Raw genomic sequence first — 55502 nt, 5'->3', positions numbered from 1 at the left:
CGCCTGGCTCCTCCGAGGCCTGAAGGCCTGCCCCGTGCCGGCCAGGCCCAACGGCAAGAAGCGCCCCTTCGTCGACGTGTGGTGATCTGGGGAAGCGCCGCGCGCGGTTAAGAGCCCCCTGCGGGATCAGCCGCGCCCGCCTAACACAGGTCGCCGCCGCCATCTGCGGCAAGCGCGCCGCCAAAAACTGATCGCAGATTTTTTGGCGAACCGTCCCCTGCCCTATACAATGAGAGAGGATCTTCCTCATTGTCAGTCAGCCACTTAGCGCTCCTCGAGAGTTGTGGCGCTGGGTCGTGCAAATAGGCCTGCCGCGGCGTGTAACATTAGTGCGGGATGTAGGTCCGCAGCACGTCCTCGATGATCCGCTCGAGTTGGCCCAGCGAGTTGCACTGCTTGGCCACGTGGCAGTAGCGGGCGTAGCGGTACATGACGCTGTCGCCCTGGCCCCAGTAGCTCTCCGGCTCCGGGTTGAGCCAGATGACCGCCCGGCTGCGCTGGTGGATCAGGTCCATCAGGTCGACCCGCGGATCGGCGAAGTTGGAGCGGCCGTCGCCCAGGAAGATCACCGTGGTGTGGCGGTCCAGCCGGTCCAGGTGCTGGTCGCAGAAGTCCTCCAGCGACTTGCCGTAGTCGGTCTGCTGGAAGCCGATGGTCTGCAGCACCTTCAGGATCGCCTGCTCGACCTGGTTCTCGTCGAGGATGTCGCCCACCGGGATCAGCCGGCCGGAGAACGCGAAGGCGTCCAGCCGGTCGACCACCTCGTTCAGGCTGTAGAGGAAGGTCAGCAGGAACTGGGCGGCGGCGGCAACCGACTTCGACACGTCGCAGATCGCCACGATTGACGGCTTGTCGACCTTGTGGGTCTTCCAGACGATGTCGAACGGCACCCCGCCGTAGCCCATCGACTTCCGCAGCGTCCGGCGCACGTCGAGGTGCCCCCGCCGCGCCTTGTGCCGCCGCCGCGAGTAGCGGTCGGCCAGCCGCTTGGCCATCCGCCGCACCAGCTGCTGCATGATGGCGAGGTCCACGGGGTCGATGCCGCCCTCGGCGTTGAGCGCCTTCTTGGCCAGCATCTCCTCGCGCAGCGCCCGGCCGGAGCCCGAGGCATAGAGCTCGTGCTGGCGCTCCACGTAGCGCTGCGCCTCGGCCATCAGCGCCTGGCGGGCGGCCGCCAGCCGGTCGGCGAGGCCCTGGCCCTCCGGCAGCTTGCGGGCGCCCGCGATGATCTTCTCGATCTCGGCCAAGCCCATCTCGTCCAGCAGCCGGCGGGTCAGGCGGCTGCGCTGGGTGGAGAGGCGGATCTCCGAGACGCCCGCGCGGCGCGCGGCCTCCTCCATCTGCTGGGCCACCTCGGCGGCGTCGCCGCGCAGCAGCGCCTGAGCGAGCGGGGAGTCCGAGGCCTCCGCCTCGCCCTGCTGTTCCTGCGGCGGCGGGGGCAGGGTGAAGCTGTTGCGGGTGAAGAAGGTCTCGAAGGTGCGGTCGAAGCGGTCGACCTCCTCGCGGGTCTTCGCCAGGCTGGCGCACAGCGCGTCCTTGAACAGCTGGCGGTCGGCATACCCGACGACGGCCACGGTGCGGGCCGCATCGATCGCCTCGGCCGGGGAGACCCGCACGTCGGCGGCCCTCAGCGCGCGCAGGAAATCCTCCAGCGTGTGCTGCACGGCCCCTACCGCTTGGCCAGCAGCTCGAGGATCTGCGGCTCGACCTGGTCGATGTCCTGCTCGAACTTGAGGATGACGTTGAGGGTGTCGCGCACGATCGCCGGATCGAGGCTGTCGGCGTGCAGCAGGATCAGCGCGCGGGCCCAGTCCACCGTCTCCGAGATCGACGGCGGCTTGCGCAGTTCCAGCGTCCGCAGCGTCTGGACGAAGGCCACCAGGTGGCGGGTCAGGTCGGCCTCGATACCGGGCACGCGGGTGAGCACGATCCGCTCCTCCAGCGCCGGCTCCGGCAGCGGGATGTGCAGGTGCAGGCAGCGGCGCTTCAGGGCGTCGCCCAGGTCGCGGACGTTGTTGGAGGTCAGGAACACCAGCGGCGGAGTCTTCGCCTTGATCACCCCGATCTCCGGGATCGAGACCTGGTAGGCGGAAAGCACTTCCAGCAGGAAGGCCTCGAAGGCCTCGTCCGACTTGTCGACCTCGTCGATCAGCAGGACGCAGCCGTCGTCCTGCTTCAGCGCCTTCATAAGCGGGCGCGGCTCGAGGAACGGCTCGGAGAAGAACAGGTCGCCCATGCCGTGCAGGCGGCCCATGGCGGCATCCATGCTCGGCGCGTCCGACAGCGCCTCGCCCATGCGGTCCTTCAGGAGCTGGGTGTAGAGCAACTGCTTGCCGTACTTCCACTCGTAGAGCGCCTTGGACTCGTCGAGGCCCTCGTAGCACTGCATGCGGATCAGCGGGTGCTTGAGCAGGGCGGCGGTGGACAGCGCCAGCTCGGTCTTGCCGACCCCGGCCGAGCCCTCCACCAGGATCGGCTTCTGCAGGTTGGCGGCCATGTAGAGCGCGGTCGCGATGCGCCGCGAGGCGATGTAGCCGACCGAGGCCAGGCCCTCGACCAGGGCGTCGACGGAGGCCAGCGGATCGGCCGCGGCGGCCGGCCGGACGGTGGAAATCGTCAAAGTCTCGAGCTTTCGAAATATCGGGATTTGAAAGGCCCGATTGTGCCAAGCGGGCGGCCCCGCGGCAAACCCGAACGGCAGCTCCAGGATTCCTGAGAGTTTACGGGGGCTTCACACCCCACGGTTTAGCTTGCGCCACCATGCGAACCACAGCGCTCCTCCTGGCGGTGCTTTGCTTCGCCGCGCCGGCGCGCGCGGGCGACCTTGCCGTGTCTTTCGCCACCCCGCGCGGCCAGCCGATCACCGATGCGGTGGTGATGGTGCGGCCGGCCTCCGGCGCCGCCCGGGCGCGGGTCGCCGGCCCCTACCGGATGGCGCAGAAGGACATGGCGTTCGAGCCCTACGTGCTGATCGTGCCCGTCGGGGCCGAGGTGGCCTTCCCAAACCTGGATACGGTGCGCCACCACGTCTATTCGTTCTCGCCGGCCAAGCGCTTCGAGCTGAAGCTGTACGGCCGCGACCAGACCCGCTTCGTGCGGTTCGACAAGGCCGGCGTGGTCGGCATCGGCTGCAACATCCACGACAACATGAGCGCCTTCGTGCGCGTGGTGGACACGCCGTTCGCGGTGAAGACCACGGCCGACGGGGCGCTGCTGCGCGACCTGCCGCCCGGCCCGGCGCGCGTGGTGGTCTGGCATCCGCTCCTGAAAACCGCGGGCGGCGAGATCGCCCGCGACGTGACGATCCCCGCCTCCGGAGCGGTCCGCATCGCCTTCGCCGGCGAGCTGCGCAGCCCGCGGCTGCGCCACGGCGGCTACTAGCCATGCTGTTCCAGCGGCTCAGCACCAAGCTGACGGTGCTCTACGGCGCGCTCTTCGGGGCGGTGCTGCTGCTGGTCTCGGTGGCGGTGTTCACGGCCGTCGGCCAGGCGGCCCAGAAACAGGTCCACAATGAGCTCGCCGCCACGGGCGCGGTGTTCGACCAGGTCTGGCGGCTGCGCACGGAGCGCCTGCTCGAAGGCGCCGTCCTGCTGTCGCGCGACTTCGGGTTCCGCGAGGCGGTGGCCACCCATGACGAGGCGACCATCGTCTCGGCCATGCAGAACCTGTCGCGCCGGCTGGAGATCGACCGCGCCTTCATCGTCGGCGCCGACGGCAAGGTGATCGGCGCCAAGCTCTCCGCGGAGGAGGCCGGCGAGCTGCAGACAGCCTTCGCCAGCGGCGAGGACCCGGCGGGCGTCCTGATGCTGGACGACCGGCCCTACCAGGTGGTCAGCGCCCCGGTGCTGTCACCCGACCTGATCGGCTGGGTGGTGTTCGCCACCGAGCTGGACAGTTCGGAGATGGCGGCGCTGGAGCGGCTGGCGGCGATCCCGCTGCAGGCGGTGGTGCTGCACCGCGAAGCCCGCCACGGCTGGGAGGCCGACGGCCTGAAGAGCGCCAGCGACCAGGCCGTGGTGCGCCGGTTCATCGAGCGCATCCTGGCGGAGGGGCGCTCCACCCCGCAGGCGCTCGACCTGCGCGAGGGCCGCTCGCTCGCCCTGGTGAAGCGGCTGCCGACGCTGGACGCGGACGGCGGCGCGGTGCTGGTGCTGCGCTATCCGATGGGCCGCGCCATGGCGCCCTTCCGGCCGCTGCTGCTGATCGTGGCCGGCGCCGGGCTGCTGAGCCTGCTGGTGGTGGGGTGGGGCAGCTGGGCGCTCGCCCGCGGCGTCACCCGCCCGATCTCCGACCTCGGCCAGGCCGCCTACCGTCTGCAGCGGGGCGAGGACGCCCAGGTGGCGATCACCACCCACGACGAGCTCGGCCACCTGGCGCAGAGCTTCAACACCATGGCCACCGCGATCCGCGACCGCGAGCGGCGCATCACCCATCTGGCGCTGCACGACGAGGAGACCGGCCTGCCTAACCGGCTGACGCTGGAGCGGGTGGTCTCGAGCCTCTCCGACCGGCCGCAGGGCCAGGTCTATGTGGCCGCGCTCGGCATCCAGAGGTTCGAGCAGGTGCGCGGCGCCATCGGCTATGCGCTGGCCGCCCAGGCCGTGCGGATGATCGGCAACCGCCTGGCCGGCCTGGCACCGTCGTCCGGGGTGGCGCGCATCGCCACGGACGTGCTCGGCTTCACCATCATCGCCCAGGGGCCGGAGGCGGCCGAGGACGACGCGCTGCGGCTGATGGCGGAGCTGGAGCACCCGCTGAACGTCGGCCGCGGCGACGCCATCGACGTCTCGTTGAACCTCGGCCTTGCCCCGCTGGACCGCGCCGTCGGCACGGCCGGGGCCATCGAGTTCGCCAACATCGCCCTGGACCAGGCCCGCGCTTCACGGCGCAAGGTGTCGTTCTTCGATGCCGAGGCCTACGGCGACCCGGCCGCCAACCTCTCCCTGATGTCGAGCATGCTGGGCGCGCTGGCCGGCGGCCAGATGCACCTGCACTACCAGCCCAAGTTCGACCTGCGCCGCCGGGAGGTCACCGGCCTCGAGGCGCTGGCCCGCTGGCGTCACCCTGTGCGCGGCATGCTGGGCCCCGACCTCTTCGTCCCGATGGCGGAGGAGACCGGGCACGTGCGCGAGCTCACCGAATGGGTGCTGCGCCGGGCCATCGCCGACCAGAAGGCGCTGGCCGCCGCCGGCCACGAGCTGGAGGTGGCCGTCAACATCTCGGGCCGCACCCTGGGCGAGCCGGACTTCGCCGACGTCGCCCTGAAGCTCGCCCGCACCGCCAACGGCCGGCTGTGCTTCGAGATCACCGAGACGGCCGTCATCGAGAACCCGGACGTGGCGCTCGCCGCGCTCGACCGCTTCGCGGCCGCCGGCATCGCCGTCTCCATCGACGACTTCGGCACCGGCCTGTCGTCGCTGGCCTACCTGAAGCGGATCCGCGGCCATGAGCTGAAGATCGACAAGTCGATCGTCCACGGCGTCACCGAGAGCCAGCGCGACGCCCTGATCGTCCGCTCCACGGTGGACCTGGCCCACAGCCTGGGCCTGAAGGTCACCGCCGAAGGGGTGGAGACGGAGGCCTGCTTCGCCCTCCTGTCGGCCATGGGCTGCGACCGGGCGCAGGGCTACCTGATCGCCAAGCCCCTGCCGCTCAAGGAACTCTTGACCTTTCTCTCCCACGATCGCGGCCACCTGAAGAGCTACGGCTGACACAAGGAGAGGTCGTGGTGCGCAAGCGGCTCGCGGGCCTCGTGATCGCGGGCGGCCTCGCGGCCGCCGCGTCCGCGCGCGCCCAGGACGGGCCGTTCTCCGCCGACAGCTTCCAGGGGCTGGCGGACATCCGGCTGACGGCGGCCAGCGGCGAGCGGAGCTGGCTGGACCGCGGGTTCGGCAAAACCTCCGCCTCCGGCGACGAATTCGAGGCGAAGCTCTCCGAGGTGGCCGTCGAATGGAAGCCGCGCTTCAACTTCGCGCTCAGCGGCGTGGTCACCGCGCACCTGCAGCCGGACGTCGACCCGGCCCTCGACCTCTCCGAGGCCTATCTGAAGCTGCAGCTCCCGACCGCCGCCGGCCGGGTCTCGGCCCGCGCCGGGGTGTTCTGGCCGCCGATCTCCCTGGAGCACGACGGCGTCGCCTGGACCACGCCGCACACGCTCACCGCCTCGGCCATCAACAGCTGGGTCGGGGAGGAGGTGAAGGTCGCGGGCCTCGAGGCCACCTTCCGGCGCGAGTTCGCCGGCCACGAGCTGTCCGCCACCGCGGCGGTGTTCGGCTGGAACGACACCTCGGGGACCCTGCTCAGCTTCCGCGGCTGGGCGCTGCACGGCGTGAAGGCGGGCCCCAACACGGCGTTCCCGCTGCCGCCGCTGTCGGCCTTCATGCGGACCAAGCAGGCGCCGGTCACCGACCCCTTCTACGAGCTCGACTTGAAGGCCGGATATTACGGCCGACTGGAGTGGCGCCCGCCCGCCCCGGTGGTGATCGACGCGCTCTACTACGACAACGTCGGCGATCGCGTGGCCGTAGAGGCCAAGCAGTGGGCCTGGGAGACGCGGTTCCTGAACGTCGGCGCCCGCTGGGAGCCGGTGGAGGGCACGCGTATCCTCGCCCAGGCGCTGAACGGCGAGACCCTGATGGGCTTCCGCATGCCCGGTGGCATCTGGGTCGATATGGGGTTCGCTTCGGCCTACCTGATGGCGCAGCGGGACGTGGGCGAGCACACGCTGTCCGCGCGCATCGACTGGTTCGACACCCGGGACCGCACCTTCAGCGTCGCCGACAACAACGACGAGGAAGGCTGGGCCCTGACCGGCGCCTGGCGCCACCACCTGTCCGATCGCGCCAACCTGATCGTCGAGGCCCTGCACATCACGAGCAAGCGCCCCTCGCGCGTCCTGGCCGGCGAGGCGCCGAAGCAGGACCAGACGGTGCTGCAGACGGCGCTGCGCCTCAGCTTCTAGACGTCGAACTCCACGCCTTGCGCCAGCGGCAGGGTGCGGCCGTAGTTCACGGTGTTGGTGGCCCGGCGCATGTAAGCCTTCCAGCTGTCGGAGCCGGCCTCGCGGCCGCCGCCGGTCTCCTTCTCGCCGCCAAACGCGCCGCCGATCTCGGCGCCCGACGGGCCGATGTTGACGTTGGCGATGCCGCAGTCGGAGCCGGCCGCCGAGATGAACAGTTCGGTCTCGCGCACGTCATTGGAGAAGATCGACGACGACAGGCCCTGCGGCACGTCGTTCTGCCGTTCGATGGCCTCGCAGAGATCGGCGTAGCGCATGACGTAGAGGATGGGCGCGAACGTCTCGCGCTTCACGACATCGGCCTGGCCGTCCATCTCGACGAGCGCCGGGCGGACGTAGAAGGCGTCGGGCTGGCCCGGCACATGTATGCGCTCGCCGCCCGTCACGTGGCCTCCGGCGGCTCGCGCGTCGGCGAGGGCGCGCTGCATGGCCTCGAAGCTGGCCTCGTCGATGAGCGGCCCGATCAGCGTGCCGGCCTGGCGGGGATCTCCAACCGGCACCGAGCCGTAGGCGGCGCGCAGGCGGGGCAGGAAGCCATCGTAGAGGCTCTCGTGCAGGAACAGACGGCGCAGCGTCGTGCAGCGCTGGCCCGCCGTGCCCATGGCGGCGAAGGCGATGCCGCGCAACGCGAGGTCGAGGTCGGCGGTGGGGGCCACGATGGCGGCGTTGTTGCCGCCGAGCTCCAGCAGGGCGCGGGCGAAGCGCGCCGCCAGTCGGGGGGCCACCGCCCGGCCCATGGCGGTCGATCCGGTGGCGGAGACCAGCGGGACCTTCGGATGGTCCACGAGCCGCTCGCCGACCTCGCGTCCGCCGATGATCACGGCCGACAGGTTGTGGGGCGCGTCGCCGAACTTCGCGACCGCCCGCCCGAACAGCGCCTGGACGGCCAGCGCGGTGAGCGGCGTCTTCTCCGACGGCTTCCAGACCACCGGATCGCCGCAGACCAGGGCCAGGCAGGCGTTCCAGGACCAGACCGCCACGGGGAAGTTGAAGGCGCTGATCACGCCCACAACGCCCAGCGGGTGCCAGGTCTCCATCATCCGGTGCTCGGGCCGCTCGGTGGCCAGCGTCAGGCCGAACAGCTGGCGCGACAGGCCGACGGCGTAGTCGCAGATGTCTATCATCTCCTGCACTTCGCCGGCCGCCTCGGAGACGATCTTGCCGGCTTCCAGCGTGACGAGGCCCGCGAGGTCGGCCTTGGCCGCCCGCAGCTCCTCGCCGAACAGGCGCACCAGCTCGCCACGGCGGGGGGCGGGCACGCTGCGCCACGCTTTGTAGGCCTGGTGCGCGGCCTCGATGGCGGCGTCGACGGCCGCAGGCGCGGTGTCATGCACCTGCCCGATCGCCTCGCCGGTCACGGGCGAGCGCACTGTCCGCTCGCCGCCGGTGTAGAGGGCTGGGTCGACGCCCACGGCTTGCAGGAGCTGGGCGGCTTCGGCGGCGGCAGAGCCGACCTTCGTCTGAACGGTCATGGGGTTACTCGGCGGCGGCGCGGAGGGTGGCGTCTTCGGGGGCATAGAACCGGCCAAAGCGATTGGCGAGGAAGACGTCGAGCTCGATGTCCTCCTGTCGGATGAAGCCCTTCGACGGCAGCTTGCCATCGGCCAGCAGGTCGAGGACCGCGCAGATGGCGCCGGCGGTGGTGACCTGGATGGCGCTCTTCATCTGGCCGCCGACGCTCTGAGCGAAGACCTTGTTGACGTAGGTCTCCTGCATCAGCCGCCCGTCCTTCATGCCCGAGACGGTGACGAACACGATGACCACGTCCTGCAGGGTGGCCGGGACCGCGTTCTCCAGAATGTCCTTCAGGATATGCCGGCGGTTCCGGAGGTTCAGGTCGTTGAGCAGCGCCTTCATGATCGCCGCGTGGCCCGGATACCGGATGGTCCGGTAGTTGAGGTTGCGGACCTTCCCTTCCAGCGTCTGGCACAGCGTGCCCAGGCCGCCAGAGGTGTTGAAGGCCTCGTAGGTCACCCCGTCGAGGGAGAACTCCTGGCATTCCTCCAATGCCGGGACCTCGCGCAGCCGGCCGTTCACGATCGCCTCGCAGGGCTCGCAGTACTCGTTGATCACCCCGTCGGTCGACCAGGTGAGGTTGTAGTTCAGAGCATTCGACGGATAGCGCGGCAGGGCCCCGACCCGCAGGCAAACGTCGTGCAACTCGTCGAAGTGCTTGGCCAGCGCCCAGGCGGCGATGGTGATGAAGCCCGGCGCGAGGCCGCACTGCGGGATGAACGCGGTCGTCGCATCCTTGGCGAGCTCGCGCACCACTCGGCTGGAGGCGACGTCCTCGGTGAGGTCGAGGTAGTGGGCGCCGGCGCCCTTGGCGGCTTCGGCGACGGTGGTCGTGAGGTGGTAGGGCGCGCAGTTCACGACGGCGAAGCAACCTTGCAGCGTGTCCGCGAGCGCTCCGGGCGTCTCGATGGCGAGCGCCACGCGATCGGCCTTGGCGTGGGAGTTGAGGCCAGCCAGCGCCTCGCGCGAGCCGTCGATGACCACGACCTCGTAGTCGCCGGACCCCTCCAGCAGGTCCACGACGGTGGAGCCGATCTTGCCTGCGCCGACGACCGCGACCTTCTGCATCCGGACCTCCATCAATTGAGAAACAGACTCGGCCGTGGCCTTGCGCGTTTCAAGTGGCGCTTCGGCGATGTGTGCAGGTATCTTGGGCGCTCCGACGTAGAGAGTAAGCAGATGGACGATCTCGACCAGCATCTCCTAGGGAAGCTCCGGGAGAACGCCCGCGCCCCGGTGGCCGAGCTTGCCCGGGCGCTCGGGCTGTCGCGCACCACGGTGCAGAGCCGGCTGGCCAGGCTGGAGCGGTCGGGGATTATCGCCGGCTACGCCGTCAAGCTCTCGGAGAAGCACGAGGCGGCGCTGGTGCACGCCTACGTCATGCTCACCGTGGAGCCGAAGCAGGCGGCGGCGGTGACCGCAGCCCTGAAGCGGATGGCCGGCGTGCGCTGCCTGCAGTCCGTCAGCGGCCCGTTCGACATGATCGCCAATGTCGAGGCGCCCAGCGTCTCCGACATGGACGCGCTGATCGACGACATCGGAGCGGTGAAGGGCGTGGAGCGCACCAACTCCTCGATCGTGCTGTCGACCAAGTTCGACCGCTAGAGCCGGCCCTCCCGCAGGCCGTTGTGCACGTCGGTGGCGGCGATGGCCCCCTCGCCCTGGGCCACCGAGATCTGGTTGAGGCCGCGGACCACGTCACCGGCGGCGTAGAGGCCGGGCACCGAGGTCTCCTGGTGGTCGCCCACCACCAGCCGGCCGGTGGCGTCGTCCCGCTTCGCGCCGGCCTTGATGGCGAGCTGCACGCGCGGGCTGACGCCCAGGGCCGAGTAGATCACGTCGAACTGGCGGACCTGGTCGCCGAAGCACAGCGCGGTGATGCGGCGCTTCTCGACGGTGACGCTGTCGATCGGCGCCTCCACGACCTTGATCCCGGCCTTCTTCAGCTTTGCGCGCTCTTCGCCCGGGAGGGCGTCCGGCTGGCCGACGTGCACCAGGGTCACCTCTTTCGACCAGGTGGTGAGGAACCGCGCCTCCGCCGCGCCGTGGGCGTCGTGGCTGATCACCCCCACCCGCTGGCCGCTCACCTCGTAGCCGTCGCAGATCGGGCAGATGCGGATGAGGCCCTTGGCGACGCCCTCTTCCAGCCCCGATATGGGGAGCTCGTTGTCGAGCACGCCGGTGGCCAGGATCACCGCGCGGGCGTTCAGGGCGCCGACGGTGGTCCCCAGGGTGAAGCCGCAGTCGGTGCGCGCCACGTCCTCGACCCGCCCGCGCTCGATCGTGGCCCCGTAGCGCTGGGCCTGGCGGCGCATGCGCGAGAGCAGGGTCTTGCCGCGGATGCCGGCCGGGAAGCCGGGGTGGTTGTGGCTGGTGGGGATCCACTCGGCGCGGCTGGCGCCGGATTCCACCACGATGAAGTCGCGGCGGTAGCGCGCGAGGTAGATGGCGGCGGTCAGGCCCGCCGGACCTGCGCCGACGACGACGCAATCGTAAGTCTTCACACCCATGGCGGGCCGTGAACGCGCAAGGGCCGCCGGTGCTCCCTCATGTGAGGGTGTAGAGATAGGCGGCCATGTCACGCGCCTCCTTCTCGCCGATGCCCATGCGCGGCATGGCGCTCTGCGGGTCGACCTGGTGCGGGTCCTTCAGCCAGCGGACCAGGTTGTCCGGTGTGTTCTCCAGCCGGCCTGCGATGTAGCCGCGCCCGCCGAACTGGGTGAGCGGCGGGCCGACGGAGGCCTTGGCGCCGGAGATGCCCGGGATGGTGTGGCAGCTGCCGCACGGGCGCTTCTGGATCGCCGCGCGGCCGGCCTGCGGATCGCCGCCCGTCATGGCGACGACGCGGTCTTCCAGGCGCGAGCGGCGCTCGTGCTGCTCACCAAGCAACAGGCCGACGCCGACCGCGATCAGCGCCATGGCGACCAGCACGGGAAGGAAGCGCCTAGCCATGCCGCGCCTCCGAGCTCTCGCGCAGGTGTGGGGCGAGGATGGCGATGGCCACGACGGCGTGGAGCAGACCGCCCGGCACCCACATCAGGAGGCCGGCCAGCTGCTGGTCCTCGGCCGGCGAAAGGCCGAAGGCCGCAAGGCCAAGCGCGGCGTAGGGTCCGTACCAGGGGCTCTCCGACAGAGCCATGAAGGCGCCGAGCGCGCCGGTCACCATGGAGGTGAAGAACAGGCAGAAGGCCGACACCCACGGGCTGCGCCGCGGCCCCAGCATGGCCGACCAGAAGAAGAGGGCGGTGACGAAGAACGAGATGTGCTGGGCGGCGTGCCAGCCCTCGTGCTTCAGCGCCCGGTCGAACAGCGAGGGCAGGTGCCAGATCCAGATGGCGGCGGCCTGCAGCACGGTGGCGAGCAGCGGGTCGGTGAACAGCTTCCAGAGGCCGGCGCCGGCGCGGCTGCGGGGGATGGCGGCCAGGCCATGGCGGGCCGCGGGTGCGAAGGCCCAGAGCATCACGCCGAGCGGGCGGGACCACACGAACAGCGGGGCGGCGGCCAGCATCAGCAGCTCGTGCTCGATCATGTGGGCTGTGAAGGACCGCCCGCTGGCCGCGTGCAGCGGCGAGAGCGAGGCCACGGCGAGGCTGGCGAGCCCAAGGGCGAAGATCCGGCCCCGGCGATCGAGCTCGGCGCGGCCGTGGTCGGTGCGCCGGCGCAGGCGGATGAAGCCGGCGGCGTAGATCAGGGCGCCGAGCCCGAACGGGATGGCGATCCAGGGCTCGGGTCCCGCCCAGCCGGCGGCGCCGGTGGTGTGGGCGAAGGCGGCGCCGGGGAGGAGCGCCAGCACGAGCGCGAGCCGGATCACGGCGAGCACCCCGGCACGATGAAGCCGCTCAGGCCCTGCAGCAGGATGGCGAAGATGAAGAGGGCCGCCGCGCCGGTGCTGACCAAGCCCGAGAAGGTGTGGCCCTCGCGGCGGTCCGTGCTCTCCGGCGGCGCAGGCGCGGGCCGGGCGTTCCAGGAGATCCAGCCGCCAAGCGCCGCCACGGCGATGGCGAGCAGGGCCGTGCCGGCGGTGAGCAGCGGCCCGGCCGCGTCGCAGTTCCAGTAGACCGCGTGGGACACCTGGTTGTGGCCGAACCAGGCGACGGCGCCCAAGAAGGTCCCGGCCCACGCGGCATAGCCCGAACGGAGGTCGCGGCGCTTCATGGCGCCCACCTCGGCCCCCAGTAGACGAAGGCGTAGCAGACCACCCACCAGGCGACGATGAACAGCCAGTAGCCGGCGTTGTCGTCGGTGTCGCCGAACCGCTCGTTATCCACCTCGTGGGTGTGCAGGAACACGGCCAGGAAGAAGGTGTCGATGAAGTCGGTGATCAGGTGGACTGTGTGCATCAGCATCACAGCCCAGACGACGGAGCCGTAGGCGTCCTGGTCCCAGCGGGTGTTGAGGGAGGTGAACTCCACGCCGCGGAGCACGAGCAGGAGGGCGCCGAGCACGGTCATCACGATGACCCAGCGGCGCGTGGCGGAGAGGTCGCGCATGCGGGCGGCACGGGAGACGAAGGCGTTGGGGATCAGGCTGGCGAGCATCAGGACAAGGCTCGCCGTGCCCCAGACCAGGTTCGGCGCGGAGTCGGTCAGCGGCCACTGATCCACACCGTTCATCAGGTAGATGTAGGTGGCGATCATGAGGGCGAAGCCCGTGCCCTCGATCAGCATGAACCCGAGGCCCGCCCAGCCCCACAGGCCGTAGAGGCGGAAGGCGCCGGTCGGCAGGTCGGAGAGGTCGCCGACGATGGTGTAGGGAGTGCGCGGCGCGCGCGGCTTGGCGGCTGCGGTCTTGCGTGGGGCGGTCGCCGCCTTGGTCCTGGCCGGCGACTTGCGAGAGGCCGGCGTCTTGCTGGGCGTCTTCATGCCAGCGCCCCAGGCGGGGCCTGCTCGCGCTTCGCGCCGGTCTTCCGCGCATGCGACGGCCTTGGCCAGAACCAGCCGAGGATCGCCAGGACGAGCGGCGGGATCCCCCAGACCAGGAACCACTCGTTGAAGATCGACCCCAGGAAGACGAAGGTGAGCGCCACCGCGGTGACGAGCGGCCAGATGCTGGGCTCGGGCGACCCCTCCCGCGCCTCCGGCGTCGCGTCGACCACGCTGGTCAGCAGCACCTCGCGATGGTCAGCGGAGAGCCCGGTCATCACGGGCAGCTTGTCCTTCACCTTCCAGAGCGGCTCGCGGCCTTCCACCACCGGGGTGAAGCCGAAGTTGTAGCTCGGCGGCGGCGAGGTGGTGGCCCACTCCAGGCCGCCGCCGCCCCAGGGGTTTGCGCCCGCCGGCTGTCCGCGGCGGGCGGAGACGATCAGGTTCAGGAAGTAGACCGCGAAACCGGCGGCGAGCACGTAGGCGCCGAGGCTGGAGACCAGGTTCAGCCCGTCCCAGCCCATGCCCTCCGGATAGGTGTAGATCCGCCGAGGCATGCCCCACAGCCCCATGATGTGCATGGGAAAGAAGGCCACGTGGAAGCCCGCGAAGATCAGCCAGAAGCTGACCTTGCCCGCGGTCTCGTTGAGCATCCGTCCGACCGCCTTGGGGTACCAGTAGTGGATGGCCCCCAGCAGCGGGAACACCGCCCCGCCGATCAGCACGTAGTGGAAGTGGGCGACGACGAAGTAGGTGTCGTGCACCTGGGTGTCGAGCGGCACCGAGGCCAGCATCACCCCCGTCAGGCCGCCGAGCACGAAGGTGACGATGAAGCCGACGACGAACAGCATCGGCGTCGGGAAGCGCGGCTTGCCGTCCCACATCGTGGCGATCCAGCAGAAGATCTGCACGCCCGACGGGATGGCGATGGTCATGCTGGCGGCGGTGTAGAAGCTGTTGCCCAGGTGCGGCAGGCCCGTGGCGAACATGTGGTGCACCCACAGGCCGAACGCCAGGAAGCCGGTGGCGACCAGGGCCAGCACCATGACCGGGTAGCCGAACACCGGCCGCCGGCAGAAGGTCGAGGTGATCTCCGAGACGAAGCCGAGGGCCGGCAGGAAGATGATGTAGACCTCCGGGTGGCCAAAGAACCAGAACAGGTGCTGCCACAGCAGGGTCTGGCCGCCCTCGGCGTAGTTGTAGAAGTGGGTGCCGATCAGCCGGTCCGAAATCAGGAAGGTCGTCGACAGCATCACCGCCGGCATGGCGAAGATGACCATGAAGGCGGTCACCAGCGTGGACCAGCTGAACAGCGGCATGCGCCCGAGCGTCATGCCGGGCGCGCGCATCTTCAGGATGGTGGTCGCGGTCGAGACCGCCGCCGCAAGAGCGGCGACCTCGGTGAAGGTCACCATCTGCGCCCAGATGTCGGTGCGCTTGCCGGGCGAGAACTGCGGGCCCGACAGCGGCACGTAGGAGAACCAGCCAGTCTCCGGCCCCACGTCCATGGCGAAGGCCACCCAGATCAGGATGCCGCCGGCCAGGTAGACCCAGTAGGACAGCGCGTTCAGGCGCGGGAAGGCCATGGTCCTGGATCCCACCATCAGCGGGGTCAGGTAGAGGCTCATGGCCTCCATGATCGGCACGGCGAAGAGGAACATCATCGTCGTGCCGTGCATCGAGAAGATCTGGTTGTAGCGGTCCGGGTCGATCAGCCCGCTTTCCGGCCGCGAGAGCTGGGCGCGCATGGCCGCCGCCAGCAGGCCGCCCAGCACCAGGAACACCAGGCCGGTGACGATGTAGCGCTTGCCGATCGCCTGCGGGTCGACGGCGGTGAGGAAGCCCCAGACCCCCTTCGGATCGGACCAGGTCTTCTCCAGCCGCACGTGCTCCTCCGGCGGCGGGGCGGTGAGCGCCAGGTGGCCGTCGACCGGGGTCACTTCAGCGTCTCCAGGTAGGCGACCACCGCGTTCAGCTCGTCTGCGCTGAGCGGCACGCGCGGCATCTTGGTGCCGGGCTTGATCCCCTGCGGATCGGCGATCCAGGCCTGCAGGCTCCCGCGGTCGTTGGGCAGCGTCCCGGCCGCGATGTGCCTGCGGCTCTTCAGGTGGGTGAGGTCGGGGCCGGTCGTGCCGCCCGCGTCGGTGCCCTGGATTCGGTGGCACATCACGCAGGCCTTGGAATTGAACACCTGCTTGCCCGTGACCGCCCGGGCGTCGGTCGGGTTGGCGGCCGACGTGGTCTGGCGGCGCATCCAGGCCTCGAAGTCCTTCTGGGTGTCCACCCGGACGTCGAAAGCCATCTTGGCGTGCTGCAGGCCGCAGAACTCGGCGCACTGGCCCCGGAAGTCGCCGATCCGCCGCGGGGTGACCGCGATGTAGTTGATGCGCCCCGGGATCAGGTCCTCCTTGCCCGACAGGTTAGGCACCCAGAAGGAGTGGATGACGTCGTTGGCGCGCAGCTCGATTACCGCGGGCCGGCCGGCCGGCAGATGCAGTTCGTTGGCGGTCAGCACGTTCTCGCTGGGCAGGTCGCCCTCGTACTCGATCAGCCACCACCACTGGTTCCCGGTGACCTTGATCTTCAGCGGCCCGGGCCCCGCCTCTGCCAGGCTGCGGTCGACCAGGAAGCTGACGGTGGTCAGCACCACCAGGCCCGCGGCGATCAGGGCGGTCCAGCCGGTAAGGCTGCGGCGCAGCTGCGGGTCTGCGGGCGTCTCGCCGGTGATCGGATCGGGCGCTAGCCTGCCGGCGCCGCGCGCGCGCCACAGCGCCCAGGCAAGGAAGCCCAGCACCAGGACGTACATGACGCCGCAGACCACGAGCATGGTCTTCCACACCACGTCGATGTCGCGCGCCTGGTCCCCGGCCGGATCGAGCATCGTCTGGAAGCCGCTGCAGGCGCAAAGCGCCAGGGCCGCCAGGACGATCGCGACGGTCCGGATCACCGGGTGGTCCCGGAGGTCGCCGCCGCGGGATCGCCTTTCTGGGGCTCCTGCCGGTTCTGGTTGTTGATCGGACCGGTGGCGCGCATGGCCTCGGGACGGCTGGGCGCGGCTAGGCGGTCCACGTCGCCCGACAGCGACTTCACGTAGGCGGCGATCTCCCAGACCTGGGCCTCGGGGATCTTGTCCTTGAACGCCGGCATGCCGTTCGGCCTGCCCTGCACGATAGAGGCGTAGATCTGCTCCATCTCCCCGCCGTAGCGCCACTCGGCATCCATCAGCGGGGGCCCTATCCCACCGCCGCCGTTGAAGTGGCAGCCCACGCAGTTGAACCACATGTAGTAGGTCTGGCCGTTGGCGATGTGCTGGGCGTTGCCCGCGTACTCTTTCGCCCGCGGATCGCTAGGCATCGGCGCGGCCTGGCCGGCGTGGAGCTGGGTGAGGGTGAGCCCCTTCGGCCCGGTCTCGGCGGCAGGCTTGGGCTGCAGCGCGCGGTGCTCGCGGTTGCAGCCGCCGAGCGCCAGCGCCAGCACCAGCGCCGTCGTCCCAAGCGCCATTGCCCGCGGCTGGCCCATGCATCCTCCCAGCTTCTCAACTCACGAAGCTTGGCTGTCGTTCCGCAGGGTGATCAGGGGCTTGGAGCGGCCGGATTGAGGAAGATCGGGTTGCCGAGCAGCCACAGCGAGCCGTCGGGACCGCGCACGTCCACGCGCAACCATCGGGGGCGGCCGTCGCCGGCCAGCTGGAAGGCGACGGTCTGGTCTGCGCCTGACAGCCGCTGCTCGCCCGCGGCGCCTAAGGCAGGTCCGTTCCAGGCCACCCGGGCGGTTCCGCCCGCCGCCCCGACGACGCGCGCCGACAGGCGGACGGCGGCGCCGGCGGCGGCCTCGAGCGCGCCGCCCATCTCGGCGCTGCGGCCGGCCGCCTGCGCGGTCACCTCGAGCAGCTTGTCGCGGCTGCCGGTGACGTCGACGAAGACGCGACCGGCGCGGATGCCGGCCAGGATGGCCTCCTGCGACAGGTTCTCCGCGCGCACCACGGTGGTGGGCAGGCCTATGGCGTTGGTATTGAGAGGCGCGATGGTCGGGTCGTGGTTGTCCGAGCCGCCGATGGCGGTGATCCGGAAGCCCTCGCTCAGCCGCGCCTCCCAGAACGGAATGCCGGAGGTGGGCCCCTCCGCCCCGCCGTACTGGCCGATGGAGCTGCCGTTCACCGCCTCGACGGCCTGCACCGCGGCGTAGTCGGTGTCCTTCGACGTCCAGCCGCAGCCCATGCAGGCCGCGCCCGAGGGCTGGCCTGGATGATTGACCGAGAAGACGCCGCCGGCGCGGGCGACCTGACGCTGAACGACCGCCATGGTCGGCGCGCGCTTGGAGGTGAGCTGGAAGTCGAGGAAGGCGCTGGGGCCGAAGACGTTGGCGTGGCCCTGGAAGGTGGTCACCTCGCGGCCGGGGATCAACAGCAGCTTGTCGAACGCGGGCTGCAGCTCGCGCAGCGCGGCGTTCTGGGACGTGGCGTTGTGGTCCGTGACCGCGATGAAATCCAAGCCCCGCGCGGATGCGGCCTCCACGGTCCGGTAGACCGGGCAGGGGACCTTCTTTCCGCTCGCCGAGGGGCAGCTCCCGTCGGAGTGGGCGGTGTGCATGTGCAGGTCGCCGCGGTACCAGGCCGGGCCGGTCTTCAGGGGCCCCTCGGCGAAGCCGGCGAACCGCATATCGCGCTCGAACCAGATGCGCGCGGTGTACTCGGCGCGCACGCCCTCGCGCACGCTGGGCACGCCCAGCACCAGCTTCCATTCGCCCGACGGCAGCGGCCCGGGCAGGTAGGACGGCGTGGCCTCGGCCTCGCTGATCGTGAACCGGCTCTTGTTGCCGCCGCTCCAGCCGCGGAAGCGCTGCGGATCACGGAGTCCGAGGTCGATCACGGCGCGCTGCTCACGGCCGGTGTAGGCGAACTGGATGGTTAGCCGCGTCACCCCGGGCGGAACGCGGAACGGAACCTCGCGGTAGGTCTGGTGGTCGGCGTGCGTCATCACGCCGGTCAGCGTCAGGTCGGCGGTGCGCTGAGCGGCCGCCGGCCACGCCAGCAGGAGCGCAGCGACCAGCGCCGCCGCGCTCCAGATCAGGCGCTGGAGGGGCCCGGTCAGGGCGCCTCGTTGGAAAAGACGATCGTCCCCGAGGCCGCGAACATGCCGCCCACGCCGTGGGCGATGCTGATCTTCGCGCCCTCCACCTGCGCCGGCGCCGTGCCGCGCATCTGCCGTACGCTCTCCTGCAGGGCGTACATGCCGTACATGCCCGAGTGCATGTACGAGAGGCCGCCGCCGTTGGTGTTGAGCGGCAGCTTGCCCCCGATGGCCGTGTTCCGCTCGTTGATGAAGTCCTTCGCCTCGCCGGGCTTGCAGAAGCCCAGGTCCTCCAGGCCGTAGAGCGGCAGGTGGGCGAAGGCGTCGTAGATCATCAGGTGGTCGACATCGGCGTGGCTGATGCCGGCCTCCTCGAAGGCCTTCTTGCCGGAGACGCGGAAGGCCTTCGAGGAGGTGAAGTCCTCCATCTGGCTGACCATCGGCGTCTCGACGCTCTCGCCTGTGCCCAGGATGTAGACGGGCTTCTGGGGAAAGTCGCGGGCGCGGTCGGCGGAGGTGAGGATCAGCGCCCCGCCGCCGTCGGTGACCAGGCAGCACATCAGCTTGCGGAACGGCCAGGCGATCATGTCGGAGCCCAGCACGTCGTCGACGGTGATCGGGTCGCGGAAGCTAGCGCGCGGGTTCTTCGCCGCCCATTCCCGCTGGATCACCGCGACGTTGGCGAGGTCCTCTTCCGTGACCCCATAGGTCTTCATGTAGCGGAGCACGGGAATGGTGAACATCGTCGGCGGGCCGGCCGGGCCGTAGGGCATCTCGAACTGGCCGTTCAGGCTGGACGGCGCCATGCCGAACCGGCCCGCCCCCACCCGACTGCGGCCGCTCTCGCCGTGGGTGATCAGCACCCTGGTGCAGAGGCCCTCGTTGATGGCGGCCGCCGCGTGGCGCACGTGCAGCATGAAGGAGCAGCCGCCGACGCTGGTGCCGTCCGCCCAGGTGGGCGTGATGCCGAGGTAGTGGGCGAGCGCCGTGGGGCTCTCGCCGGCGGTGGCGACGCCGTCGATGTCGGAGGGCTTGAGGCCGGCGTCGGCCAGGGCGTTCAGCGCCGCGTCGGCGTGCAGGCCTATGACGCTCATGTCCGGGATCTTGCCGAGCCGGGTGGTCTCCGCCGCGCCGACGACGGCGATGGATTTCTGCTTCATGACCTCAGGCCCCCGCCGGTTCGAAGAGGGGCAGGGTGATGTCGTCTGTCTGCTTCGCGAACGTCACCTTCAGCGGCATGTCGAGCTGCAGCGCCTCCGGGGTCTGCGGGGAATTGACGATGTTGGTCATCATCCTGGGCCCTTCCTCCAGCTGCACGACGGCGATGGCGTAGGGCTCGGTCCCCATGTCCGGGCGCGGGCGGTGGTTGATGACGTAGGACCATAGGACGGCGCGGCCGCTGGCCGGATAGACCTCCACCTTGCGGCTGCCGCACTTCGGGCAGAAGGGCCGCGGCGGGAAGTAGCTTCCGCCTCCGCACTGGGTGCAGCGCTGAAGGCGAAGCTCGCCTTCCCTGCACCCGTCCCAGAAATGCCGGGTCTCCGGCGTGGGCTCGGGCAGCATCCGTGGTGGCATCAATGGCGTCCTGGAAATGGCTGGCTCGGAAAGGCGGGCAGCAAAGCCGAGACGGCCGCGCTTGTCGATAAGCCTCCGCGCTGGCAGACCGCAGGCGTGAGTTTCCCTTGAGCGATTCCTTCGACCCGCAGCGGTTCCTGACCGCCCAGGCGCCGGTCTATTCCACCGTGCTCGCGGAGATCCGCGCCGGGCGGAAGCAGACCCACTGGATGTGGTTCGTCTTCCCGCAGCTTGCCGCCCTGGGGCGCAGCGAGAGGGCCAGGCACTACGGCCTCTCCGGCCTCGCCGACGCCCAGGCCTACTTCGACCACGCGATCCTGGGAGCTCGCCTGGTCGCCTGCGTGCGGGCGCTGACGTACGTGCACTTCCGTACCGCCCACGAGATCTTCGGCAGCCCGGACGACCTGAAGCTCCGCTCGTGCCTGACCCTGTTTTCCCGGGCCGTGCCGCGCGAGCCGATATTCGCCCAGGCGCTGGAGAAGTACTTCAACGGAGAGCCCGACCCGCTGACCGTGCAACTGCTCGAGCACTGAGTTCAGACGAGCGAGACCGACAGCTTCCGCCGCTCGGTGGAGGCCTTGAGCTCGGCCCAGATGGCGTCCTGTCGCGCCTGGTCGTCGGCGGCCTCGGCGGCCGCATGGGCCTCGATCAGCTGCGCCCTCAGCACGTGGTTGGCGGACTTGAGGGCGGAGACCCGCAGGTCATAGTCGGCGCCTTCGACGCCGAGCAGCTGGCGCAGGGACCGGTTCTCGTCCACCAGCCGCGCGGCCGCGCCGTCGAACACCTCTGCGGCCAGGTTCAGCAGGGCGGCCGTCAGCATCAGGTTCGAGGCCCGCTCGGCTGGCGGGGCGGCAGGGTCGGCATAGCGCATCGCCACGTTCGCGAGCTCGGCCAGGACGGCGGGGACGGACGGGGTCATAGCCGCCCCATCACCTTCAGAATCGCCCGGTCCTGGGCGTTGGTCAGCCACCAGGCGGGATAGACCATGATCGGCTCCCTGTTGCCGCCGTCGAGGAAGGCGCGCGCCGAGCCCACCCAGATCGCCTGGCCCTTCACGCAGTTGAACAGGGTCCACCAGTGCAGGGCCGCCGGGTCGGCCGTCAGCCCGCTGGCCGCCTCCCAGGCGCCGATGGCGGTCCCCTTGTCGCAGAGTCCGCCCGCAAGCTCGCCGCGGCCGAAGCACCACACCGGATTGAGCCCCCAGGCGAGGTCCTCCAGCGGGTCTCCCAGGTGGGCCATCTCCCAGTCCAGCACGGCGTGGATCTCGCCGGCCGGATCGAAGAGGAAGTTGCCGGTCCGGTAGTCGCCGTGGACGACGCTGACCTTCTGGGCCGGCGGCGGCGGGTTGGCCCTCAGCCAGCGGATGGCGGCGCGCACGATCGGCAGCGGCTCGGCCGCGTCGCGGTCGAGGGCGGCTTCCCAGTACCCCAGCTCGCGGCGCCAGCAGTCCTCGGGCGCCGGCGCCCCCATCACCTCGGTGAGGCCCAGCGTGTGCGGGTCGGCGCGGGCGATCTCGGCCAGGATCGTCCACTTGCGCTCGGCCAGCCTCGGCAGGACGGCGTCATAGGCGCCGGAGAACAGCACCTGCGGCGAGGCCTGGAAGCCCGCGACCTCCTCGGCCACGAAGAACGGATGGTCCAGGTGGGCGGGGTCCTCCTCCAGCCAGAGCATCTCGGGCACCGGCACGGCCGAGCCGTGGAAGGCGCGGTAGGCGGCGAACTCGATCCGGCGCTCGGTGGCGATCAGGCTGGCCGGCGGGTCGCGCCGCAAGATCATCCGCCGCTCGCGGGGAACCCCGTCATGCGTCCAGCGCGCCACGAACCGGTACGTCTCGCGGCTCGCCCCGCCGGCGATCCGCTCCAGCCCCGTGACGGCCAGATCGGCTGCGTCCGGCATCTTCGCCGCCAGGTAGGCCGCGATCCTCGGCTCCAGCGGGTGGGCCAAGCCTCAGCTCATCTTGAAGCGGATGGGCAGCCGCTTCAGGCCGCTGACGAACACAGCCTCGCTCTGCGCCGGCTCGCCGTCGAGCTCGACACTCTCCAGGCGCGGGATCAGCTCCTCCCACAGGATGCGCATCTCCATCTTCGCCAGGTGCTGGCCCAGGCACAGGTGGGCGCCGTAGCCGAACGCCAGGTGCCGGTTGGGCTTGCGGTCGACGCGGAACTGGAAGGGGTCCTCGAACACCGCCTCGTCCCGGTTGCCCGAGGCGTAGCAGAGCATGATCCAGTCATCCTTCTTCACGTCCCGGCCGGCGAACTCGGTGTCGCGCGCGGCGGTGCGCATGAAGGTCTTCACCGGCGTGGTCCAGCGGATGCTCTCGTCCACCAGGCGCGGGATCAGCGACAGGTCGGACTTCAGCTTGCGGAACTCGCCGGGGTTCTCGGCGAGCGCCCACATGGCGCCGGCGGTGGAGGACGAGGTGGTGTCGTGCCCGGCGGTGGCGACGATGATGTAGTAGCTCATCGCCTCCAGGTCGGAGAGCGGCTGGCCGTCGATCTGCGAATTCGCGATCAGGCTGCCCAGGTCGTCGCTGGGGTTGGCGCGCTTGGTCTCCGAGAAGTTGCGGTAGTAGGCGAAGAAGTCGGTGATCACGCTGAAGTCGAACTCGCGCTCCTCCGGCGGCTTGGCGGCGTCGTTGTTGCGGGAGAGCTCGGGGTCGGCGGCGCCGAAGATCTCCTGGGTGAGCTTGAGCATCCGGGGCTCGTCCTTCTCCGGCACCCCCATGATGCTCATGATCACGTGCAGGGGGTAGTGCAAGGCGACGTCGCGCACGAAGTCGCAGCGCCCGCCATTCGCGGCCATGCGTTCAACGGCGGCGCGCGCGATCACCCGGATGCGGTCCTCCATGGCCCGCAGGTTCTGCGGCAGGAACCAGGCCTGGGTGAGGACGCGGTACTTCATGTGCTCGGGCGCATCCATGTGGATGAGGGTGCGCAGCAGGTGCGGCGAGCCGCCCATCATCTCGCGCACCTTCCGGTCCGCCGCCTGGGTGGTGATCACCGGATTGCGGACGCCGCTCAGGAAGAGGTCGTTCTGGCGGCTGATCTCCAGGATGTCGGCGTGCCGCGTGGTCACCCAGAAGGGGTCCACCCCCTCCACCTCCGCGACGCCGAACGGCTCGTTACCGCGCAGCCACTTGTACGCCTCGTGGATGCTGCCGTCCGCGAAGGCGCGCGGATTGACCAGGGTGTAGGTCACGTCGCCCGGGATGCGGTGGTCCTGAGCGCTGAGGACTTCGCTCATCCTCCCCTCCCTTGTCTTTGCCTTTAAGGGGCCACTTCATACCCCCCGGCCCGCGGTCGCAAGACTGACGGGGCGTCAACCGCGCAGGATGGGGCGATGCTGACCAAGGGCGACGACTACCCGATCCATCAGACCCCGGAGCCGATCGCCTATTCGGGCTCGGACCGGAATTTCTACGACCGCTACTTCTTCAACGCCTATTCGCCGGACGGGACGGAGTTCGCCGCCATCGCCTTCGGCGTCTATCCGCACCTCAACGTGGCCGACGCGCACCTCTCCATCGTCCAGGGCGGCGTCCAGCGCTGCCTGCACGCCTCGCGCATCCTCAACATGGAGCGGATGGACCTGGTGGTGGGCCCGGTGCGTATCGAGGTGCTGGAGCCGCTACAGAAGCTGCGGGTGGTGGTGGAGCGCGCGGAGGGCCTCGCCTGCGACCTCACCTTCGAGGGCCGCGCCTTCCCCATCGAGGAGCCGCGCTTCGTCAAGCGCATCGGCCCGCGGCTGTTCATGGACTACACGCGCCTGACCCAAAACGTCCGCGTCTCCGGCTGGCTGGAGGTGGACGGCGAGCGGCGCGAGCTGGCGCCGGGCTGGGTCGGCTCGCGCGACCGCTCCTGGGGCATACGGCCGGTGGGCGCACCCGACCCGCAGCCCACGCCGGGGGCCGGCCTGACCGGCTTCTTCTGGCAGTGGACCCCGCTCAATTTCGAGGACCGGAGCGTGTTCTTCCACGTCAATGCCGACCCGGACGGCAAGGCCTGGAACACCCGCGCAGTGATCCTGCCGGACGGGGCGGGTCCGGACGGCGGCTGGCATGCAGATGACGCGCGGATGGAGGACGTCTCGCTTCGCCAGGGCACGCGCCATGCCGAGCGCGGCACGCTGAAGATCCCCGTGCAGGGCGGCGAGGCGTCCATCGGTCTGGAGCCCGTCACCACCTTCCTGATGCGCGGTATTGGCTACGGCGGCGAGTGGCGGCACGGCGCGCTGAAGGGCGAGCTGGCGGTCGGGCGGGAGGACATCGACCTGGCCGCGGTGGACATGGGCGCCATCGAGAACCTGCACATCCAGGCGATCAGCCGCGCCGTGATGACGGCCCCGGGCGAGCCGGAACGTCAAGGCGTCGGCGTCTTCGAGCAGCTGATCCTGGGGCCGTACCGGCCGTACGGGCTCTAGTGCGCGCCTGAGAACACCTTCATCAGCCGGGCCGCGGCGGGGAGCATCAGTGCGCCCAGCAGGCAGGGGAAGATGAAGAGGATCAGCGGCACGGTCAGCTTGGCCGACAGCGCCAGCGCCTTCTCTTCCGCCCGAAGCATGCGCTTGGATCGCATGTCGGCGGAGAACACCGACAGCGTCTCGCCCAGGCTGGTGCCCATCTCCTCGGCCTGGCGCAGCATGGTGGCGAGCGAGCGTGCGTCGTCGATGCCCAGGCGGTCGGCAAAGGCGGTCCAGGCGTCCTTTCGGGCGCGGCCGGCGCGCAGCTCCAGCACCAGGAAGCGTAGGTGCACGGTCAGGGTTGGATAGCGGCGGCCGAGCTCGTCGGTCACCCGCGACACCGCCGCGTCCAGCGACAGACCGGCTTCCACGGAGGCGACCAGCAGGTCGAGCATGTCGGGGAAGCCGTCGGCATATTCGCGCTCGCGCGCCGTGCGGCGCTGCTTGAGCACCTGCTCGGGACCGAGGATCGCGAGGCCCGAGAGAACGACGGCGACCATCAGCCCGCCCATGCCGCCCTTCCCGCCGGCGATCAGCGGCAGGGTGAGGATCACGCCGAGCGTGGCGATCACCAGGGCCGCGGCCTTGACGCCCAGATAGATGACCGGCGCCTCGCGATTGTAGAAGCCGGCCTGCATCAGCTGCATGCGCAGGGCCGACAGCTTGGCGGGGTCGCGCACCGCGCTCTGCTGGCCGAGACGGCGGACGCCGCCCAGCACCTGCTTGCCGATGCCGAGGTCCTTCGGCCGCCCGGACGCGACCGGACCGCCGCCCGTCTGGGGCTGCAGCCGCAGGCGGCGGACCGCGCGCAGGCGCAGCTCCATGACGCCGAACCAGGCGCCGCCGGCGATGGCGGCCAGCACCATCAGGCCGCCGGCCAGAGTGATCAGGTTCTGGATCTGAACAGCGTCCATGGGATCAGAGCCGCATGTCGATCATGCGCCGCATGACCAGGTTGCCGATGAACATCCACGTGGCCAGGATCGCGATCCCGATCTGCACGAAGCGCTCGTGGATCACGTCGCCGTAGAAGCTGGGCGAGGTGACCATGATGAAGCCGATGGCGATGAACGGGGCCGAGGTCAGGATCATCGCCGAGGCGCGGCCTTCCGACGACGCCGCCTTGATCTTCAGGCGCATCTTGTGCCGCTCGCGCACGGTGTGGGCGTTGAGCTTCAGAAGGCCCGTGAGGTTGCCGCCGGCCCGCTCCTGCAGCCGCACGGTCGCGGCGAACAGGTCGACGTCGGCATGCTGGCACCGCTCGGACATGCGCTCGATGGCTTCCTGCAGAGTCGCGCCGTAGGAGATCTCGTCGGCGGCCATGCCGAACTCCGAGCCGATGGGATCGGGCATCTCGCGGCCCACGAGGGAGATGGCGGTCGGCACCGGGTGGCCGGCCTCCAGCGAACGGACGATGATCTCCAGCGCCTGCGGCAACTGGAAGCCGAGCGCCTTGGCCCGCGCGCCGGCCTTCATCTTCAGGAACATGATCGGACCGCCGAGGCCCACGATCAGGGCGACGGGCGGGAACAGCAGCAGGTTCTTGCCGAGCACGGCCAGGCAGCCGCCGGCGGCGACCGCGGCGACCGCCGACATCAGCGCCCACTTCTTCGGCTCGTAGGGCACGCCGGAGGCGACGATCAGGGCCGACAGCCACTTCAGGCGCTCGCCCCGCTTGCCTTCGGCGTTGAGGCCCCGCTGCTTGCGCAGCTCCATGACCATGGCCGCGACGCCGTCCACCCGCTGGGCGACCTTCAGGCGCGCATTGAGCTTGCGCTTCTGGGTGGCGACCGTGAACAGGCCGATGGCCGCCTGCGCCGCGGCGAACACCGCGGCGAAGACCATCACCAGGAAGATCAGGTTGGCGTCGACCTTCATGCCGTCATCAGGGCCCGGTTCGGGTCGAAGTTGGCGACGTCGTAGGGGATGCCCCGGCGGGTCATCTCGTCGAGGCAGCGCGGCCGCAGTCCGGTCGCGCGGAACTCGCCGTGCACAGCGCCGTCCGGCCCCGTGTGGGTGCGGTTGAAGGTGAAGATGTCCTGCATCTGCACCACCTGGCCTTCCATGCCGACGATCTCGGTCACGTGGGTCACCTTCCGCTTGCCGTCGGCGAGGCGGTTGACCTGCACCACCATGCCGATGGCCGAGGCGATCTGCGCGCGCATGGCGTCGGGGCTGAGCGAGAGGCCGCCCATGGCGATCATCTGCTCCAGGCGGCCGATGGCCTCGCGCGGGTTGTTGGCGTGGATGGTGGCCATGGAGCCTTCGTGGCCGGTGTTCATGGCCTGCAGCATGTCGAACGCCTCTTCGGCCCGGACCTCGCCCAGGATCACCCGGTCGGGACGCATCCGCAGCGCGTTCTTCACCAGCTCGCGCTGGCGGATCTCGCCCTTGCCTTCGATGTTCGGCGGGCGGGTCTCCATGCGCACGACGTGCGGCTGCTGCAGCTGCAGCTCGGCGGCGTCCTCGATGGTGATCAGGCGCTCGCCGGTCGAGATGGCGGCCGAGAGCGCGTTCAGCAGGGTGGTCTTGCCGGAGCCGGTGCCGCCGGAGATGACGGTCGAGACGCGGGCCTTCACCGCCCCGTGCAGGAAGTCGGCGACCTCCTGCGGCATGGCGTTGAACTCGACCAGCTTGTCGAGGCCCAGCGGCTTCTTGGAGAACTTCCGGATCGAGACCGCGGCGCCGTCGATGGCGATCGGGTTGATGGCGGCGTTCACGCGGCTGCCGTCCGGGAGGCGGGCGTCCACCATCGGCTGGCTCTCGTCGATCCGGCGGCCGACGCCAGCCACGATGCGGTTGACGATGCGCAGCAGGTGGTCGTTGTCGCGGAACCGGACCGGGGTGAGCTCCAGCTCGCCGCGGCGCTCCACATAGATCTGGAAGGGGCCGTTGATGAGGATGTCGTTGATCGACTCGTCCTTCAGCAGGGGCTCGATCGGCCCCAGCCCCACCATCTCGTCGTAGATCGACGCGCCCAGCTCCTCCAGCTCGCTGGTGTTGAGCGCCATGCGCTCGCCGCGGGCGAACTCCGAGGTCAGTCGCAGCACCTCGCGGCGCAGGTCGGCCTCGTTGAGCTTCTCGAGCTTGGACAGGTCCAGCTCGTCGATCAGCCGCGCGTGCAGCTTCATGTGCACGTCGAGCAGCTTGGCCTCGGGCGTCTGCACCGCCGGCTTCGCCTTGGGCTCCGGCGCCGGCTGCGGCTTCGGCGCAGGCGCGACGGCCTTCGGCTCCGCGGCCTTGGCAGGCTTGGGCGGCGGCGGCGCCTCGACGGCCTTCACCGGCTCCTTCTTGGCGAGGCTGAAGCGGCCCATCAGGCGGCCCTCTTGCCGATGTCGGCCTTGCGCGCCGGCTCGGCGGCGAGGCGCTCGACCAGCTTCTGCACGTCCTGCACGATCTTCGACTTCGGCCGGTGCTGGGCGATCGGGCCGCCCAGGTTCGCTGAGGCGGCGGCCGCTTCCCAGTCGGAACTCACGCCCGCGTCGGCCTTGCGGCCCAGGGCGCGCTCGGCCTCGCCCATCGAGGGCGCAGGGCCGAACATGCGGCTGGAGAGACGGTTCAGGATGATCTTCGGCGTCGGCTCGTGGCCCAGCGCCTCTTCGATCTCCTCGGCCAGCGAGCGGGCGGCGAGCAGGGCCGGGACGGTCAGCTCGGAGACCACCAGCACCTCGTCGCAGCCGGAGAGCGCCTCCAGCGTCCAGGAGCGGCGATGCCGCGGCATATCCAGGATCACCCACTCGTAGCACTCGCAGGCGACCTCCAGGACGCGCAGCACCGCGTCGCGGGTGATGGCGTCGAAGGCGTCCGGCGAGCGCGGGCCGGCCAGCAGGTCGAGCTGCTTCGAGACCGGCGTCACGAACGCCTGCAGCATGGCCGCGTCGATGCGGTCGGCGGTCTGGCCGAAGTCCTCGAGGTGCATCGAGGCCTGCATGCCCAGGTAGGCCGCGGCCGCGCCGTCGGCGAGGTTCAGGTCGATCAGGCAGACGCTCTTGTCCTTGCCCGAGCGGGCGGCCAGCGCCGTGGCGACCTCGATGGCCAGCGTCGTCGCCCCCGAGCCGCCGACCGCGCCGGTCACCGCCCAGCAGCGGGAGGAGTCGGCGCTCGGCGCGGCCGGCGCCGCGGCGGGGCCTTCCAGCAGGCCTTCCACAGCCTGGGTCACCTGTTCGTCGGTGAACGGCGCCTCCAGGACGTCGGAGCGCTCCAGCCGCAGCAGGTTGCGCACCACGGTGGTCTGCAGCCGCTCCCCCGTGAGCAGCACCGGCGGCGGCTTGGGCGTCGCGGCCAGCGCCTGGATCGCGGCGGCCAGCGGCTGCGGCTCCCAGGCGTCGGCGTCGATCAGCACCAGGTCGCACCCCGAGGCGCGCACCTTGGCCAGCTCGTCGATCCCGGCGGGCACGATGGTGGCGGCGGCCAGCGGACCGGCGCTCAGGCCCTCGACCGAGCGGCCGAAGGCGAGCACGCGCAGGCCGGCAGGCGCGGCGTCGGCAGGCTTCTTGGTTTTCTTCAGCATATCAGCGGCCTCCGTCGGCCCCGCGGCTGCGGGAGAGCGGGCGGTCGAGAGCGTTGCCCTGAAGGATGAGGTCCATCGCCGTGGGCTCGCGGCCGGAGAGCGCCGCGGCCTGGGCCGCTGCGATGTCCTCGGCCGTGGCGAGCCGCGGCGTGACCAGGATGATCAGTTCGGTTTCGTTGCGCTTCCAGCGGGTCGAGCGGAACAGGGCGCCCAGGACCGGTATCTCGCCCAGGCCGGGCATCTGCTTCAGCGCATTGGCGTAGTCGCGCTGGAACAGGCCGCCGATGGCCAGCGAGTCACCGCCCTTCAGCTCGACGGTGGTGTTGGTGCGCCGCACGGTCAGCGCCGGCACGGTGATGTTGGCCAGGCGCAGCGAATTGGTCGGATCGAGCGCCGAGACCTCGGGCTCCACCTGCAGGCGGATCAGGCCGTTGTCCTGCACGAGCGGGTTGAAGTTGAGCTTCACCCCGTACTCGCGGAATTCGATCGTGACCTGGTCGCGCCCGTTCGGCACCGGGAAGGGGAACTCGCCGCCCGCGAGGAAGCTCGCCTTCTCGCCCGAGAGCGCGACGAGGTTCGGACGCGCGAGGGTGCGGATCACCCCCTTCTCCTCCAGCGCCGCCAGGGTGACGTCGATGGTGGTGGAGCCGCTGCGGCCGCGCAGGGTGAGCACGCCGTTCGGCGGGCTGTTGCCGATGAGGCCGTTGCCGGTGGAGACCGAGACGTCCGGGCTGTTGATGTCAACCAGGAAGCCCATGTCCTGCAGGGCCGAGCGCGTGGCTTCCATGATGCGCACCTCGAGCACCACCTGCTGTGAGGCGGTGACGGTGAGCGCGGAGGTGACGGATTCAGGCGCGAACCTTTCCGCGATCAGCTTGGCCTTGTTGGCCACGCCGGTGGTGGAGACGTTGCCCACCAGCAGCAGGCCTTCGCCGAGGTTCTGCACGCGGATGCGCTCGCCGGGCAGGGCCGAGGCCAGGTCCTGTTCGAGGGCGCGGGCGTCGTAGCCCACGCGCACGTCGATCACCTCCTGCAGCCGGCCGCCGGGCCCGTAGACCAGCAGGTTGGTGGAGCCCAGCTCCTTGCCGCGGACGTAGAAGGAGTGGTCGGTGGTCGCCACGATCTGGGCGGTGTCCGGCTGGGCCACGATGATCTTGCTGGCCGGCGTGTCCAGGCGGAACGCCAGCGACTTGTCCTGCGGCACGAAGATCGTGCGGCTGGGCACGGCTTCAGCGCGCATCACCTGGGCCGCGGCGGGCGCGGCGGTCATCAGGGCGAGGGTGGCGCAGAGCGCGCCGGCAAGCTTACGCGACATAGGGATGCTCACTTTCCGCAGGCGGCTCAGCCGGCCTTCTGAGGGGCGGCCGCCGTGGTCGGCGCGGCAGGGACGGGGGCAGGCGCGGGCGGCGCGCGGCGCGGACGCTGCGACTTGCCGCCTTCCAGTTCGACCACCTGGATCAGCCGCGGCCCGGCGGGGGCGTAGTCGCGGCGCGGACCGGACGTGCGTTGCGGCGCAGCCGCGGCGCGGCCGGCTCCGGGCGAGAAGGTGCCGGCGCGGATCGGGCCGGCGTCGGCCACCTCGGCCGAGCCGGTGCGGCGCAGCGCCAGCGACAGCTTGCCCAGGTCCGACGCGATGGCGAGCTTCTGGCTGGCCGGCACGTCCACCTCGAGGGTGGCGGTGTTCGGCGTGGCCGGCTTGTTGGAGGCGAGGTCGGCGTTCAGGTCGACCGCCAGCACTCGGACGTTCTGCAGCACCACCTCGGAGACGAAGTTGCGGTTCTGGGCGTCGGGCGTCAGGTCGCGGGTCAGCACCACGTCGACGCGGTCGCCGGGCAGGGCGTGGCCGCCCACGCCGGTGACGCCGTCGACCTTGATGGTGAAGGCGCGCATGCCCTCGGCGATCTCGGCGGCCACCGACGCGCGGGCGCCGGGGCCGGAGAGCTTGGTCGGCAGCAGCGGTTCGCGGGCGGCGATGGCGGTCAGCGCGACGGGCGCGCCGCCGTTGTCCTGCTTCAGCACCGCCTCGACGGTGGAGAAGGCGCCTTCGGGGGCGGCGTTCTGGGGCAGGCGGACGATGGTGAGCGAGCCGGCTTCCAGCTTGTCGCCGAACTTCAGCGGCTTGGCGGCGACCACAACGGGCACGCCGACGGCCTGGGCGGCGCCGGCCGGCTCCTTGGCGGCCGCCATGTTCGGCAGCACGGCCTTGGCCATCACCAGGGCGCCGAGGCCCAGGACGGCGGACGCGCCGAGACTGACGATCGTAACGACCCGCATTTTGCTGGCCCCACTCAAAAAACCTTTTCGGATCGTAAGGTTAGCGAGCTCCCCCTTGCGATATCCCCAACAAGGACGGTGAACGCCCCGGCAAGCATTCTGAACCGCACGGGCCCTTTCCCTCCTCATGAGGGGAGGGAAACGCTAGGGTCCCGCCCACGGGACGGAGGGGCTTTCATGCGCATGCGCCGGCTGGGGAACTCGGGGCTGCAGGTCAGCGAGGTGGGCCTCGGCTGCAACAACTTCGGCATGCGGATCGACGCGGCCCAGACGCAGGCGGTGGTGGACGCCGCCATCGAGGCGGGGATCACCTTCTTCGACACCGCCGACATCTACGGCGGGACCAGGTCCGAGGAGTTCCTCGGCCAGGCGCTGGGCAAGCGCCGCCAGGACGTGATCGTGGCCACCAAGTTCGGCATGGCGGTCGGCGGCGACGAGCGGAAGAAGGGCGGCTCGCGGCGCTGGATCCTGCAGGCGGTGGAGGACAGCCTGCGCCGGCTGAACACCGACTACATCGACCTCTACCAGTTCCACCAGCCCGACCCCGCGACGCCGATCGACGAGACCCTGCGGGCGCTGGACGACCTCGTGAGCCAGGGGAAGGTCCGCTACATCGGCAACTCCAACTTCTCCGGATGGCAGATCGCCGACGCGGACTGGACGGCGCGCACCGAAGGGCGGGCGCGGTTCGTCTCGGCGCAGAACGAGCTCTCCCTGCTCCGCCGCAACGTCGAGCACGAGATCCTGCCGGCCTGCGAGAAGTTCGGCCTTGGCTTCCTGCCCTTCTTCCCGCTGGCCTCCGGCCTGCTGACCGGCAAGTACCGCCGCGGCGAGCCGCCGCCGGAGGGGACCCGCCTGGCCGCGTGGGGCGCGCGGGCGCAGCAGGCGCTCAGCGACCGCAACTTCGACAAGGTCGAGGCGCTGGAGGGCTGGGCCGCCGAGCGGGGCAAGAGCCTCACCGACCTGGCCTTCGCCTGGCTGCTGGGCCACCCCGTGGTCTCGTCCGTCATCGCCGGCGCCACCACGCCCGAGCAGGTCCGCGCCAACGCCGCCACGGCCGCTTGGCGCCTGACGCCGGACGAGGTGGCCGAGGTCGGCAAGCTGGTCCATTGATAGGCCGCTCATTCCGCGAAGGCGGTAATCCAAGCGGCGCTTCGGCCTGCGGCGCGGCCGTGCGATGAACAGCTGACTTAAGCTTGGGCCCTGCGTTCGCGGGGAGGAGCGGGAGGGGCATGTACGACCTGCTCAAAGGGCTGCGCGTGGTGGAGGGCTCGGCGTTCGTGGCCGCGCCCACCTGCGGCCTCTACCTGGCCCAGATGGGCGCCGAGGTGATCCGCTTCGACAACATCGGCGGCGGCCCCGACTTCCGCCGCTGGCCGCTCTCCGAGAGCGGGCTCAGCCTCTACTGGGAAGGCCTCAACAAGGGGAAGAAGTCGGTGGCCATCGACCTCTCCCGCCCCGAGGGCAAGGAGATCGCCCAGCGGCTGGCCGCCGCCCCCGGCGAGGACGGCGGGCTCTTCGTCACCAACTTCCCGGCGGAAGGCTTCCTCGCCTACGAAGCCCTGGCGAAGCTCCGCGCCGACCTGGTCTGCGTCCGCGTCATGGGCTGGGCCGACGGCTCCCAGGGCATGGACTACACGATCAACGCCGCGCTGGGCCTGCCGCAGATGACCGGCCATCCGGACGACGAGCGCCCGGTGAACCACGTGCTGGCCGCCTGGGACCTGCTCACCGGCGCCTACTGCGCCTTCGCCATGGTCTCGGCCCTGCTGGCGCGCCAGCGCGACGGCCAGGGGCGCGAGGTGCGCGTGCCGCTCTCCGACGTGGGCGCGGCGACCATGGCCAACCTGGGCTTCATGGCCGAAGCCCAGCTCACCGGCCGCCAGCGCGAGCGGATGGGCAACGACCTCTACGGCGCCTTCGGGCGGGATTTCGTCACCAGGGACGGCCAGCGGCTGATGCTGCTGTGCGTGACCCCGCGCCAGTGGTCGAAGGCGCTGGAGGCCCTGGGCATCACCCGCGAGGTCGCGTCCCTGGAGGGCGAGGTCGGCGTCTCCTTCGCCACGGACGAGGGGCTGCGCTTCACCCACCGCGACCGGCTCTATCCGCTGTTCGAGCGGGCGTTCGCCGCCAGGACGGCCGGCGAACTGACGCCTGCGCTCGACGCCGGCGGCGTCACCTGGGGCGCCTACCAGCCGCTGGAGGCGGCGCTGCGGGACCGCAGGCTCTACAAGGACAATCCGCTGTTCCAGGACGTCCGGCACCCCAGCGGGCTGACCTATCCGGCGCCGGGCGCGATGGGCACGATCCCGCAGGACGAGCGGCGGCCGGTCATCCCCGCGCCGCGGCTCGGCCAGCACACCGACGAGGTGCTCGCCGGGCTCCTCGGGCTTCCCGGCGCCGAGATCGCCCGCCTCCACGACCAGGGGATCGTCGCATGAGGATCGTCGCCGCAGCCCTCGCCCTGCTGCTCGCCGCCCCCGCCGCGGCGGCGGACTACAAGGCGCCGCGCAACGCCTACGGCCAGCCGGACCTGGGCGGTGTGTGGAACACCAACGCCGTCCTGCCGCTGGAGGCCAGCCCCGACGCCCCCAACCTGGTCGCCACCGAGGCCGAGGCGAAGACGCTGGCCCGCAAGTGGGCGCTCGAGGCCGCGAACTTCCCCTCCTTCGTCATCGACGGCGAGGTGGCCGACCTCGCCGAGCAGACCGCCCAGGCCGGGCTCGCCATCGTGAAGGGCCAGCGGCGCACCCGCCAGGTCGTCCAGCCCGCCGACGGCAGGCTCCCCATGACCCCGCGCGGCCGCGCCATGCTGCGCACCGTCGAGAACGTCATCCGCACCGCCTCGGAGCCGCCGATCCCCTCCGACCACCCCGAGCAGCGGCGCAACTGGGAGCGCTGCATCGTCGGCCAGGGCCAGCCGCCGATCCTGATCCTCAACGAGATCAACCCGCGGCAGATCCTGCAGACAAGGGACGCCGTCGTCCTGCTGACCGAGTACGGCCCCGACCTGCGGATCATCCCGCTCACCGACACGCACGGCCCGAAGGTGTTCACCGGCCCGATGGGCGACGCCATCGCCCGCTGGGAGGGCGAGACCCTGGTGATCGAGACCATCCGCCTGCCCGGCGCCGACACGGTCCGCCCGCTGCCGACCCTGCTGGTGCCGCCCAGCGCCGTGGTCGAGGAGCGCTACACCCGCGTGGCTGAGGACGAGATCCTCTACCAGTACACGGTCCGGGATCCGGCCCTCTACGCGGGCCCGTGGCTGGCGGAATACTCCCTCTACCGCCAGGCGCGCCCGATCTACGAATTCGCCTGCCACGAGGGCAACTACAGCCTCCCCAACATCCTGTCCGGGGCGCGGGCGAGGGACCGGGAGCGGGCGGCGGCGCGCTGACCTTTCACGCGCAAGTTCTTGCGCCCGTCTAACCCAGATTAATTCGGCGCCGGCCGCCTCGTGGCATCTTCGGCTTACGGGAGAGGCTTATGCGCACGTACACATGTCTGGTCACCGACAATCGATACTCGGTGCCGACGCTTTCATTCTACCTGACCACCGACCAGGAGCGCGCGCGCGAGTTGGCGCGCCGGGACCTCGCGGCCAATCCACATCACACCGCCTTCGAGGTCCGCGACGGCGACCGCCTGCTGTTTGTCGAGGATCGCCAGGCGCTGAGCGGCTGACTCGCCGACGGATCGCGGGCTAGGGCCGGCACGGCCCTGTCTGCTCCGTACGGGTCGTGTCCGCGTGGCGGCCGGCCGCGCAAGAGTCCCGTTTCGGGCGAGGCCTTCGTTATGCACTCAACGTAGGAACGCAGGCGGAGCGTCAACTCCCTCAGCTTTGGCCAGCCAGCCAGCGGCGCCCGGCCGGCTTGGGCTTACGCAAGAAGCACGCCCGGCGTTTCATGCAAAGGTGAGGCTTGGTCCTAGCTACGCTTAATCATCGGGCCATCATCGAAAGGTGTGGGGCGGATAGGCGTGCGTATCACGCTCGGAAAATTCGCGTTTTTCTCGCTTTCAGACAGATGGCGGAAGAAGCTCGACTGCGATCACGTTCACGTGCGCCGAACATTTCTTGTCCAGCCCTGATTAGGCGGGGTTCAACAGGAGAACGAAAATGGCTGGACCGGCAAGCAACAGCGGCGCGAGAGCCCGCGAAGAAGCTCAGGCCCGCGGAGCGGCGGCGCGTGAAGAAGGACAGGCTCGTGGGGCCGAAGCTCGCGCGGAGGGCCAAGCGACGGCCGAGGCTGCGCGGAATCGTGCTGCGGAGATGCGGCAGGATCATGATCTGGCCAGCCTGGACCAGCAGCGAGAGCTGGCTTTCCGCCTCACGGGCGAGGACGACTTCCTTGCCGCGGACCACTTCTACTTCACGCGGTTCACCGCCCTGAACGGCTCTGGTGTCCAGGGTGGGGCCATCATCGGCTTCGATGACGACACTGATACCATCACTGTAGCGATCGGCGCTCGCGGCCTTGAACCTAACCAGCCGCACATCCAGCACATCCACGGCTTCCTCGATGGACAGGACGCAACAACTCCGACGCGCGCGTTCGACGCGGACAAAGACGGGTTCATCGAGCTTGCAGAAGGGGTGCCAGCCTACGGGCCTGTGCTGCTGAACCTCGCGACGGTCCACACCAATGACAGCGGTTCGGACAACGGTCACGCCCATGGTGGGGCGCTGGAGGGATTCCCCACGGCGCCCGGTGGCAAGGTCGCGTTTGTTGAGACCTACCAGCTTCCCCGCGAAATGCTCGGAGCCGATCCGATGCTCGCTTTGCGCGAGATCGTCCTGCACGGGATGACTGTCGCGGCAGGCGAGGGCGCAGGGACCCCGGGGGAGGTGGACGGAACGGGCGGCTACAAAGTCGTGCTGCCGATCGCCAGCGGGGAACTTGTCGAGGTCGCTTCGGCCGGCCAGCTGCGCGGCTTAGTTCAATCCAGCGCGTTCGAGAGCGGTTGGCTGTTCAGCTAGACGAGAGTGGCCGGCCCTGCGGGCCGGCCACCGCACCTGCGTTGGAGTAACAGCGCCGGCCGGTGTGCGGCCCTTAGGCGACCTCGGAACGTCCCCTCTCGGGGTGACGCGCGCAGCCTAAGCGGATGGGTCGGAGAGCGGACGGCTCAGGTCGGCGCCGAAATGCCTCGGAACCCGTCGTCGTCGTCAGCGGGGCGGGCGTCCCACACCGATGCGTCACCGGGCACGACCCGGACGTCTTCCACCGCCGGATCGGACTCGCCTTCGCCGCGCTCCTGCTCCGCGCTGTGCATCTGCGGCGGGAGCGCGGCGGCGGGCGTCTCCGTGAACCGGGCCGTCGCCACGTGGTCGGCATCCGGCTCGAAGTGGACCTCCTCGCCGCGGCTGCCGTGCGCCACCTCGGCCTTGTCGTCGTTGCTCTCGGCAAGCGGAATGCCGCCCTGGGTGTTGAACTCGCGCGGTTCGGTCATGCTGGTCTCCGCCGACACAAGCGGCGTGATCCAGGCGCGGTTCCGCCCTGCCGAGTGTCCAGCAGCCCAGCGTGAACTTCGGCGCGGGGGTTCAATGGCGCGGAAGCATCCTGCAGGATGCTATTTGACGGCCTCGCCTGCCCCCCCGTTCGACGCCGGCGTCAGTTGCCAGGTGATCGGTATCGGCCGGAAGACGACGTCGAAGCCGTCTCCATTGCGGGCGAAACGCGTCGTCGCGCCGAAGCTGCCGACGCGGGCCACGGCGACCCCGGTGGGATCGACCGAGACCGTTCCGCGCGAGCGGCCGCCGGCGAGACGAACGCTGATGTCGGCCTCGTCCTGGGAGAAGACGTACCAATCGTACCAGGCGCCCTGCTTGCTGGCCTGTTGCCACGACAAGGTGCGGCCGCCGTCGCTCCAGACGAACCGGTGGCGCAAGCCTGCGCCGGCCCATTCCCGACCGCCGAGCTCCGCCAGGGTGCCCCACAGCTGCGCCGAGGCGGCGTTCGGTGCTCCGGCGGCCCCCCCGCTTGAAGCGAGAGCGGGCGGCGGCTGGGGCGCGGAGGTCTGCGCCGGCGCCGGGGCGGGCTTGGCCTCAACCACCGCGCGCCCATTGGCGTCGATGAAATCGACGCGCAGGTCGAAGGGGAGGAACTCGAACTCGTAGTAGTTGCTCACCGTGACCGTATAGACGCCGGGGGTCAGCTGGACCGCGCGAGGCAAGCTCCTCTGGAACGGGCGGTACTCTGCCCCTCGCAGGGTCAGCACGCCTGAACCGTGCTCGTTCGCGACGTGCAACGCGTATCTGCCGCTTTGCAGGCCGCCGCCCGCCCCCAGCGTGAAAGTGGCGCGTCCGGGCGTGTCCACGACCAGCATGAAAGCCCTGAACCGTACCGCGGAGGAGTAGCCGCAGTCGGCTTTCTCGAGGCGGGAAGAATGGGTTATTCCAAAGCGGAGCAGCCCGTTTCGAGGCGCCGGGTTGCTCGTGCCAGGCACGAAGCACTGGCCGGCGAGCTTGGCTTGCGCCGCCTGGAACTGCCGCTCCTTGGCCCGGTACCAGGGGCCGTTGATCATGTCCTCCAGGCCCGACCCCAGCGCCGCGAGCGCCGGCGCGGCGGCTATGACGGCCTGGGCTTGTCGCAGCGATTCAGCCTCGTTGGCCGCCATCTGTTGCTGGAACTGGTTGTACTGCTGCTGCTGTTGCGCGAGGCGCTGCTGCGCCAGCAGCCGGTCGGACTCGATCGCCTTGGCGATGCGTTCGGCCTCGCTCAGCTGTGGCGGCGCCGGCGCCGGCCGCGCCGCCGTCGGGGCGTTCGACGCATATCCCCCGCCCGCGCCCGTCGGCGTTAGCGAGACCGGCCGCTTCGCCTCCTCCGCGCGCTTGGCTTCTGCGACCCGCTTGGCCTCGGCCTGTTGCTTGGCCGCCTTCTCCTGCGCCTCGACCGCAGCTTGCTTCTGCCGCTCTTCCGAGCGCAGCTTCGCCTCCAGGCCCGCGTTGCGTGGCCCCTCGATCGGCTCCACCTGCAGGGTCAGGCTGTTGAGGAAGTTGACGATCTGCTCCTGCGTAGGCTTCGGCCCCAGCCAGCGGGTCAGCACGCCGAGCTGGGTGAGGTCGCCCGAGAAGCAGCCCAAGCCGCCCTCCGGCCCGACGGCGCCGTTGGTGAAGTCGCCGATGATCTCCGAGCCCGCGCGCGCCGCCCGGCCGCGCACCTTCACCACGCTGAGCTGCGTCGGCGCCCCGTCAGCGGCGTAGGTCTTGCCGCCCATGCGGTAGACGCCGTTCGTCTGGACGCTGTTGGGCGCCAGCCGCAGCGCCAGGTGCAGCTCCCCGTAGCAGCCGAGGAAGGCGTACTGCACGCCCACGGAGCCGCCGGCGTAGCCGTCGCCGGTGCTTGCCGAGAACGGGACCCGGATCATCCGCTGGGTGGACGACTGGGCGGCCGCCGCCTGCGGCAGGGCGCTTGCCAGCGCCGCCGCCAACACCATCACAGCGGCCGATCGAAACACGCCGAGCATACTGATCTCCTCTGCGCGCGCCCTGGGCGCGCGCGAGTGGACATCCGTCATGCCAGCCGTTCTGGCATCCCCAATTTGAGGTAGCGCGTCATCGGGTCGCGCGCAGGGTCCAGGGGCCGCTCACCACCCTTGCCGACCTTCGGAACACCTGCTCTCGGCCGGCTAGGGAATGTCTGTCTTACGGATGCGAGGCAGAGTCCGTTTCCGAGCCGTTGCGGACGTCGAAGTGGGCTCGTGAGGAGCGGCCTACATCGAGATGGTTTGTCCTCGATACAGCCAGGCGTAGAAGCCAAGGATCACCAGCGGCGCGAGGTAGTGCAGCCACTTCCATCGGACGAGCGCTAGCAACAGGTAAACAGCCAGGGGACCGAGGATCCGGAACCAGTCCATCACGCCGGCGGAGCCGCCAACGCTGGCCTGGTTGCCGCCGAACACGAGCCACAGTGCGAAGTACGCCGCCTGGGTAGCTGCGAAGGCGCCCCAGAAGTAGGTGCGGTTGCGCTCGTAGAACTCGCCGAGATCACAGCGATCGCCGACCTCGTCGGGAAGACTGGCCACGGCGGTCATCACCAGCAGCAGGATGTGCCCGAAGAGCGCCACATAGACTGGGAACCCGAGCGCGGTGTCGAGGTCGCGCAAGGTCCATTGGGCGAACCAGATGCGGATGATCTCGATGACGATCAGAGCTGTCGCGATCAGCGGCCGGGCATCCCAACGCACCGTCCGCGCGCGCCGCATCAGGCGATGGACGCACATGACGACATCCGCCAAGGCCAGGCTCATCAAGATCGATATTAACCCCAGGGCGTACTCGAACGGCGTCATGAGAGGCTCCCCCCAGCGCACCATCCGGTGAAGCTTGCTTGATGACAAGCCGCGCCAATTCCCGCTTCCCACCCTTTGCGGACCTTCAGAGAGTCCGCTCCTCGCAGGCCGGCGGGAGGTCCGTTTCCCGACCCTAAGTTGATGGCCACTTCCGACCCCTTGCGGACGTCGAGGCCACTTGCCGCGGTCCAGGCACGCACTAAATCACGTCCCGCCAGCGAGTACTGGCCACCACTGTGAGAAAGGGTAGCGAGGGAGAAGAGAGGCGATGCGAGTAGCTACGTCTGAGCGCCTGATCCAGGAGCAAGGACTTGCCGCTCACCACACCTTGCGGGCGATGCGCGAGCGCGGACTGCGGCCCGCCGTCGGCTTCACCGACCCGCTGGACGTCTTGAAAGATCCCCACCTCACCCATCGTGAGAAGCGCGATATACTCTGCTCGTGGGCTTCTGATGCATCGTCCGTAAAGGATGAGCCGACGCTGCGTTGGCTGCTCGGGACGCCAGAACCTGTGCCCCTGGCCGACGTGCAGGACGCGCTTGCGCGGCTGGAGCGATGGTCCGCCACCTAGCTCGCTTGCGCCGCTGTGAGCCCGGCCAGCTCCCCCCTTGAAGCCCCGCTTGCCGCCCCTAAATCACCGCGCGCCGAGGCCTCATGGCTCGGCTGTTAGGCCATGTTGCTCAAGGGAGGATGTGGTCATGAGCAAGGCGCGTGAGTACGCAAGAGGCGCCCTGCGGGCGCTGAAGTATGCGGCCGTGACGGTGGCTGGTTGGGCGGCCATCGCGCGACTGGTCGCGTTGATCCTGTTCGAGTTGCTGAAGCCCGGCCAACCCGGGTACCGCCGCGCGGCTCGTCGCGCAGCTCACGGATGAAGAAGCGCCTGGCGGACCCGCTCCGCCGGGCCACCCGCCGCTAAGGCTGACGGGCCGTCGTCAAGGTCAAGCCAGCTTACCGGTGGTCCAAGTGAATGGACCTGCCCCCCGCAGGCGCTTCCGCCACTTCGTATCGCCAGCCTTTTCGCTCGGCGAAGCCAAGGGCGGACTGCACGTCCGGGAAAGTGAGGCGGATTTGGCTCAGCGGGTCGGTTGAGATCGTCCAGCCGGTGAGAGGATCGAGTTCGGGCGGGGTCTCGCGCTCGAACGTGAGGACCCATCTGCCGCCGCGTTCGGAGGCGATGCGCGCCGTGGGCAACCGAGTAGGCGATGGCGAGGCCATCCCAGGGGTGATGTTCCGGCCCTGCGCCTGGTTGTGGCGTAGGTCCATGCTTGCTCCGGAACAAGGAAACGGGGCGCCCCGCGGGAGCGCCCCAGCCGTCGGCGCTAGTGCTTGGTGTTCCCGTTGATCGGGATGCGCTTCACCCGCTGTTCGGCTTCCGCCGAGCGGGGAAGGGCCACCGTCAGCACGCCCTTGTCGAAGGTGGCGTTGACGCGGCTTTCGTCCACGTCGCCCACCCGGATGCTGCGGGCGAACGAGCCGTAGTACCGCTCGCTGTAGCCGCGCTTCTGGTCCTCATGGCGCGCACGCTTCTCGCCGCGCACGGTGAGCACGCCGTCCTGCAGCGACAGCTCGACGTCCTTCTCGTCCATTCCCGGCAGTTCGGCGGTGAGCTGGTAGCCGTCCTGCGTCTCCGTCAGCTCGACGTGCGGCCAGGATTGCGGCATGCGCCCGCCGAGCAGGCCGAAGTCGCGGAAGGCGTCATCGAACAGCCGGTTCATCTCGCGATGCAGGCTGAGGAACGGGCTGAGCTCGGCGCCCTCCTGCCTCCACTGTTCGGACCTCTGGAGCCCCACCTCGCGGTCCTTGCGGCTCCAGGGGACAAGATCACCAAGGGTCATCTTCAATCCTCCGTTTCGCAATGCAGGTTGAGGTGCGCCCGGGGCGGTGACGTTGCGACTGGCGACAAACGCAAGCCCCGCGGCCCAGGCGCATGGCCGTCCGAAGACGGCGCTCCCTTAGCTGGGATTTAGTTCAGCGTTTTCAAGGGCTGCTTCGCACCTCCAGGCCTCTTGCGCCCGATTTCCAGGATCCTAAATGCGCTGCCCGAAGAACCTTTGCAGGAGCTTCGAGATGACCGACTTTGACCGTACCTACGCAGGCTCGGTCCGCGCCGGTCGTGCCGCTGTGGCCGTCGACGCGGGGCTGCGAGCCTTCATGCTTGGCGTCTACAACAAGCTGGCCCTCGGGCTGGTGCTCTCGGCAGCCGTCGCCTGGCTGACCTCCGCCTATCCGCCGCTTCGCGACCTGATGTTCGTGGTCGGGGCCGACGGGCGCCTCAGCGGGTTGACCCCGTTGGGCTGGCTGGTGGCGTTCGCGCCGCTGGCTGTCCTCCTGGTGACCGGCTTTGCCGTGCGCGAGCCCACGAGCCGCTCCGCCGGAGCCCTTTACTGGACGATCGTGGGGCTGATGGGCGCCTCCCTGGGCGTCCTGGCGCTCATCATACGGGCGCCTCCATCGCCTCCACCTTCCTGATCACGGCCGCCGCCTTCGGGGCCCTGAGCCTGTTCGGCTACACGACGAACAAGGACCTCTCCGGCGTCGGCGCCTTCCTGATCGTGGGCGTGGTGGGGCTGATCATCGCCTCGCTGGTGAACCTGTTCCTGCGATCGGAGGCTGTGGCCTTCGCGGTGAACGTGATCGGGGTCTTCGTCTTCGCGGGCCTGATCGCGTACGACACCCAGCGCCTGAAGCTGACCTACGACCAGGTCGCTGACCAACCCGAGAAGATGGGCGTCGCCACCAGCTATGGCGCGCTCAGCCTGTACATCAACTTCGTCAACCTCTTCCAATTCCTGCTGTCGCTCGCCGGCCAACGCCGGGCCTGAGCGCACGCCAGCGCAGGACGCCCGGGCTCCGCCGCCGCGGGGCCTGGGCACACTTTCCGTCAATAGCGAAAGGAGGTGCTCGAACGATGACGGAACGCACGACGCTATCCCGAGAGGAGCAGTGGCTCGCGTACGTGGCCATCGCCGTACTCACGGGCGCAATCGGGTTCGTGGTGTGGGCGATGTCTGCCGGCTGAGGAGGACCTGCTGATGAAGAAGGAACTCATCGCCCGGCTGGGATTGCTGGTTGACGAGGTCGGCGCAGCCGCCCTCCTCGTGCTCGGCGTCAGCGCCGCCTTTGCCACGGCCGCGCTGTTCATGGGGCTACGCTGACCCCGTCCGACTCGGGCTTCCAGAAGCGTCGGGCGCCTTGCGAGGCGCCCGGCGTCTACTAAATCGAGCGTAACCGTGACAGTTGGGGAGGCCAGATGCACACCATTCGTGTCGTGCCGGTCGAGGACTGGTGGGTCGTACGGTCCGACGGCATCGACAATGACCTCATGTTCAAGAGCGGGGCCCGCGCGGAAACCGCCGCGAAGCGCCTCGCGCAAGCCTTGGCCGCGGGTGGCGAGCCAGTGAAGCTCCACATCCATGCTCGGGACGGCAGCGTTGCGGGCCGCTTCTTGTGCCCGCCGCCGCCACCTACGCCCCGATCTGAGCGCCGAGAGCGCGCCCCTGACCTGGCGGCTGCATAGCAGCCGAGCCGGAGCGGTCGCTGCAGTGCCTAGAAGCGCGCCAGGATAACGTCGGCTTTCCACCCCCGGGGGACCTCGCCGAGGTCCGTTCAAGGACGGGCCTCACCACACCCGCGCATTGATCTCATGGCAGCCAGTCTGCCTGCCGGTCTCGGCAACTCACCGTGAGATCGATGGCCAGGAAGCATCTGACGATGCACCTGCGCATTCTCCTGTCCCAGGCGCGGCAAGGGCGATGGGACAGGCTGGCAAAGGGCGGCCCCCTACCGCAACGCAGTGCCCCTCGGCTTCATCGCGCGCCGCCCAGCCTGCCCCTGATCTCCGCCATCGCGCCCGCGCCGCCTCCACCGTCGCCGGTCGCCCGCTCGGCCACGTGTAACACGCCCCGTTCAGGCGGCGCTGAGCCTCACCAGCACCGCGCCTTCGGCGACCTGGTCGCCGGCCTTGACCGCGAGCTCCTCGACCCTCCCGTCGAACGGCGCGGTCATGGCGTGCTCCATCTTCATGGCCTCGAGGGTCAGCAGGGGCGCGCCCTTGGCGACCGTCTGGCCGGGCTTCACGACCACGTTGGTGACCTTGCCGGGCATGGGCGAGCGGACCTGGCCGTCGCCGGCGGCGCCCTCGGCCATGTCGGCGCTGGGCGGATGCAGGGAGAAGGCGATGGCCTCGCCAGCTTCGAAGACGACGATGTGGCCGTCCTCGTCGAGCAGGACGGAGCGCGGCTGGGCGTCGGGGCGGCCATGGGCCATCACCGGCTTGCCCTCCAGGAACAGGCGCACGCCGGTCTCCGGCGGGGCGTTGAGGCGGAAGCCGGCCAGGTCGCGCCAGGGCGACGGCGCCTCCTCGGTGACGCCGCTCTCCTCGGCGATCATGGCCGCCGCGGCCGCGGCCGCCAACGCCGCGGACGAGGGCTCGTGCGCGGCCGTCAGCTCCTCGAGGTTGCGCTCGATGAAGCCGGTGTCCACGTCGCCGGCGATGAAGCCCGGCTGCTCCAGGCAGCGCGCGAGGAAGCAGGCGTTGGTCTTGACCGGCCAGACCTCGACCGCGTCGCAGGCCTCGGCGAGATCGGCCAGCGCCTGCTCGCGGGTGTCGGCGTAGGCGATCAGCTTGGCGATCATCGGGTCGTAGAAGGGGGTGATCTCGCCGCCTTCGATGACGCCGGAATCGCAGCGCACGTTGTGCGGCAGGTGGAAGTGCTCCAGCCCCCCGGTGGAGGGCAGGAAGCCGGTCTGCGGGTTCTCGGCGTAGAGCCTCGCCTCCACAGCGTGCCCGGTGAGCGTGATCTGGTCCTGGCCGAGCGGCAGCAGCTCGCCGGCGGCGACGCGGATCTGCCATTCCACCAGGTCGAGGCCGGTGACCATCTCGGTGACCGGATGCTCCACCTGCAGGCGGGTGTTCATCTCCATGAACCAGATGCGGTCGGGCCGCAGGCCTTGCGACGCATCGGCGATGAACTCGACGGTGCCCGCGCCGACGTAGCCGACGGCCTGGGCCGCGCGGACGGCGGCGGAGGTGACCGCCTCGCGGGTGGCGGCGTCCATGCCCGGCGCGGGGGCCTCCTCGATCACCTTCTGGTGGCGGCGCTGCAGGGAGCAGTCGCGCTCGAACAGGTGGACGACGTTGCCGTGGCTGTCGCCGAACACCTGCACCTCGATATGGCGCGGGCGGGTGACGTAGGTCTCCAGCAGCACCCGGTCGTCGCCGAAGCTGGCGGCGGCCTCGCGCTTGGCGGCGGCGAGCGCGGCGGAAAATTGCTTAGGATCGTCGACGCGGCGCATGCCCTTGCCGCCGCCCCCGGCGACCGCCTTGATCAGCACCGGATACCCGATCCGCTTGGCCTCCTTGGCGAGCCGCGCCTCGTCCTGGTCCTCGCCCAGGTAGCCCGGCGTCACCGGCACGCCGGCCTTCTGCATCAGCGCCTTGGCGGCGTCCTTCAGGCCCATGGCCCGGATGGCGGCGGGCGGCGGGCCGATCCAGGTGAGCTTCGCCTTGGCGACGGCCTCGGCGAAGTCGGCGTTCTCGGACAGGAAGCCGTAGCCGGGGTGGATGGCATCGGCCTTGGCCTGTTTGGCGGCCTTGATGATCTTCTCGCCCACCAGGTAGCTCTCGCGGGCGGGCGCGGGGCCGATGCAGATCGCCTCGTCGGCGTCACGGACGTGGGCGGCGTCGGCGTCGGCCTCGGAATAGACGGCGACGGTGCGCAGCCCCAGCCGGCGGGCGGTGGCGAAGACGCGGCGGGCGATCTCGCCGCGGTTGGCGACGAGGATGGAAGTGATCTGCTTCGCCACGGTCACATCCTGAAGATGCCGAAGGTGGTCTCCGGCACCGGCGCGTTCAGCGCTGCGGAGATGGAAAGGCCGAGGACGTCGCGCGTCTGGACGGGGTCAATGACGCCGTCGTCCCAGAGCCTCGCGGTCGCATAGTAGGGGTTGCCCTCGTCCTCGTACTTCTGCCGGATGGGGGCCTTGAAGGCCTCCTCCTCCATTTTGCTCCACTTGCCCGCGTCGCGGTGCACGGTGGCGAGGACGGAGGCCGCCTGCTCGCCGCCCATGACCGAGATGCGGGAGTTGGGCCAGGTCCACAGGAAGCGCGGCGAGTAGGCCCGGCCGCACATGCCGTAGTTGCCGGCGCCGAACGAGCCGCCGATCAGGACGGTGAACTTCGGGACCTCGGCGGAGGCGACGGCGGTGACCAGCTTGGCGCCGTCCTTGGCGATGCCGCCGGCCTCGTACTTCCCGCCGACCATGAAGCCGGAGATGTTCTGCAGGAAGACCAGCGGGATCTTCCGCTTGCAGGCGAGCTCGATGAAATGCGCGCCCTTCAGCGCGCTCTCGGAGAACAGCACGCCGTTGTTGGCCAGGATGGCGACCGGGTACCCCCAGATCCGGGCGAAGCCGGTGACCAAGGTCGTCCCATAGAGCGCCTTGAACTCGTCGAAGTGGGAGCCGTCGACGATGCGGGCGATCACCTCGCGCACGTCGTAGGGGGCGCGCACGTCGGTCGGCACGATGCCGTAGAGGTCCTCCGGGTCGTAGGCCGGCGGGACCGCCTCGCGCAGGTCCGTGTCGACGATCTTGGTGGTGTTCAGGTTGGCCACGATGCTGCGCACGATCGCGAGCGCGTGCTCGTCGTCGGCGGCCACGTGGTCCACGACGCCGGAGCGCCGGCCGTGGGTGTCCGCGCCGCCGAGCTCGGTGGCGGAGATCACCTCGCCGGTGGCGGCCTTCACCAGCGGGGGGCCGCCGAGGAAGATCGTGCCCTGGCTCTCCTCGCCGGCGCCGCGGACGATGACCGTCTCGTCGCTCATGGCCGGGACATAGGCGCCGCCGGCCGTGCAGGAGCCCATGACGCAGGCGATCTGGGCGATGCCGTCGGCGCTCATCCGGGCCTGGTTGTAGAAGATCCGCCCGAAGTGCTCGCGGTCGGGGAAGACCTCCGCCTGGTGGGGCAGGTTCGCGCCGCCGCTGTCGACCAGGTAGATGCAGGGCAGGCGGTTCTGGATGGCGATCTCCTGGGCGCGGAGATGCTTCTTCACGGTGATCGGAAAGTAGGCCCCGCCCTTCACCGTGGCGTCGTTGGCGACGACCATGCACTCGCGGCCGGAGACGCGGCCCACGCCGGTGATGATCCCCGCGGCCGGCGCCTCGTCGCCGTACATGCCGCCCGCGGCCAGCTGGCCGACCTCCAGGAACGGCGACCCGGGGTCCAGCAGGCGCATGACCCGGTCGCGCGGCAGGAGCTTGCCGCGGCCCGTGTGCCGCAGGCGGCTCTGCTCAGGCCCGCCCAAGGATGCCGTAGCCGCCTTCTGGCGCAGCTCCTCCACCAGGGCGCGGTTCACCTTGGCGTTTTGGGCGAAGGCGGCGGAGCCCCGGTCGACCGCCGTCTGAAGCTTCCTCATGCGCTGGCCTAAGCCGTCTTTTCGAGGGCGAGGTCAAGCTCTGCGATCATCTGCTCGCGCATGGCGAACTTCTGCACCTTGCCGGTGACGGTGGTGGGAAAAGCTTCCACGAACCGGATGTGCCTTGGAATCTTGTAGTGGGCGATCTGGCCGCGGCAGAAGTCGCGGACGGCCTCGGGCTCCACCGTCTCGCCGGGCTTCAGGATGATCCAGGCGGCAAGCTCCTCGCCGTACTTCCTGTCGGGGATGCCGATCACCTGCACGTCCTGGATGGCCGGGTGGCGGTAGAGGAACTCCTCGATCTCCCGCGGATAGATGTTCTCGCCACCGCGGATGACCATGTCCTTGATCCGGCCGACGATGTTGCAGAAGCCCTCGTCGTCGAGAGTGGCCAGGTCGCCGGTGTGCATCCAGCCGCCGGCGTCGATGGCGTCGGCGGTCTTCTCCGGATCGTCCCAGTAGCCGATCATGACGGAGTAGCCGCGGGTGCAGAGCTCCCCGGGGGTCCCGCGCGGCACGATGCGGCCGGCCTCGTCGACGATCTTCACCTCCAGGTGCGGCTGGATCCGCCCCACCGTGGAGACCCGCCGCTCCAGGCTGTCGTCGAAGCTCGATTGGAAGCTGACGGGCGAGGTCTCCGTCATCCCATAGGCGATGGTCACCTCCGGGGCGTGCATCCTGTCGATGACCTGCTTCATCACCTCCACCGGGCAGGGGGAGCCCGCCATCACCCCGGTCCGCATGGACGTCAGGTCGAATTTCTCGAAGTCAGGATGGCTGAGCGCGGCGATGAACATGGTGGGCACGCCGTACATGCCCACGCACCGCTCCGCCTCGATGGCCTCCAGGGCCGCGCCCGCGTCGAATCCCTCGCTCGGATAGACCATCGTCGCCGCGTGCGTCAGGCAGGCCAGGTTGCCCATGACCATGCCGAAGCAGTGGTAGAGCGGCACGGGGATGCACAACGGCTCGCCCTCCGCCAGCCGGATGGCCTCGCCGACGAAGTAGCCGTTGTTGAGGATGTTGTGGTGGCTGAGCGTCGCCCCCTTCGGGAAGCCGGTCGTGCCGCTGGTGAACTGGATATTGATCGCGTCGTCGAACTGCAGGAGCGCGCCGATCTCATCGACCCGGGCCCGGTCCGCCGGCCCGCCCGCCTTCAGCGCTTGGCCGTAGGGCAGGCAGCCGGCGTGCTGGTCGTCACCTAAGGTGATTACGAGCTTGAGGTGCGGCAGCCGCTTCGCCGCAAGCTTCCCGGGCGCCGCGCCGGCCAGCTCCGGCGCCAGCTCGCGCAGCATGCTCAGGTACTCGCTGGTCTTGTGGCGGATTGCGGTGATCAGCGCCTTGCAGCCCACCTTGTTCAGCGCGTACTCGGCCTCGCTCGTCCGGTAGGCCGGGTTGATGTTGACCAGGATCAGACCCGCCTTGGCGGTGGCGAACTGGGTGACCGCCCACTCCGCGCAGTTGGGCGCCCAGATGCCGATCCGGTCGCCCGGCTCCAGGCCCAACGCCACGAGCCCCGCCGCGAGCGCATCCACCTGGTCCTTCAGCTCCGCCCAGGTCCACCGCACTCCCTGGTGCCGAACGACCAGGGCGGGGACGTCCGGATGGGCCGCCGCCGTCTCGTCGAAACACGCCCCGATCGTCTTGCCGATCAGGGGCTTGTCGCTGGCCCCGTGGACGTAGCTCAGCATCGCGTTCCTCCCGCGTTTGGGCCACCTCATCATCTTTGGGCTTCGATCTCCAGCCGCTCGCATGGCAGAGATGCGCCGTGAGCGAGACCTTTCCCGAGATCCGTGAGGCGGTGCGGCGGCTGTGCGCCCGGTTTCCGGGGGCTTACTGGCGTGACCTGGACCGGGAGCGGGCCTATCCGACGGAGTTCGTACAGGCGCTGACCCAGGCCGGGTTCCTGTCGGTCCTGATCCCCGAGGAATACGGCGGGTCGGGACTGGGGCTGGGGGCGGCGACGGCGGTGCTGGAGGAGATCCACCGGTCGGGCTGCAACGGGGCGGCCTGCCACGCCCAGATGTACACCATGGGCACGATGCTGCGGCACGGGACCGAGGCGCAGAAGCAGGCTCACCTGCCGAAGATCGCGTCGGGCGAGCTGCGGCTGCAGGCGTTCGGGGTGACGGAGCCCGACGCCGGCACCGACACCACCCGCATCACCACCTTCGCCCGAAAGGAAGGCGACAAGTACGTCGTCAACGGACGGAAGCTGTGGATCAGCCGCGCGGAGCACTCCGACCTGATGGTGCTGCTCTGCCGGACCACGCCCAGGGACCAGGCGGCCAAGCCGTCGGACGGCATGAGCGTGCTGCTGGTCGACATGCGGGAGGCGGTGGGAAAGGGGCTCACCATCCGGCCGGTGCGGACCATGTTGAACCACGCCACCACGGAGCTCTTCTTCGAGGATCTGGAGGTGCCGGCGGAGAACCTTATCGGCAGGGAAGGCCAGGGCTTCCGGCACATCCTGGACGGCATGAACGCCGAGCGGATCCTGATCGCGGCGGAATGCATCGGCGACGCGAAGTTCTTCATCGAACGGGCCTCGGCCTATGCGAAGGAGCGCGAGGTGTTCGGCCGGCCGATCGGCGAGAACCAGGGGGTGCAGTTCCCGATCGCGCGGGCCTACGTCCAGATGACGGCGGCGGCGCTGATGGTGGACAAGGCCGCGGCTCTGTTCGAGGCCGGCGAGCCCTGCGGGACCGAGGCCAACATGGCCAAGCTGATGGCCTCGGAGGCCAGTTGGTATGCCGCCGACATGTGCGTGCAGACCCACGGCGGCTTCGGTTTCGCCGAGGAGTACGACATCGAACGCAAGTTCCGGGAGACGCGGCTCTATCAGGTGGCGCCGATCTCCACGAACCTCATCCTCAGCCACGTGGCGACGCACGTGCTGGACCTGCCGAAGAGCTTCTGATGACCGAAACGATCAAAGTCGAAGAGGCCGCGCCCGGCGTGGTGGTGCTGGCCTTCAACCGCCCGGAGGTGGCGAACGCCCTGTCGACGAAGATGGGGGAGGAGCTGCGGGACGCCTGGCGGGACCTCGCGGGCCGCGCCGACGTGCGCTGCGTGGTGCTGACCGGCGAGGGCAAGCACTTCCAGGCGGGCGCCGACCTGAAGGAGCGCAACGGGATGACGGACGAGGCGTGGGCGGCCCAGCACGTCATCTTCGAGGACATGGTCTCGGCTCAGCTCAACTTGCCCGTTCCGGTCATCGCCGCGGTGAACGGTGCGGCGATGGGCGGCGGGTGCGAGATGACCCTGGCCTGCGACTTCGCCTATGCGGCCGACACGGCGCGGTTCGGCCTGCCGGAGGTGAGCCTGGGGATCATGCCGGGGCTGGGCGGCACCCAGCTGCTGGCGCGCTCCGTGGGCGAGCGGCGCGCGATCGAGATCCTGGTCAGCGGACGGCCGCTGACCGCGCAGGAGGCGCTGGAGGCGGGGATCGTCAACCGGGTGGTCCCGGCCGATCAGCTGCTCGCCGCGACCCTGGAGACGGCGGAGCGGATTGCCTCCAACGCACCGCTTTCCGTGCGGGCGCTGAAGAAGGTCGTGCGCAAGGGCTATGGGCAGCCGCTGGAGGCCTCCATGGAGTTGGAGCTCGGCGAGTACTACCGCCTGTTCAAGACCGCCGACCGCCGGGAAGGCGTGGCCAGCTTCAACGAGAAGCGCAAGCCCGCCTTCCGCGGCCAGTAGCCTACTCCGCGGCCAGCAGCACCCGCGGCGGGGCCACGTCCATCTCTGCCTGCAGACGGGAGAGCTCGCGGGCGAGCGGCAGGTGCACCGGGCGGCGGCCCTGCTCGTCGGCCGGGCCCAGGAGGCCGGTGGGGCAGATGCGGGCGTCGTTCCAACCGGGATAGTTGCAGATCGGGTAGAGGCAGATGCCCTGCACCGGCACGCCCGCTTCGCGGGCGGCCTCCACCTCGCCGGCCACATAGTGGATCCAGGCGGAACGGGCCGAGCCCTCGGCGCCGGTCTCCGCCACGATCACCGGGCGGCCGTAGCGGCTGGCGATATCGGTCAGCATGGTCGAGAACGGACGCCAGGAGTGGTGGCCGAGCGGCACGAAGTTGCCGGCCGGGGTCCACTGGTTGTGCGAGTAGAAATTCAGCCCGACGATGTCGAGGATCTCGGGACGGCCGCCGAGCTCCGGATCGCGCCGGCCGGCCAGCATGTCGAAGACTTCCCACTGGGCTTCGGCGACGTGGCGGGCGTGGTCGAGGTCGTCGGCGCCCATCGATTGCGGGACGATGTGCACGCAGGGCTCGCACCACAGGACGCGGGCGCGCGCATCGACGCGGCGCACGGCATCGGTGGCGGCGACGGCCGCGCGGATCAGCTGGCGCTTCAGCTCGCCGCCCTGGCCGCGGGCGTAGGGCGCCCACTCGCCCTGGTCGCCGGCCATATAGGCGAAGTAGGAGATCTCGTTGAGCGGGCACCAGATCGGCGGCTCGTCGGAGTACTCGGCCTGCACCTTGGCGGCGGCTTCGGCGAAGGCGGCCATGCGCTCGACGAACGCCGGCGACCAGATGTCGAGCCAGTCAGGCGTGCCGTAGTGCCAGAGATCCCAGATCACCTGGACCCCGGCCTCTTTGGCGGCCTTCAGCATCGGCCGCCAGCTGGACCAGTCGTACTGGCCGGGGGCCTTCTCGATCAGGTGCCAGCGCAGGCCGTCGCGGACGGTCCTGAGGCCGTGGGCCGCGACGGCGGAATAGTCCTGGCGGACCAGCCGGTCGTGACCCTGCCAGACGAGCGAGTCCACCCGCGCGCCGTCGCGGCGCCGCTGGGTGGCGCAGTCGAACCCGCCCATGAAAAAGCTCTCGAACGGCGTTTCGTGCGCGCGGTCCATAGTCCAACTCCTGGAGAAGGACGCACACTTAGGCGCGCGGTCGGCGCAGGGGAGCTGGCATTTGGGCGCAGGGCGAAAGCGTCCGGCTCCGCTTGCGTTTTCGGATTGGCCGCCTAGGGAGCTTTGCTATGGGCGGCCAGCACCGCCGCCGGGACGCGCGCGACGGTGATGTGCTTGGGCCCGTCGCCGCCCTTCAGGCGCGCGACCTCCTTCCGCTCCGGGATCGAGATCAGGGAGACCTCGTCGCTCCGGGTGTTGGCGACGATGCAGGTGCGGCCGTCGGCGGAGACCTCCGACCAGCCCGGCGCGTCGCCCACGGGGATGGTGACCATCAGGGTGAGCTCCGGGGCGCGGACCAGGGCGGCGTAGTCCGACGCGCGGCCGGCGATGCAGATCGTGCGGCCGTCGGGGGTGAGCGCAAGGCCGTGGTGGATCGCCTCGAAGTCCCAGTCGGCGGCGGTGACGCCGGGCTTAACCGGCAGCTCCAGCCGCTTGGTGATCCGCTTGGCAGTGAGGTCGTAGGCGACGACGGCGTGCTCGTTGGAGAGCTGGGCGTAGAGGCCCTTCTCGTCCGGGCGCATGGCCCAGGGGCGGATGCCCTTCTCGAAGCGGATGCGGTCCTTCACCTGCAGGCTCGCCGTGTCGGCGACGGTGAGCTGGTAGGCCCAGCCGGAGCGCTCGGAGGGCTGCACGGCGTCGCGCTTCTCCAGCGGGACGTTCATGTCGCCGATGCTGGAGTTGAAGACGGTGCGGCCGTCCTTCGAAACCTGGTTGTCGTGCGGATAGACGCCCGTGACGATCTTGCCGGTGATCTCGCCGGTCCTGGTGTCGAGGCGGTAGGCGAGCGCATTGGTCAGGGCGGAGACGAACAGGTGCTTGCCGTCCGGCGTGATGGTCATGTGGTCGGCGCGGACGGTGTTCAGCGGCCGCATCCAGAGCATGCGCCCGGTGGCGAGGTCGAAGGCCGCCACATCGCCCAGGTAGCCGCGCGAGACGTAGAGGGTGCGGCCGTCCGGGGAGACGTCGGTGTCCTGGGCGTAGTTGGGCGTGCCCGGGCGCTGGACCTTGGTCTTCTCCGGATTGACATCGATCTCACCGAGGACCCGCCGGCCGGCGACATCCACCAGGCTCACGGTCCCGCCCTCGGCGTTGGCCACGAAGGCGATCTCGCGGCCCGGTCCCTGCGCCTGTGCCGAGCCGGCCAGCAGGGCCGCGGCCAGGGCTGCAATGATACGCATGCGTCCTCCCCCAACTTTTCTTCGGGTGCATGGTGGAGCGTCTTGCCGGGCCGGTCTACTCAGGGGGTGTGAGGATGCCCCCGCCCGACGAGAGCCTGATCGCCCGCAAGGGGGAGATCGTCCGCGCCCTGCGCAAGATCGTGCGCGGCGAGGGCGTGGTCAGCGACGCCGACGCCCTCGTGCCGTTCGAGAGCGACGGGCTCTCCGCCTACCGCCAGACGCCGATTGCCGTGGTGCTGCCGGAGACGGTGGAGCAGGTCTCGATGGTGCTGGCTTGGTGCCAGGCGGCCGGGGTGAAGGTGGTGCCGCGCGGGGCGGGGACGTCGCTGTCCGGCGGGGCGCTGCCGCTGACCGACGGCATCGTGCTCGGCATGGCGAAGTTCAACCGCATCCTGGAAGTGGATTACGACAACCGCTGCGCGGTGGTCCAGCCGGGGGTGACCAACCTGGCTATCACCCAGGCCGTGCAGGCCGACGGCTTCTATTATGCCCCCGATCCGTCGAGCCAGATCGCCTGCACGATCGGCGGCAATGTGGCGGAGAACTCCGGCGGCGTGCACTGCCTGAAGTACGGGCTGACGACGAACAACCTGCTCGGCTGCGAGATCGTGCTGATGAACGGCGAGGTGGTGCGGCTGGGCGGCAAGGGGTTCGACGCGGCCGGGTACGACCTGCTGGGCGTGGTCACCGGCTCGGAGGGGCTGCTGGGCGTGGTCACCGAGGTGACCGTGCGCCTGCTCCCGAGACCGCAGACGGCGAGGGCGCTGCTCCTGGGGTTCCCCTCGGTGGAGGCGGCGGGCGCGACGGTGGGGGACATCATCGCCGCCGGCATCATCCCGGCGGGGCTGGAGATGATGGACAAGCCGGCGATCGTGGCGGCCGAGGCCTTCGTGGGCGCCGGCTACCCGGTCGACGCCGAAGCCCTGCTGATCGTCGAGCTCGACGGGCCGGAGGCGGAGTGCGCGGAGCTGGCCGGCCATGTGCGGGCGCTGGCCAATGCGCGCGGCGCAGACTTCATCCGCGTGTCGCAGAGCGAGGCGGAGCGGCTGGCGTTCTGGGCCGGGCGCAAGGCCGCCTTCCCGGCGGTGGGGCGGATCGCGCCCGACTACTATTGCATGGACGGCACCATCCCGCGCCGCCAGCTGCCGTTCGTACTGACGCGCATCTACGAGATGGCGCGGACCTATGGGCTGGGGGTGGCCAACGTCTTCCACGCCGGCGACGGCAACCTGCACCCGCTGATCCTCTACGACGCCGACAGGCCAGGCGAGCTGGAGCGGGCAGAGGAGTTCGGCGCGGAGATCCTGAAGCTGTGCGTGGCTGTCGGCGGGGTGCTGACTGGCGAGCATGGAGTCGGCGTGGAGAAGCGCGACCTGATGGGGGAGATGTTCGACCCCACGGACCTCGCCTGCCAGCAGCGGCTGAAGTGCGCCTTCGACCCCGACGGCCTGCTCAATCCGGGGAAGGTGTTCCCCACGCTGCACCGGTGCGCCGAGCTCGGGCGCGTGCACGTCCACCGCGGGAAGCTCGCCTTCCCCGAGCTGCCGCGGTTCTGAGATGCTGGATGTGGCGCCGGTGCACGTGAAGCCGCGGACGGCGGAGGCGGTGCAGGCCGCCATCGCCGAGGCCGGGGCGGCCGGGCGGACGCTGGAGGTGGTCGGTGGCGGCACGAAGCGCGGGGTCGGGCGGGTGCGCGCCGACGGCGTGCTCTCGCTGGAGAAGCTGGACCGGGTGATCGACTACCAGCCCGAGGAGCTGGTGCTGACCTGCCACCCGGGCGCGCGGCTCGCCGACCTGGAGAAGCTGGTGGCGGCGGAGGGGCAGATGCTGCCGTTCGAGCCGCCGCATCTCGGCAAGCTGCTGGGCGCGAAGGGCAAGTCGACGGTCGGCGGCGCGGTGGCGGCGAACCTGTCGGGGCCGCGGCGGATCAAGGCGGGCGCGGCGCGGGACCACGTGCTGGGCTTCGCCGGGGTGACCGGGCGCGGCGAGGTGTTCAAGGCCGGCGGCAAGGTGGTGAAGAACGTCACCGGCTACGACCTCGGCAAGCTGATAGCGGGCTCGTGGGGCACGCTGGCGGTGATGACCGAAATCACGCTGAAGGTGCTGCCGGCGGCGCGGGCCGAGCTGACGCTGATGTTCTTCGGGCTGGACGACCGCAAGGCCAACGAGGCCCTGACGAAGGCGCTGGGCTCGCCCGCCGAGGTGTCGGGCGCCTGCCACCTGCCCGCGTTCGCCGCACGGCGGCCGCCGCTCAAGGCGGACATGTCGGTGACGGCCATCCGACTGGAAGGTTTCGAGGCCTCCGTGTTCGCGCGCGCCGAGACGCTGGCGGTCCTGCTGAAGCCCTTCGGACGGCTGCAGCAGCTGGACGCCGAGCACAGCCGCGACTTCTGGGGCCATGTCCGCGACGTGCACGCCTTGGTG

At 70.0% G+C, this 55502-nt stretch carries 53 protein-coding genes and 1 pseudogene (2 of these 54 running past the window's edge); 20 read left to right on the top strand and 34 right to left on the bottom strand.

Annotated features, from left to right (window positions below):
• Nucleotides 1-85 carry the 3' portion of a carboxyl transferase domain-containing protein gene (locus VIL76_RS11220; RefSeq protein WP_332045119.1) on the top strand. The gene continues 3209 nt to the left of window position 1, outside the view, so only the last 85 of its 3294 coding nucleotides appear in the window; the start codon falls outside the window, past its left edge; it ends in the stop codon at nt 83-85.
• 241 nt (nt 86-326) lie between these two features.
• On the opposite strand, the gene VIL76_RS11215 is transcribed toward VIL76_RS11220, so the two are convergent.
• Nucleotides 327-1664, bottom strand: a complete 1338-nt coding sequence (locus VIL76_RS11215; protein WP_332045118.1) for a vWA domain-containing protein — start codon at nt 1662-1664, stop codon at nt 327-329.
• Nucleotides 1665-1669: 5 nt separating this feature from the next.
• On the bottom strand, nt 1670-2620 hold the full coding sequence (locus VIL76_RS11210) for a MoxR family ATPase (RefSeq protein ID WP_332045117.1): 951 nt from the start codon (nt 2618-2620) through the stop codon (nt 1670-1672).
• 140 nt (nt 2621-2760) lie between these two features.
• On the opposite strand from VIL76_RS11210, the gene VIL76_RS11205 reads away from it, so the two are divergent.
• From VIL76_RS11205 to VIL76_RS11195, 3 genes are read left to right on the top strand one after another with little or no spacing between them, the layout of a single operon-like run.
• Nucleotides 2761-3381 carry a methylamine utilization protein gene (locus tag VIL76_RS11205; RefSeq protein ID WP_332045116.1) on the top strand — a complete coding sequence of 207 codons (621 nt, stop codon included), beginning with the start codon at nt 2761-2763 and terminating at the stop codon, nt 3379-3381.
• Between the two features lie 2 nt (nt 3382-3383).
• Nucleotides 3384-5711, top strand: a complete 2328-nt coding sequence (locus tag VIL76_RS11200) for a putative bifunctional diguanylate cyclase/phosphodiesterase (protein WP_332045115.1) — start codon at nt 3384-3386, stop codon at nt 5709-5711.
• Between the two features lie 17 nt (nt 5712-5728).
• Complete coding sequence (locus tag VIL76_RS11195; RefSeq protein ID WP_332045114.1) at nt 5729-6961, top strand: hypothetical protein; 1233 nt, start codon at nt 5729-5731, stop codon at nt 6959-6961.
• On the opposite strand, the gene VIL76_RS11190 is transcribed toward VIL76_RS11195, so the two are convergent.
• Together VIL76_RS11190 and VIL76_RS11185 are read right to left on the bottom strand one after the other, a co-directional pair.
• Entirely contained in the window at nt 6958-8490 is a 1533-nt protein-coding gene (locus VIL76_RS11190; RefSeq protein WP_332045113.1) for an aldehyde dehydrogenase family protein, read from the bottom strand. The two genes, VIL76_RS11195 and VIL76_RS11190, sit on opposite strands and share 4 nt — an antisense overlap.
• A gap of 4 nt (nt 8491-8494) precedes the next feature.
• Nucleotides 8495-9601: a saccharopine dehydrogenase family protein gene (locus VIL76_RS11185; RefSeq protein ID WP_332045112.1), complete on the bottom strand. Its 1107-nt coding sequence runs from the start codon at nt 9599-9601 to the stop codon at nt 8495-8497.
• 111 nt (nt 9602-9712) lie between these two features.
• Between VIL76_RS11185 and VIL76_RS11180 the strand changes: the two genes are divergently transcribed.
• Nucleotides 9713-10138, top strand: coding sequence for an Lrp/AsnC family transcriptional regulator (locus VIL76_RS11180; protein ID WP_332045111.1), 426 nt, complete (start codon nt 9713-9715; stop codon nt 10136-10138).
• Here the strand turns inward: VIL76_RS11180 and VIL76_RS11175 are convergent.
• The 11 genes from VIL76_RS11175 to VIL76_RS11125 all read right to left on the bottom strand — a co-directional run bounded on the left by VIL76_RS11175 (nt 10135) and on the right by VIL76_RS11125 (nt 20039).
• Entirely contained in the window at nt 10135-11043 is a 909-nt protein-coding gene (locus VIL76_RS11175) for an NAD(P)/FAD-dependent oxidoreductase (protein ID WP_332045110.1), read from the bottom strand. The genes VIL76_RS11180 and VIL76_RS11175 overlap by 4 nt on opposite strands.
• A 37-nt stretch (nt 11044-11080) precedes the next feature.
• Nucleotides 11081-11485, bottom strand: a complete 405-nt coding sequence (locus VIL76_RS11170) for a c-type cytochrome (RefSeq protein ID WP_332045109.1) — start codon at nt 11483-11485, stop codon at nt 11081-11083.
• On the bottom strand, nt 11478-12344 hold the full coding sequence (locus tag VIL76_RS11165) for a cytochrome c oxidase assembly protein (protein ID WP_332045108.1): 867 nt from the start codon (nt 12342-12344) through the stop codon (nt 11478-11480). The genes VIL76_RS11170 and VIL76_RS11165 overlap by 8 nt, the downstream gene beginning before the upstream one ends.
• Nucleotides 12341-12688, bottom strand: coding sequence for a hypothetical protein (locus VIL76_RS11160; RefSeq protein WP_332045107.1), 348 nt, complete (start codon nt 12686-12688; stop codon nt 12341-12343). The genes VIL76_RS11165 and VIL76_RS11160 overlap by 4 nt, the downstream gene beginning before the upstream one ends.
• Nucleotides 12685-13395: a hypothetical protein gene (locus VIL76_RS11155; RefSeq protein WP_332045106.1), complete on the bottom strand. Its 711-nt coding sequence runs from the start codon at nt 13393-13395 to the stop codon at nt 12685-12687. The genes VIL76_RS11160 and VIL76_RS11155 overlap by 4 nt, the downstream gene beginning before the upstream one ends.
• Entirely contained in the window at nt 13392-15335 is a 1944-nt protein-coding gene (gene ctaD, locus VIL76_RS11150) for a cytochrome c oxidase subunit I (RefSeq protein WP_332045105.1), read from the bottom strand. Before ctaD ends, VIL76_RS11155 begins: the two co-directional genes overlap by 4 nt.
• Complete coding sequence (gene coxB, locus VIL76_RS11145) at nt 15332-16342, bottom strand: cytochrome c oxidase subunit II (RefSeq protein WP_332045104.1); 1011 nt, start codon at nt 16340-16342, stop codon at nt 15332-15334. The genes ctaD and coxB overlap by 4 nt, the downstream gene beginning before the upstream one ends.
• Nucleotides 16339-16914 carry a c-type cytochrome gene (locus tag VIL76_RS11140; RefSeq protein ID WP_332045103.1) on the bottom strand — a complete coding sequence of 192 codons (576 nt, stop codon included), beginning with the start codon at nt 16912-16914 and terminating at the stop codon, nt 16339-16341. Before VIL76_RS11140 ends, coxB begins: the two co-directional genes overlap by 4 nt.
• A gap of 53 nt (nt 16915-16967) precedes the next feature.
• Nucleotides 16968-18371, bottom strand: coding sequence for a CehA/McbA family metallohydrolase (locus VIL76_RS11135; protein WP_332045102.1), 1404 nt, complete (start codon nt 18369-18371; stop codon nt 16968-16970).
• A 110-nt stretch (nt 18372-18481) separates the two neighbouring features.
• Nucleotides 18482-19624 carry a thiolase C-terminal domain-containing protein gene (locus VIL76_RS11130; protein ID WP_332045101.1) on the bottom strand — a complete coding sequence of 381 codons (1143 nt, stop codon included), beginning with the start codon at nt 19622-19624 and terminating at the stop codon, nt 18482-18484.
• A 4-nt stretch (nt 19625-19628) separates the two neighbouring features.
• Nucleotides 19629-20039, bottom strand: coding sequence for a Zn-ribbon domain-containing OB-fold protein (locus tag VIL76_RS11125; RefSeq protein WP_332045100.1), 411 nt, complete (start codon nt 20037-20039; stop codon nt 19629-19631).
• 107 nt (nt 20040-20146) lie between these two features.
• Here VIL76_RS11125 and VIL76_RS11120 point away from each other — a divergent pair, with 107 nt between their 5' ends.
• Nucleotides 20147-20572: a DUF1810 domain-containing protein gene (locus tag VIL76_RS11120; RefSeq protein ID WP_332045099.1), complete on the top strand. Its 426-nt coding sequence runs from the start codon at nt 20147-20149 to the stop codon at nt 20570-20572.
• A 2-nt stretch (nt 20573-20574) separates the two neighbouring features.
• Here the strand turns inward: VIL76_RS11120 and VIL76_RS11115 are convergent, their stop codons facing one another.
• The 3 genes from VIL76_RS11115 to VIL76_RS11105 are packed head-to-tail and all read right to left on the bottom strand — an operon-like array spanning nt 20575 to nt 23282.
• A complete protein-coding gene (locus VIL76_RS11115; RefSeq protein WP_332045098.1) occupies nt 20575-20958 on the bottom strand; it encodes a hypothetical protein in 384 nt (127 codons plus the stop codon).
• Nucleotides 20955-21983: a phosphotransferase family protein gene (locus VIL76_RS11110; RefSeq protein ID WP_332045097.1), complete on the bottom strand. Its 1029-nt coding sequence runs from the start codon at nt 21981-21983 to the stop codon at nt 20955-20957. The genes VIL76_RS11115 and VIL76_RS11110 overlap by 4 nt, the downstream gene beginning before the upstream one ends.
• 3 nt (nt 21984-21986) lie before the next feature.
• Nucleotides 21987-23282 carry a cytochrome P450 gene (locus VIL76_RS11105; protein ID WP_332045096.1) on the bottom strand — a complete coding sequence of 432 codons (1296 nt, stop codon included), beginning with the start codon at nt 23280-23282 and terminating at the stop codon, nt 21987-21989.
• Between the two features lie 96 nt (nt 23283-23378).
• Between VIL76_RS11105 and VIL76_RS11100 the strand changes: the two genes are divergently transcribed.
• Nucleotides 23379-24458 carry a hypothetical protein gene (locus VIL76_RS11100; RefSeq protein ID WP_332045095.1) on the top strand — a complete coding sequence of 360 codons (1080 nt, stop codon included), beginning with the start codon at nt 23379-23381 and terminating at the stop codon, nt 24456-24458.
• On the opposite strand, the gene VIL76_RS11095 is transcribed toward VIL76_RS11100, so the two are convergent.
• Genes VIL76_RS11095 through cpaB form a run of 6 tightly spaced genes read right to left on the bottom strand, consistent with a single transcriptional unit; the run spans nt 24455 to nt 31281 of the window.
• Nucleotides 24455-25411, bottom strand: a complete 957-nt coding sequence (locus VIL76_RS11095; protein ID WP_332045094.1) for a type II secretion system F family protein — start codon at nt 25409-25411, stop codon at nt 24455-24457. The genes VIL76_RS11100 and VIL76_RS11095 overlap by 4 nt on opposite strands.
• A 4-nt stretch (nt 25412-25415) precedes the next feature.
• Entirely contained in the window at nt 25416-26375 is a 960-nt protein-coding gene (locus VIL76_RS11090) for a type II secretion system F family protein (protein ID WP_332045093.1), read from the bottom strand.
• Entirely contained in the window at nt 26372-27811 is a 1440-nt protein-coding gene (locus VIL76_RS11085) for a CpaF family protein (RefSeq protein ID WP_332045092.1), read from the bottom strand. The genes VIL76_RS11090 and VIL76_RS11085 overlap by 4 nt, the downstream gene beginning before the upstream one ends.
• On the bottom strand, nt 27811-29007 hold the full coding sequence (locus VIL76_RS11080; protein WP_332045091.1) for an AAA family ATPase: 1197 nt from the start codon (nt 29005-29007) through the stop codon (nt 27811-27813). The genes VIL76_RS11085 and VIL76_RS11080 overlap by 1 nt, the downstream gene beginning before the upstream one ends.
• Before the next feature lies 1 nt (nt 29008).
• Complete coding sequence (locus VIL76_RS11075; protein WP_332045090.1) at nt 29009-30322, bottom strand: type II and III secretion system protein family protein; 1314 nt, start codon at nt 30320-30322, stop codon at nt 29009-29011.
• A gap of 26 nt (nt 30323-30348) precedes the next feature.
• Entirely contained in the window at nt 30349-31281 is a 933-nt protein-coding gene (gene cpaB, locus VIL76_RS11070; protein ID WP_332045089.1) for a Flp pilus assembly protein CpaB, read from the bottom strand.
• A gap of 177 nt (nt 31282-31458) precedes the next feature.
• Between cpaB and VIL76_RS11065 the strand changes: the two genes are divergently transcribed.
• The 5 genes from VIL76_RS11065 (at nt 31459) to VIL76_RS11045 (ending at nt 36262) form a co-directional block, all read left to right on the top strand.
• Entirely contained in the window at nt 31459-32394 is a 936-nt protein-coding gene (locus tag VIL76_RS11065) for an aldo/keto reductase (RefSeq protein WP_332045088.1), read from the top strand.
• A 119-nt stretch (nt 32395-32513) separates the two neighbouring features.
• Entirely contained in the window at nt 32514-33722 is a 1209-nt protein-coding gene (locus VIL76_RS11060) for a CoA transferase (RefSeq protein ID WP_332045087.1), read from the top strand.
• The gene (locus tag VIL76_RS11055) at nt 33719-34681 is read left to right on the top strand and encodes a hypothetical protein (RefSeq protein WP_332045086.1); all 963 of its coding nucleotides are present in this window, start codon (nt 33719-33721) and stop codon (nt 34679-34681) included. Before VIL76_RS11060 ends, VIL76_RS11055 begins: the two co-directional genes overlap by 4 nt.
• An 89-nt stretch (nt 34682-34770) precedes the next feature.
• Nucleotides 34771-34968, top strand: coding sequence for a hypothetical protein (locus VIL76_RS11050; protein WP_332045085.1), 198 nt, complete (start codon nt 34771-34773; stop codon nt 34966-34968).
• A gap of 433 nt (nt 34969-35401) precedes the next feature.
• On the top strand, nt 35402-36262 hold the full coding sequence (locus tag VIL76_RS11045; protein WP_332045084.1) for a hypothetical protein: 861 nt from the start codon (nt 35402-35404) through the stop codon (nt 36260-36262).
• 146 nt (nt 36263-36408) lie between these two features.
• On the opposite strand, the gene VIL76_RS11040 is transcribed toward VIL76_RS11045, so the two are convergent.
• From VIL76_RS11040 to VIL76_RS11030, 3 genes are all read right to left on the bottom strand, one after another.
• The gene (locus tag VIL76_RS11040) at nt 36409-36732 is read right to left on the bottom strand and encodes a hypothetical protein (RefSeq protein ID WP_332045083.1); all 324 of its coding nucleotides are present in this window, start codon (nt 36730-36732) and stop codon (nt 36409-36411) included.
• A 120-nt stretch (nt 36733-36852) separates the two neighbouring features.
• A complete protein-coding gene (locus tag VIL76_RS11035; protein ID WP_332045082.1) occupies nt 36853-38748 on the bottom strand; it encodes a hypothetical protein in 1896 nt (631 codons plus the stop codon).
• A gap of 246 nt (nt 38749-38994) precedes the next feature.
• Nucleotides 38995-39573 (bottom strand): hypothetical protein, encoded by a 579-nt coding sequence (locus VIL76_RS11030; protein WP_332045081.1) that lies wholly within the window; start codon nt 39571-39573, stop codon nt 38995-38997.
• Between the two features lie 268 nt (nt 39574-39841).
• Between VIL76_RS11030 and VIL76_RS11025 the strand changes: the two genes are divergently transcribed.
• The gene (locus VIL76_RS11025; protein WP_332045080.1) at nt 39842-40144 is read left to right on the top strand and encodes a hypothetical protein; all 303 of its coding nucleotides are present in this window, start codon (nt 39842-39844) and stop codon (nt 40142-40144) included.
• 377 nt (nt 40145-40521) lie between these two features.
• Here the strand turns inward: VIL76_RS11025 and VIL76_RS19770 are convergent, their stop codons facing one another.
• Both VIL76_RS19770 and VIL76_RS11020 read right to left on the bottom strand, forming a co-directional pair.
• Entirely contained in the window at nt 40522-40788 is a 267-nt protein-coding gene (locus VIL76_RS19770) for an NADH dehydrogenase ubiquinone Fe-S protein 4 (protein WP_414695442.1), read from the bottom strand.
• Nucleotides 40789-40892: 104 nt separating this feature from the next.
• Nucleotides 40893-41408 carry an Hsp20/alpha crystallin family protein gene (locus VIL76_RS11020; protein WP_332045079.1) on the bottom strand — a complete coding sequence of 172 codons (516 nt, stop codon included), beginning with the start codon at nt 41406-41408 and terminating at the stop codon, nt 40893-40895.
• A 232-nt stretch (nt 41409-41640) separates the two neighbouring features.
• Here VIL76_RS11020 and VIL76_RS11015 point away from each other — a divergent pair.
• From VIL76_RS11015 to VIL76_RS11005, 3 genes and pseudogenes are all read left to right on the top strand, one after another.
• Nucleotides 41641-42395 (top strand): annotated as a pseudogene (locus tag VIL76_RS11015) (Bax inhibitor-1/YccA family protein).
• A gap of 210 nt (nt 42396-42605) precedes the next feature.
• Complete coding sequence (locus VIL76_RS11010; protein ID WP_332045078.1) at nt 42606-42728, top strand: hypothetical protein; 123 nt, start codon at nt 42606-42608, stop codon at nt 42726-42728.
• A gap of 95 nt (nt 42729-42823) precedes the next feature.
• Nucleotides 42824-43090 carry a DUF2188 domain-containing protein gene (locus VIL76_RS11005; protein WP_332045077.1) on the top strand — a complete coding sequence of 89 codons (267 nt, stop codon included), beginning with the start codon at nt 42824-42826 and terminating at the stop codon, nt 43088-43090.
• 389 nt (nt 43091-43479) lie between these two features.
• Here the strand turns inward: VIL76_RS11005 and VIL76_RS11000 are convergent, their stop codons facing one another.
• From VIL76_RS11000 to VIL76_RS10990, 3 genes are read right to left on the bottom strand one after another with little or no spacing between them, the layout of a single operon-like run.
• Nucleotides 43480-45378 (bottom strand): acetyl/propionyl/methylcrotonyl-CoA carboxylase subunit alpha, encoded by a 1899-nt coding sequence (locus VIL76_RS11000; protein ID WP_332045076.1) that lies wholly within the window; start codon nt 45376-45378, stop codon nt 43480-43482.
• Nucleotides 45379-45380: 2 nt separating this feature from the next.
• The gene (locus VIL76_RS10995) at nt 45381-46988 is read right to left on the bottom strand and encodes a carboxyl transferase domain-containing protein (protein ID WP_332045075.1); all 1608 of its coding nucleotides are present in this window, start codon (nt 46986-46988) and stop codon (nt 45381-45383) included.
• An 8-nt stretch (nt 46989-46996) separates the two neighbouring features.
• Nucleotides 46997-48679 (bottom strand): AMP-binding protein, encoded by a 1683-nt coding sequence (locus VIL76_RS10990; RefSeq protein WP_332045074.1) that lies wholly within the window; start codon nt 48677-48679, stop codon nt 46997-46999.
• A 77-nt stretch (nt 48680-48756) separates the two neighbouring features.
• Here VIL76_RS10990 and VIL76_RS10985 point away from each other — a divergent pair, with 77 nt between their 5' ends.
• A complete protein-coding gene (locus tag VIL76_RS10985; protein ID WP_332045073.1) occupies nt 48757-49908 on the top strand; it encodes an acyl-CoA dehydrogenase family protein in 1152 nt (383 codons plus the stop codon).
• Complete coding sequence (locus VIL76_RS10980; RefSeq protein ID WP_332045072.1) at nt 49908-50687, top strand: enoyl-CoA hydratase/isomerase family protein; 780 nt, start codon at nt 49908-49910, stop codon at nt 50685-50687. Before VIL76_RS10985 ends, VIL76_RS10980 begins: the two co-directional genes overlap by 1 nt.
• Before the next feature lies 1 nt (nt 50688).
• Here VIL76_RS10980 and VIL76_RS10975 read toward each other — a convergent pair whose 3' ends face one another.
• Together VIL76_RS10975 and VIL76_RS10970 are read right to left on the bottom strand one after the other, a co-directional pair.
• Entirely contained in the window at nt 50689-51840 is a 1152-nt protein-coding gene (locus tag VIL76_RS10975; RefSeq protein ID WP_332045071.1) for a hypothetical protein, read from the bottom strand.
• Between the two features lie 113 nt (nt 51841-51953).
• A complete protein-coding gene (locus VIL76_RS10970) occupies nt 51954-53078 on the bottom strand; it encodes a hypothetical protein (RefSeq protein WP_332045070.1) in 1125 nt (374 codons plus the stop codon).
• A 74-nt stretch (nt 53079-53152) separates the two neighbouring features.
• Here VIL76_RS10970 and VIL76_RS10965 point away from each other — a divergent pair, with 74 nt between their 5' ends.
• Together VIL76_RS10965 and glcE are read left to right on the top strand one after the other, a co-directional pair.
• Nucleotides 53153-54634, top strand: a complete 1482-nt coding sequence (locus VIL76_RS10965) for an FAD-linked oxidase C-terminal domain-containing protein (protein ID WP_332045069.1) — start codon at nt 53153-53155, stop codon at nt 54632-54634.
• Nucleotide 54635: 1 nt separating this feature from the next.
• On the top strand, nt 54636-55502 hold the 5' portion of the coding sequence (gene glcE, locus VIL76_RS10960; RefSeq protein WP_332045068.1) for a glycolate oxidase subunit GlcE. 297 nt of this gene lie beyond the right edge of the window; 867 of the gene's 1164 nt are visible here — the first part of the coding sequence; its start codon is at nt 54636-54638; its stop codon lies off the right edge, out of view.

This window comes from Phenylobacterium sp. (genome assembly GCF_036563285.1).
Lineage (GTDB): Bacteria > Pseudomonadota > Alphaproteobacteria > Caulobacterales > Caulobacteraceae > Phenylobacterium.
The sequence above is the reverse complement of the archived record's forward strand: the minus strand, read 5'-3'. Positions and strand labels throughout refer to the sequence as shown.

Coding starts and splice junctions, on each gene's coding strand:
- VIL76_RS11205 (WP_332045116.1), top strand. CDS start 2,761: ATGCGAACCACAGCGCTCCTCCTGGCGGTGCTTTGCTTCGCCGCGCCG.
- VIL76_RS11030 (WP_332045081.1), bottom strand. CDS start 39,573: ATGACGCCGTTCGAGTACGCCCTGGGGTTAATATCGATCTTGATGAGC.
- VIL76_RS11050 (WP_332045085.1), top strand. CDS start 34,771: ATGCGCACGTACACATGTCTGGTCACCGACAATCGATACTCGGTGCCG.
- VIL76_RS10980 (WP_332045072.1), top strand. CDS start 49,908: ATGACCGAAACGATCAAAGTCGAAGAGGCCGCGCCCGGCGTGGTGGTG.
- VIL76_RS11075 (WP_332045090.1), bottom strand. CDS start 30,322: ATGTCGCGTAAGCTTGCCGGCGCGCTCTGCGCCACCCTCGCCCTGATG.
- VIL76_RS11090 (WP_332045093.1), bottom strand. CDS start 26,375: ATGAAGGTCGACGCCAACCTGATCTTCCTGGTGATGGTCTTCGCCGCG.
- VIL76_RS11200 (WP_332045115.1), top strand. CDS start 3,384: ATGCTGTTCCAGCGGCTCAGCACCAAGCTGACGGTGCTCTACGGCGCG.
- VIL76_RS10970 (WP_332045070.1), bottom strand. CDS start 53,078: ATGCGTATCATTGCAGCCCTGGCCGCGGCCCTGCTGGCCGGCTCGGCA.
- VIL76_RS11040 (WP_332045083.1), bottom strand. CDS start 36,732: ATGACCGAACCGCGCGAGTTCAACACCCAGGGCGGCATTCCGCTTGCC.
- VIL76_RS10995 (WP_332045075.1), bottom strand. CDS start 46,988: ATGAGGAAGCTTCAGACGGCGGTCGACCGGGGCTCCGCCGCCTTCGCC.
- VIL76_RS11170 (WP_332045109.1), bottom strand. CDS start 11,485: ATGGCTAGGCGCTTCCTTCCCGTGCTGGTCGCCATGGCGCTGATCGCG.
- VIL76_RS11055 (WP_332045086.1), top strand. CDS start 33,719: ATGAGGATCGTCGCCGCAGCCCTCGCCCTGCTGCTCGCCGCCCCCGCC.
- VIL76_RS11045 (WP_332045084.1), top strand. CDS start 35,402: ATGGCTGGACCGGCAAGCAACAGCGGCGCGAGAGCCCGCGAAGAAGCT.
- VIL76_RS11085 (WP_332045092.1), bottom strand. CDS start 27,811: ATGGGCCGCTTCAGCCTCGCCAAGAAGGAGCCGGTGAAGGCCGTCGAG.
- VIL76_RS11080 (WP_332045091.1), bottom strand. CDS start 29,007: ATGCTGAAGAAAACCAAGAAGCCTGCCGACGCCGCGCCTGCCGGCCTG.
- VIL76_RS11135 (WP_332045102.1), bottom strand. CDS start 18,371: ATGACGCACGCCGACCACCAGACCTACCGCGAGGTTCCGTTCCGCGTT.
- VIL76_RS11155 (WP_332045106.1), bottom strand. CDS start 13,395: ATGAAGACGCCCAGCAAGACGCCGGCCTCTCGCAAGTCGCCGGCCAGG.
- VIL76_RS11180 (WP_332045111.1), top strand. CDS start 9,713: ATGGACGATCTCGACCAGCATCTCCTAGGGAAGCTCCGGGAGAACGCC.
- cpaB (WP_332045089.1), bottom strand. CDS start 31,281: ATGCGGGTCGTTACGATCGTCAGTCTCGGCGCGTCCGCCGTCCTGGGC.
- VIL76_RS10965 (WP_332045069.1), top strand. CDS start 53,153: ATGCCCCCGCCCGACGAGAGCCTGATCGCCCGCAAGGGGGAGATCGTC.
- VIL76_RS11130 (WP_332045101.1), bottom strand. CDS start 19,624: ATGAAGCAGAAATCCATCGCCGTCGTCGGCGCGGCGGAGACCACCCGG.
- VIL76_RS11005 (WP_332045077.1), top strand. CDS start 42,824: ATGCACACCATTCGTGTCGTGCCGGTCGAGGACTGGTGGGTCGTACGG.
- VIL76_RS11175 (WP_332045110.1), bottom strand. CDS start 11,043: ATGGGTGTGAAGACTTACGATTGCGTCGTCGTCGGCGCAGGTCCGGCG.
- VIL76_RS11060 (WP_332045087.1), top strand. CDS start 32,514: ATGTACGACCTGCTCAAAGGGCTGCGCGTGGTGGAGGGCTCGGCGTTC.
- VIL76_RS11095 (WP_332045094.1), bottom strand. CDS start 25,411: ATGGACGCTGTTCAGATCCAGAACCTGATCACTCTGGCCGGCGGCCTG.
- VIL76_RS11140 (WP_332045103.1), bottom strand. CDS start 16,914: ATGGGCCAGCCGCGGGCAATGGCGCTTGGGACGACGGCGCTGGTGCTG.
- VIL76_RS11115 (WP_332045098.1), bottom strand. CDS start 20,958: ATGACCCCGTCCGTCCCCGCCGTCCTGGCCGAGCTCGCGAACGTGGCG.
- VIL76_RS11010 (WP_332045078.1), top strand. CDS start 42,606: ATGAAGAAGGAACTCATCGCCCGGCTGGGATTGCTGGTTGACGAGGTC.
- VIL76_RS11065 (WP_332045088.1), top strand. CDS start 31,459: ATGCGCATGCGCCGGCTGGGGAACTCGGGGCTGCAGGTCAGCGAGGTG.
- VIL76_RS11185 (WP_332045112.1), bottom strand. CDS start 9,601: ATGCAGAAGGTCGCGGTCGTCGGCGCAGGCAAGATCGGCTCCACCGTC.
- VIL76_RS11035 (WP_332045082.1), bottom strand. CDS start 38,748: ATGCTCGGCGTGTTTCGATCGGCCGCTGTGATGGTGTTGGCGGCGGCG.
- VIL76_RS11160 (WP_332045107.1), bottom strand. CDS start 12,688: ATGAAGCGCCGCGACCTCCGTTCGGGCTATGCCGCGTGGGCCGGGACC.
- VIL76_RS10975 (WP_332045071.1), bottom strand. CDS start 51,840: ATGGACCGCGCGCACGAAACGCCGTTCGAGAGCTTTTTCATGGGCGGG.
- VIL76_RS11190 (WP_332045113.1), bottom strand. CDS start 8,490: ATGACCGTTCAGACGAAGGTCGGCTCTGCCGCCGCCGAAGCCGCCCAG.
- VIL76_RS11020 (WP_332045079.1), bottom strand. CDS start 41,408: ATGACCCTTGGTGATCTTGTCCCCTGGAGCCGCAAGGACCGCGAGGTG.
- VIL76_RS11025 (WP_332045080.1), top strand. CDS start 39,842: ATGCGAGTAGCTACGTCTGAGCGCCTGATCCAGGAGCAAGGACTTGCC.
- VIL76_RS19770 (WP_414695442.1), bottom strand. CDS start 40,788: ATGGCCTCGCCATCGCCTACTCGGTTGCCCACGGCGCGCATCGCCTCC.
- VIL76_RS11100 (WP_332045095.1), top strand. CDS start 23,379: ATGCTGACCAAGGGCGACGACTACCCGATCCATCAGACCCCGGAGCCG.
- VIL76_RS10990 (WP_332045074.1), bottom strand. CDS start 48,679: ATGCTGAGCTACGTCCACGGGGCCAGCGACAAGCCCCTGATCGGCAAG.
- VIL76_RS11125 (WP_332045100.1), bottom strand. CDS start 20,039: ATGCCACCACGGATGCTGCCCGAGCCCACGCCGGAGACCCGGCATTTC.
- VIL76_RS11105 (WP_332045096.1), bottom strand. CDS start 23,282: ATGAGCGAAGTCCTCAGCGCTCAGGACCACCGCATCCCGGGCGACGTG.